Annotated in this window: 45 protein-coding genes and 1 other RNA gene; 24 read left to right on the plus strand and 22 right to left on the minus strand. The window is 61.1% G+C overall.

What is annotated here, in order from left to right:
• The 6 genes from VFV96_16110 to VFV96_16135 all read left to right on the plus strand — a co-directional run.
• Positions 1-502 (plus strand): glycoside hydrolase family 3 C-terminal domain-containing protein (locus tag VFV96_16110; protein HEU5071929.1); only part of this gene is annotated, 502 nt, incomplete at its 5' end.
• Positions 503-950: 448 nt separating this feature from the next.
• Positions 951-1,652 carry an ABC transporter permease gene (locus tag VFV96_16115; protein HEU5071930.1) on the plus strand — a complete coding sequence of 234 codons (702 nt, stop codon included), beginning with the start codon at positions 951-953 and terminating at the stop codon, positions 1,650-1,652.
• Positions 1,649-2,464 (plus strand): ATP-binding cassette domain-containing protein, encoded by an 816-nt coding sequence (locus VFV96_16120; protein HEU5071931.1) that lies wholly within the window; start codon positions 1,649-1,651, stop codon positions 2,462-2,464. Before VFV96_16115 ends, VFV96_16120 begins: the two co-directional genes overlap by 4 nt.
• Positions 2,465-2,526: 62 nt before the next feature.
• A complete protein-coding gene (locus VFV96_16125) occupies positions 2,527-3,702 on the plus strand; it encodes an MlaD family protein (GenBank protein HEU5071932.1) in 1,176 nt (391 codons plus the stop codon).
• Between the two features lie 69 nt (positions 3,703-3,771).
• Positions 3,772-4,395: a type II secretion system protein gene (locus tag VFV96_16130; protein HEU5071933.1), complete on the plus strand. Its 624-nt coding sequence runs from the start codon at positions 3,772-3,774 to the stop codon at positions 4,393-4,395.
• 5 nt (positions 4,396-4,400) lie between these two features.
• Positions 4,401-6,854: a PQQ-binding-like beta-propeller repeat protein gene (locus VFV96_16135; GenBank protein HEU5071934.1), complete on the plus strand. Its 2,454-nt coding sequence runs from the start codon at positions 4,401-4,403 to the stop codon at positions 6,852-6,854.
• 30 nt (positions 6,855-6,884) lie between these two features.
• Here VFV96_16135 and VFV96_16140 read toward each other — a convergent pair whose 3' ends face one another.
• The 3 genes from VFV96_16140 to tadA form a co-directional block, all read right to left on the minus strand.
• On the minus strand, positions 6,885-7,466 hold the full coding sequence (locus VFV96_16140; GenBank protein HEU5071935.1) for an HAD-IA family hydrolase: 582 nt from the start codon (positions 7,464-7,466) through the stop codon (positions 6,885-6,887).
• A gap of 49 nt (positions 7,467-7,515) precedes the next feature.
• The gene (gene ppk1 / locus VFV96_16145) at positions 7,516-9,669 is read right to left on the minus strand and encodes a polyphosphate kinase 1 (GenBank protein HEU5071936.1); all 2,154 of its coding nucleotides are present in this window, start codon (positions 9,667-9,669) and stop codon (positions 7,516-7,518) included.
• A gap of 93 nt (positions 9,670-9,762) precedes the next feature.
• A complete protein-coding gene (gene tadA, locus VFV96_16150) occupies positions 9,763-10,269 on the minus strand; it encodes a tRNA adenosine(34) deaminase TadA (GenBank protein HEU5071937.1) in 507 nt (168 codons plus the stop codon).
• Between the two features lie 729 nt (positions 10,270-10,998).
• On the opposite strand from tadA, the gene VFV96_16155 reads away from it, so the two are divergent.
• Positions 10,999-12,936, plus strand: a complete 1,938-nt coding sequence (locus VFV96_16155) for a tRNA uridine-5-carboxymethylaminomethyl(34) synthesis enzyme MnmG (protein ID HEU5071938.1) — start codon at positions 10,999-11,001, stop codon at positions 12,934-12,936.
• A 36-nt stretch (positions 12,937-12,972) separates the two neighbouring features.
• Here VFV96_16155 and VFV96_16160 read toward each other — a convergent pair whose 3' ends face one another.
• Positions 12,973-13,470, minus strand: a complete 498-nt coding sequence (locus tag VFV96_16160) for a hypothetical protein (GenBank protein ID HEU5071939.1) — start codon at positions 13,468-13,470, stop codon at positions 12,973-12,975.
• Between the two features lie 485 nt (positions 13,471-13,955).
• Between VFV96_16160 and VFV96_16165 the strand changes: the two genes are divergently transcribed.
• From VFV96_16165 to VFV96_16230, 14 genes are all read left to right on the plus strand, one after another.
• Positions 13,956-15,194, plus strand: coding sequence for an outer membrane beta-barrel protein (locus tag VFV96_16165; protein HEU5071940.1), 1,239 nt, complete (start codon positions 13,956-13,958; stop codon positions 15,192-15,194).
• Between the two features lie 41 nt (positions 15,195-15,235).
• A complete protein-coding gene (locus VFV96_16170; protein ID HEU5071941.1) occupies positions 15,236-16,531 on the plus strand; it encodes a transporter substrate-binding protein in 1,296 nt (431 codons plus the stop codon).
• 99 nt (positions 16,532-16,630) lie between these two features.
• Entirely contained in the window at positions 16,631-18,379 is a 1,749-nt protein-coding gene (gene urtB / locus VFV96_16175; GenBank protein HEU5071942.1) for an urea ABC transporter permease subunit UrtB, read from the plus strand.
• 4 nt (positions 18,380-18,383) lie between these two features.
• Positions 18,384-19,556, plus strand: a complete 1,173-nt coding sequence (gene urtC, locus VFV96_16180) for an urea ABC transporter permease subunit UrtC (GenBank protein HEU5071943.1) — start codon at positions 18,384-18,386, stop codon at positions 19,554-19,556.
• Positions 19,553-20,317, plus strand: a complete 765-nt coding sequence (urtD, locus tag VFV96_16185) for an urea ABC transporter ATP-binding protein UrtD (protein HEU5071944.1) — start codon at positions 19,553-19,555, stop codon at positions 20,315-20,317. Before urtC ends, urtD begins: the two co-directional genes overlap by 4 nt.
• A gap of 155 nt (positions 20,318-20,472) precedes the next feature.
• Positions 20,473-21,237, plus strand: a complete 765-nt coding sequence (locus VFV96_16190; GenBank protein ID HEU5071945.1) for an ABC transporter ATP-binding protein — start codon at positions 20,473-20,475, stop codon at positions 21,235-21,237.
• A gap of 12 nt (positions 21,238-21,249) precedes the next feature.
• Positions 21,250-22,092 carry an urease accessory protein UreD gene (locus tag VFV96_16195; protein ID HEU5071946.1) on the plus strand — a complete coding sequence of 281 codons (843 nt, stop codon included), beginning with the start codon at positions 21,250-21,252 and terminating at the stop codon, positions 22,090-22,092.
• Positions 22,093-22,315: 223 nt separating this feature from the next.
• Positions 22,316-23,068, plus strand: a complete 753-nt coding sequence (locus VFV96_16200) for an urease subunit gamma (GenBank protein ID HEU5071947.1) — start codon at positions 22,316-22,318, stop codon at positions 23,066-23,068.
• Between the two features lie 85 nt (positions 23,069-23,153).
• On the plus strand, positions 23,154-24,869 hold the full coding sequence (gene ureC, locus VFV96_16205; protein ID HEU5071948.1) for an urease subunit alpha: 1,716 nt from the start codon (positions 23,154-23,156) through the stop codon (positions 24,867-24,869).
• Positions 24,870-25,193: 324 nt separating this feature from the next.
• Complete coding sequence (locus VFV96_16210; GenBank protein ID HEU5071949.1) at positions 25,194-25,907, plus strand: urease accessory UreF family protein; 714 nt, start codon at positions 25,194-25,196, stop codon at positions 25,905-25,907.
• 2 nt (positions 25,908-25,909) lie between these two features.
• Entirely contained in the window at positions 25,910-26,650 is a 741-nt protein-coding gene (gene ureG / locus VFV96_16215) for an urease accessory protein UreG (protein HEU5071950.1), read from the plus strand.
• Positions 26,651-26,870: 220 nt separating this feature from the next.
• Positions 26,871-27,422: an RNA polymerase sigma factor gene (locus VFV96_16220; protein ID HEU5071951.1), complete on the plus strand. Its 552-nt coding sequence runs from the start codon at positions 26,871-26,873 to the stop codon at positions 27,420-27,422.
• A 14-nt stretch (positions 27,423-27,436) separates the two neighbouring features.
• On the plus strand, positions 27,437-31,192 hold the full coding sequence (locus VFV96_16225; protein ID HEU5071952.1) for a von Willebrand factor type A domain-containing protein: 3,756 nt from the start codon (positions 27,437-27,439) through the stop codon (positions 31,190-31,192).
• 24 nt (positions 31,193-31,216) lie between these two features.
• The gene (locus VFV96_16230; protein ID HEU5071953.1) at positions 31,217-38,119 is read left to right on the plus strand and encodes a hypothetical protein; all 6,903 of its coding nucleotides are present in this window, start codon (positions 31,217-31,219) and stop codon (positions 38,117-38,119) included.
• A 40-nt stretch (positions 38,120-38,159) separates the two neighbouring features.
• Here the strand turns inward: VFV96_16230 and ssrA are convergent.
• The 18 genes from ssrA to VFV96_16320 form a co-directional block, all read right to left on the minus strand.
• Positions 38,160-38,510, minus strand: a transfer-messenger RNA (tmRNA) gene (ssrA, locus tag VFV96_16235).
• Positions 38,511-38,744: 234 nt separating this feature from the next.
• Positions 38,745-40,382, minus strand: coding sequence for a chaperonin GroEL (gene groL / locus VFV96_16240; GenBank protein ID HEU5071954.1), 1,638 nt, complete (start codon positions 40,380-40,382; stop codon positions 38,745-38,747).
• A 40-nt stretch (positions 40,383-40,422) separates the two neighbouring features.
• A complete protein-coding gene (locus VFV96_16245; GenBank protein ID HEU5071955.1) occupies positions 40,423-40,716 on the minus strand; it encodes a co-chaperone GroES in 294 nt (97 codons plus the stop codon).
• A gap of 68 nt (positions 40,717-40,784) precedes the next feature.
• A complete protein-coding gene (locus tag VFV96_16250; protein ID HEU5071956.1) occupies positions 40,785-41,387 on the minus strand; it encodes a DUF4145 domain-containing protein in 603 nt (200 codons plus the stop codon).
• 16 nt (positions 41,388-41,403) lie between these two features.
• Positions 41,404-43,347, minus strand: coding sequence for a molecular chaperone DnaK (gene dnaK, locus VFV96_16255; protein ID HEU5071957.1), 1,944 nt, complete (start codon positions 43,345-43,347; stop codon positions 41,404-41,406).
• Between the two features lie 249 nt (positions 43,348-43,596).
• The gene (locus VFV96_16260; protein HEU5071958.1) at positions 43,597-44,709 is read right to left on the minus strand and encodes an ABC transporter permease; all 1,113 of its coding nucleotides are present in this window, start codon (positions 44,707-44,709) and stop codon (positions 43,597-43,599) included.
• A gap of 2 nt (positions 44,710-44,711) precedes the next feature.
• Positions 44,712-45,650 (minus strand): ABC transporter ATP-binding protein, encoded by a 939-nt coding sequence (locus VFV96_16265; protein HEU5071959.1) that lies wholly within the window; start codon positions 45,648-45,650, stop codon positions 44,712-44,714.
• Complete coding sequence (locus tag VFV96_16270) at positions 45,647-46,072, minus strand: hypothetical protein (GenBank protein HEU5071960.1); 426 nt, start codon at positions 46,070-46,072, stop codon at positions 45,647-45,649. Before VFV96_16270 ends, VFV96_16265 begins: the two co-directional genes overlap by 4 nt.
• A gap of 4 nt (positions 46,073-46,076) precedes the next feature.
• Positions 46,077-47,006 (minus strand): efflux RND transporter periplasmic adaptor subunit, encoded by a 930-nt coding sequence (locus VFV96_16275; protein HEU5071961.1) that lies wholly within the window; start codon positions 47,004-47,006, stop codon positions 46,077-46,079.
• Positions 47,007-47,124: 118 nt separating this feature from the next.
• A complete protein-coding gene (locus tag VFV96_16280) occupies positions 47,125-47,886 on the minus strand; it encodes a cytochrome c oxidase subunit II (protein ID HEU5071962.1) in 762 nt (253 codons plus the stop codon).
• Between the two features lie 9 nt (positions 47,887-47,895).
• Positions 47,896-48,150: a hypothetical protein gene (locus VFV96_16285; protein ID HEU5071963.1), complete on the minus strand. Its 255-nt coding sequence runs from the start codon at positions 48,148-48,150 to the stop codon at positions 47,896-47,898.
• Positions 48,147-48,356 (minus strand): hypothetical protein, encoded by a 210-nt coding sequence (locus tag VFV96_16290; protein HEU5071964.1) that lies wholly within the window; start codon positions 48,354-48,356, stop codon positions 48,147-48,149. The genes VFV96_16285 and VFV96_16290 overlap by 4 nt, the downstream gene beginning before the upstream one ends.
• A 2-nt stretch (positions 48,357-48,358) precedes the next feature.
• Positions 48,359-48,703 (minus strand): hypothetical protein, encoded by a 345-nt coding sequence (locus VFV96_16295; GenBank protein HEU5071965.1) that lies wholly within the window; start codon positions 48,701-48,703, stop codon positions 48,359-48,361.
• Between the two features lie 3 nt (positions 48,704-48,706).
• Positions 48,707-49,492 (minus strand): cytochrome c oxidase subunit 3, encoded by a 786-nt coding sequence (locus VFV96_16300; protein HEU5071966.1) that lies wholly within the window; start codon positions 49,490-49,492, stop codon positions 48,707-48,709.
• Between the two features lie 6 nt (positions 49,493-49,498).
• Complete coding sequence (locus VFV96_16305; GenBank protein HEU5071967.1) at positions 49,499-51,316, minus strand: cbb3-type cytochrome c oxidase subunit I; 1,818 nt, start codon at positions 51,314-51,316, stop codon at positions 49,499-49,501.
• A 47-nt stretch (positions 51,317-51,363) separates the two neighbouring features.
• A complete protein-coding gene (gene cyoE / locus VFV96_16310) occupies positions 51,364-52,263 on the minus strand; it encodes a heme o synthase (GenBank protein ID HEU5071968.1) in 900 nt (299 codons plus the stop codon).
• A 4-nt stretch (positions 52,264-52,267) separates the two neighbouring features.
• On the minus strand, positions 52,268-53,518 hold the full coding sequence (locus VFV96_16315) for a COX15/CtaA family protein (GenBank protein ID HEU5071969.1): 1,251 nt from the start codon (positions 53,516-53,518) through the stop codon (positions 52,268-52,270).
• Between the two features lie 75 nt (positions 53,519-53,593).
• Positions 53,594-54,292, minus strand: a complete 699-nt coding sequence (locus VFV96_16320; protein ID HEU5071970.1) for a carboxypeptidase regulatory-like domain-containing protein — start codon at positions 54,290-54,292, stop codon at positions 53,594-53,596.
• 294 nt (positions 54,293-54,586) lie between these two features.
• Here VFV96_16320 and VFV96_16325 point away from each other — a divergent pair, with 294 nt between their 5' ends.
• The 3 genes from VFV96_16325 (at position 54,587) to VFV96_16335 (ending at position 57,671) form a co-directional block, all read left to right on the plus strand.
• Entirely contained in the window at positions 54,587-56,068 is a 1,482-nt protein-coding gene (locus tag VFV96_16325) for an aminotransferase class III-fold pyridoxal phosphate-dependent enzyme (protein HEU5071971.1), read from the plus strand.
• A gap of 147 nt (positions 56,069-56,215) precedes the next feature.
• Positions 56,216-57,259, plus strand: a complete 1,044-nt coding sequence (bioB, locus tag VFV96_16330; GenBank protein HEU5071972.1) for a biotin synthase BioB — start codon at positions 56,216-56,218, stop codon at positions 57,257-57,259.
• 25 nt (positions 57,260-57,284) lie between these two features.
• On the plus strand, positions 57,285-57,671 hold the full coding sequence (locus VFV96_16335; GenBank protein HEU5071973.1) for a CPCC family cysteine-rich protein: 387 nt from the start codon (positions 57,285-57,287) through the stop codon (positions 57,669-57,671).

A 57,671-nucleotide genomic window follows, 5' to 3' on the forward strand; every position in this document is an offset into this window, starting at 1 on the left:
CACCGGCAACGTCACCCGCGGCACGACGATTTTGCAGGCCGTTCGCCAGTCCGTGGCGCCCGGCGTCACGGTCGATTATTCCCCGGATGGCGCGAATCTCAGCGGAGCCGACGCGGTGGTGGTGGTGATTGGCGAGCAACCTTACGCGGAAATGAAAGGGGATCGCAGTGACCTGCACCTGCCCGCAGCGGATGTGGAATTGGTGCAGACCGCCAAACGGACGGGAGTGCCGGTTGTGACCGTGTTGCTCTCGGGCCGGCCGTTGGTGCTTGGAGATGCCCTGACCACCAGCGACGCCTTCGTTGCAGCCTGGCTGCCCGGCACGGAGGGCTCGGGTGTGGCGGACGTTTTGTTGGGCCGTTACGCGCCCACCGGCAAGCTCCCCCGGGCCTGGCCGCGCGACAACGCGCAGACCTCGGTGCTGGCGATGACGGAGCAGCCACCGCTCTTTCCCATCGGTTTTGGCCTGAGCTACGGGCATTTGGAAGCCGCCAGCCATTAGCGCAAAATTACCCCTTTGGGTAGGTAGGCTGTAGGCGGGGAGTTGGGTAGGTTCATGCGTTGTCTGCCCCACGGTGCGCTGGTTCGGTTGTCTGGCGGACGCGCCATTTTGTCAGGCAGAAGCCACTTTGGTTGGTTGGTTGGTTGATGGTAAGGCGGGAGTCATCTGGGGAGGTGACTCCCGCCGCTTTTTTTGACCTGAACCTTGGCCGCCCGCGACAATCTCCGCTGTCGTCCGCCGCTGGAAGCTGCTAAAAACCCCGCGGCATGATGCGCTCTCAAATCCTGTGAACGACGCCCCATCCACCCATCCTTCCGCCGCGGCCACGAGCCTGGCCTTACGGATGTCTTCGTCGAGGGCCGCCGCGCCTCGCATCGGGCGGGCATTTTTTCGATTCCTCTTTACCGTGCGGGGCATTGGCGCATTCGCGCTGATTACACTGGGCGTCATGCTCAGCCAATTTGGCCGCGCCGCGCAGGTCATCCGGCCCTTGATCCGACGGGAGGTGCTGCGTTCGGGCGTCCGGCTGCTGCCAATGTTCCTGTTTTTGGCGGCGGCCTTGGGCTTGTTGGTGATTGGTCAGGCGGTGTCCTGGCTGACGCGCGTGGGGGCCGTCAATTATCTCGGTGTCGTGATGGTGGTGGTGGTCGTGCGCGAATTGGGACCGCTCATTACGGCGTTGCTGGTGCTGGCCCGGGTGGGCACCGCCAACGTGGTCGAACTGGGCACGGCGCGCGCCACCGGAGAAGTGGAGGCGCTGGAGGCCCTGGGCATTGATCCCGTGCATTACTTGGTCGTGCCACGTGTGGTCGGCATGGCGCTGGGCACGTTTGCACTGACGGTTTACCTCATCATCGGGGCGCTGCTCAGCGGTTACGTGTGGGCGTTTTTGCAGGATGTGCCGTTGCGACCGGACCAGTATTTCGCGCAGCTCGCGTCGTCCCTGAGCTGGATTGATTTCGTTCTGCTGGCGCTCAAGACCGTTGCGTTTGGCAGCTTGATCGCCATGGTCACGTGTTACCATGGCCTGGCGCAGCCGTTGCGGCTGGAGGAAATCTCCCGGGCCACCGTGCGGGCCGTCGCCCAGACGGTGGTGGCCTGCGTGTTGATTGATGCCGTGTTCATCATCATCTATCTCGCCACGGCATGACCCCGGTTCAATCCACCTCCACTCCGCCCGAGGCCTGTGCGCCGCGGAATCCGGTCATCGACATGCAGGACGTTGCCTTTGCCTCGTTGCGCGATCCGCAAACGGTGGTGGCCGAACAGGTCAACTGGCGGGTGGAAGCCGGCGATTTCTGGTGCGTGGCCGGGCTGCACGGCGCGGGGAAGAGCGACCTGCTCATGTTGGCCGGCGGCGTGATGGCCCCCCAGCGCGGCGCCTACGAGTTTCTGGGCCAGACCATGCCGCTCTTTGCCGAGGAACAACTGACGCACCGTTTGAAAATCGGACTCGTCTTCGAGGGCGGACGGTTGTTCAGCCAGTTGACCGTGGCCGAAAACATCGCGTTGCCCTTGCAATATCACCGGAATTGGGCGGCGGCGGAAGCGGCGGCGGCCGTGGCCGCCCTGCTGGAACTCATGGAGCTTGGGCATTGCGCCCACCGTTTGCCCGGCGTCATCGGGCGCAACTGGGCGCGGCGGGCGGCTTTGGCCCGGGCGCTGGTGCTTCAGCCGGAAGTGTTGTTGCTGGATGCCCCGCTGGCGGGGCTGGATTTGCGTCAGCAGAACTGGTGGTTCCAGTTCTTGAATCAGCTTTCGCATGGCCATCCCGGCTTGGGCGGCCGGCCGGTGACCTTGGTGGTGACGACGGCCAATCTGCACGACTGGCAGGGCCACGCACGCCAGTTCGCGCTGCTTGAGCATCGCCGTTTTTATCCCCTCGGCGATTGGGCGGCGGTGGAGCGTTCGGAGCATCCGCTCGTGCGGGAACTGCGCACGCCGCCCGTGACGAACATTTGACCCCGGCCCGCGGATTTGAAACCGTTCCCTCCAACAACGCCCCGCCAACGGGCAAACCCATAATGGCCCTGCAAGATCTGACACCGCAGTTGCGCACCCGCCTGAGCCGGATGGAACGGGCGGTCGGCTGGTTTGTGTTGCTGGCCGCGGCGCTGCTGGTTTTCGGCTTTGGCTACTACATCTACCAGACGGCCGCGCGCAAAGGGTGGTTCATCCAGAAGATCAATTACCAGACCTCCCTGGCCAACGCCACGGGATTGAAACAGGGCGACCCGGTCATGTTGATGGGGTTCAACGTCGGCGAAATCACGCGCATCGAGGCCAACGGACCCTGGGATTATTATGGCGTGACGATCTACTTTCGCGTGAAGGCGCCTTACTTCGGTTACATTTGGAGCGATTCGAAAGTGAAAGTCGCGGGCGCGGACTTCCTGGGCAATCGCATGCTCGAAGTGACCAAGGGCCGGCAAGGACTTCCCACCGTGGCGGAAAACACCAACAAGGTGGCCGTGGGCGTGCTCAAGGAAAAATACCTGCGTCAACAGCTCAAGGATTTGCAGGACCAGCAAACGTCGTTGGAAACCGCCCTCGCGCAACTGAACCACGCGGCCGCCACCAACCAGGCCGATTTCTATGGCGGCCTGGCCGAGGCCAAACCCTACTGGCTCGAGCCCGCTGAATCGCCCGCCGTCACCGAACGCCTGGAGACCGTGATCAATCAGGTTGAAACCGCGCTGCCCAACGTGCTGCGACTTACCAACCAGCTGGCGCAGGTGCTCGAGAATTCCGCCCACGCGACCTCGAACCTCAACCTCGTCGCCGTCAGCGCGCGGCCGGCCGCGGAGAATCTGGCCAGCTTGTCGGCGCAGTTGCGGGGCCCGGGGGCGTTGGGCGAATGGGCATTGCCGCCGGGCGGTGCCGCGCAGCTCGGCGCCGCCTTGACCAACGCCAACGTGCTGCTCGCCAACACCGACACCAATCTCGCGCAACTGGCTGCGGAACTCAGCCGGTCGCTCGACAGCCTGGCCAACATCACCAGCAACCTGAATGCGCAGGTCCAGGGCAACAGCAATCTCGTGCAGGAAGTTTCCGACGTCATCCTGCATAGCGACGAATTCGTGCAGGGACTCAAACATCATTGGTTGCTGCGTTCGGCCTTCAAGACGCCCAAGACCAACGAACCGCCCGCCAGTCCGCAGGGCGTATTGCACGCGCCCAACGATCCGTTCCAAAAGTGAACGTGCCGGGCGCGCGGCCGCGGCGGGAAATGCCATTGCCAGCGGCGGTTCGAGTGGCAAGATTACGGTATGAACTCCCCGCAGTTCTCGGATGGTCGGCGCGTTGTTTCGGCTGACGGCTTCTCGCTCATTGAGATGCTCATTACGCTGACGCTCATCCTCATCATGTCCGTGATGCTTTACGGCTTCGGCTCGCGCAGTCATCAGCAGACCCAGAAGCGCGCCTGCGAAAAAAATCTCCAGAACATCTACCTCGCCCTCGACATCTATGGGAAGGAACACGACGGCGCGTTGCCCGAGGCGGCGGATGCGGCCACCAGCGAGGTGCCGCTGGCGCAACTGGTGCCGCATTACACTGTGGCTTCGGAAGATTTCATCTGTCCGGGCAGCAAGGACAAGGCGCTGCCGAACGGCGAATCATTCGCGGACCGCCGGATCAGTTACGCCTATTTCAAGGGCCGCAAAACCTCCGATGCCAATGCTCTGTTGATGAGCGACCGACAGATCAACACGCTCCCCAAGCCAGCCGGCGCGCCGGTGTTTTCCACCGATGGCAAACCACCAGGCAATAATCACCACAAATACGGGGGCAATTTTCTGTTCACGGACGGTCATACGGAATCTTCCGGCCCCAAGGCGCCGTTCGTGATCGCGTGGCCGACCAACGTGACGCTGTTGAATCCCAAATCCTGAAACGCATGAAGATCCAGTGCAGTTGCGGGACCAAGGTCGCGTTCGACGTCACGCCGGGCATGGCGACGAATCCGGTGCAGTTCATCTGCCCGAACTGCGGACTCGACAGTTCAGCCATGGTAAACCAGCTCATCCGGCAGGAATTGGGAGTGTCTGGCGCCGCGCCTGCGCCCGTTCCCCGACCGGCCGCGGCGCCGCCACCCGTGCCGCCGCCGATGCCGGGCAAACCGGCAATGCGCGTTGCACTGGCTTCGTCGGCGCCGGCCAGCGCCACGCCCGCGCTGGACGCGTCTCCGGGCAAGGAATTTTGCCTCAAGCACCCCGGCAAGCTCGTCGCGCACAAGTGCCTGGTGTGCGGCAAGGCAATGTGTCCGGATTGCATGGCGTTGTTTGGCTACGTGTGTTCACCGCTGTGCCGCAGCAAGGCCGAGGCACGCAAGCTGGACATTCCGGTTTACGCGCAGCAGAAGAGCGCGGTCGAGGCCCGGCGTTGGCGGAAGACGGGCTTGGTGGCCGGCAGCGTAGGCGGCGTGGTGGCGCTCCTGGCTGGCTTCTGGTTTTGGTATGCGTGGTTTGGGTCGGTGCCCAACGTGGCATTTGCAATGAGCTTTCCCAACAAGGTCAGCGCCGGCGAAGTCCGGCTCGCAGGCACGGATCAACTCGTGTTTCTCCACGGTGCGGACCTGGGTCGCATCGACCTGAAATCGAAGCGCCAGCTCTGGTCCCTGCCGCTGGTGGATCGCAAGACGTTTGTTCCGGAAGCCGAACAAACCATCAAGCAGCTCGAAAAGGCCCGGGATCGTTACAACGCGACGGCCGAAGATCCGGAGGATTTCAAAATCCCGCCGCTCGACAAAATCGTGGATGAGCTGGTGGAGAGCGCCATTGAGGGATTGAAGCTGGTGGTGGCCGGCCAGAACGTCTGGGTGCTCTCGGGCGACTCGCTGACGCGTTACGAATGGGACACCGGCAAACCCGCGCAAACCATCAAGCTCGCGGGCGCAGGTCTTGGAATGCGGCGCGAAGGGAACGAACTGCTCCTCACCGAGCCCAGCGAGGATCTGACCAGCGAAACCACGCTGCACATCAATCTGGTGACCGGTGAAAGCTCCAAAACTACGATCGAAAAACCGCTGCCGCCAAAGCTGGTTGAACTGCTGACGGCGGCGACCAATCGATCCACGCGGGCCGGCACCAAAGTCAGTCGGGCGTCATCCGCCCGGGTGTCGGCCACGACCGCAAAAGTGGTGGCCGCCAATGCTGCGGCCCGTCCCAGCACGCCGCTGGATCCGCAACGGATCGCCGCCCAGACGGAAAACATGTCCTTCGCCGCGAAGGTTGCCCTGCCGGCGTTGCTGGCCAACGCGCGCCACCAGCAGGAACTGGCGGCCGAAATGGCGGGCACCTCGGGCGCCAAGCCGACGCCACCAACGGAATTGGACCAAGCCATTGCCGAATGGGACGACACCCAGATGATTCCCACTCCTGAAGGGCCGGTGCAGTTCACCCGCACGCTGCTGGAGCGCAAAATGGTCACGCGTGAGGCCATGAAAGCACCACCCAAAAAATCGGCGCTCAACGGTAACGTGTCCGCCGCCGATTCCATGGCCGTGGCCAATGAAATGCTCAACGAGATGCAGCGCGACCGCGGGTCCACCGTGACTGAGGACCAGAGTCGCTACCGCGTGACGCTGAAACGCGCGGGCAAGGATGTCCCGGTTTGGACCGGGGAAGTCGCGGGGCCGCCGGCATTTTATCCCCTGCAGACGGTGGACATCCTTACGGCCGGAGCCACGGCCATCGCGTTGGACCACGCCAACAAAAAACTCTGGCAGGCGCCGCTCAATTTCCCGGTGCACGGCAACTGGGAGGAGTGGGACGCCGCCGAAGAACCCGGCGCGCAAAGTTCCGGGCTCGGCCCTTGTGTTGAGCGTAGCGACACGATTTACATCTTTGATCAAGGCTCGCTGGCGGCATTTGACCGCACGACGGGCGCGGCCCGCTGGCGCCTGCCGTCCGTGGGCATCAGCGGCCTGTGGTTCGATGACAGGGGAATGCTTTACGTGAACACCACCACGGCGAGCCCGGACAGTATCCGCTATTCAAGGCAGATTGATATCAGCAACCAGGCGTTGTCGGAGATTCTCAAGGTCGATCCCAAGACGGGTAAAACGCTCTGGAGCTGCACCGGGGCGAAGCATATTTGCTACTTGTGGAAGCAATACCTGTTCACCACCGACTCCAATCCCGGTCCGGATCCGGAGGGGGACGGACTGGGAATGACGACGGGATTGGAAACGCCCGCATTCCTGCGCATCCGGCGTATCGACGCGGGCTCCGGCCGGATTCTTTGGGAGCACGTGCAGAAGCGGTGTCCGCTCGACATCCAGTTTCACGAGAACACGATTCAGCTGCTCTTCAAAAACGAAGTGCAGGAGCTGAAGTTCGTCGTGCTGTAAGCCCCGCGCGGCCGCCCGCACCGTCCCACTTCACGCCGCCACCTTGCCGGCCAGAATGTCCCGCACGTCAATCGCCTCCATGCCCGCGGCGCGGATGGCCTGCATGCCCAGGTCGGTGTCCTCGTAAGCGCGGCACAGTTTGGGCGCAACGCTGATGCGTCGGGCGGCTTCGAGAAAAATGTCCGGTGCCGGTTTTTGGTTCACCACATCTTCACTGGTGACCACGGCTTTGAACAATCGGCGCAGGCCAAGGTGTTCCATGACCTGCTCGATGACGCGATGGGTGCCACCGGTGGCCACGGCCATGGGCAGTTTTTCGTGGTGGCGATGCGCGATGTCCACTACTTCGGGAATGATTTCCACCTCCGGCAGGCGCGCGAGAAAGGCAAGTTCCTTTTCCTTCGCAATGGCGAGGTGATCCACCGCACGACCCTGCTCGGACGCGAGCATTTTGATGATGTCGCGCGAGGGCACGCCGCCCAACGAGTAGAGGCGTTCGCGGGTCAGGTTGAAGCCGTGACGCTGCGCAATGATTTCCCATGCCTGCCAGTGCAGGGGCATGGTGTCAGCGAGCGTGCCGTCGAAGTCGAAGATTAATCCTTGCGGATGCATGTCGTCGTGAATCGTCGCGAAAGAATCAAGCCCGCGCAAGTCGCCGAATTCAGCGCGGGCGTGGGGTTGGCGGGCTGCGGCGCACCTGGACACGCGGATGCCGGCCGGCGGGGATTTTGCCGTTGATGCGGCTGCCGCCCTGGGCTAGCGCGATGAAATCAAACTGACTCCGGCGCGTCGGCGTGTTCCTTGGTTTGGGCGGAATCACGTAGGCACCGTCGGCTTGCAGATGGCGCGCCTTGACGTTGTCCGCAAGGGCCACCGCGAGAATCTCATCCATGATGCGGCTGCGCAGGACGCCGTCCTCCACCGGGAAGGCCACTTCGATGCGCCGGAAGAAATTCCGCGGCATCCAGTCGGCACTGCTGAGAAACACCTCGGGGCGCGCGGCGTTTTCGAAGTAATAAATGCGGTGATGTTCCAGAAAACGGTCCACGATGCTGCGCACGGTGACGTTTTCCGACACGCCGGGCAGACCGGGGCGCAGACAGCAGACGCCGCGCACGATCAAGTCGATGGTCACGCCCGCCCGGGACGCGTCGTAGAGGGCCGCGATGATGCGTTCATCCACCAGTGAATTGACCTTGGCAATGATGCGCGCAGGCAAACCTTGGCGGGCATGGGCGGCCTCGCGGGCGATGAGCTGCAACATTCGCTCGTGCAGGTCGAACGGCGCGACGAGGAATTTCTGCGAGCCTTGATACTGGCAAATACCCGTGAGCAGATTGAACAAGCTGGTGGCGTCTTCGCCCATGCCGGGCTTGCACGTGAGCAGGCCCAGGTCGGTGTAAAGCCGGGCCGTCGAAGCATTGTAATTGCCCGTGGCCAGGTGCACGTAGCGCCGGATGCCGTCGGGATCGCGCCGCACGATGAGCGAAACCTTCGCGTGAATTTTGTAACCCACGAGTCCGTAAACCACGTGGACACCGGCTTCTTCAAGCTGTCGCGCCCACTGAATGTTGTTGGCCTCGTCGAACCGCGCGCGCAATTCCACCACCGCCGTGACCTGCTTGCCGTTGCGCACGGCGCTCATCAGTGCGCCCACGATGCGCGTGTCACCGCCGGTGCGATAAAGCGTCTGCTTGATTGCGAGCACCATCGGATCCTGCGCCGCCTTATCGAGAAACTCCACGACCGTGCTGAACGTTTCGTAGGGGTGATGCAGCAGGATGTCGCGCTCACGAATGGCGGCGAACACGTCGGCTTTGCCGCGCAAGGCGGGCGCAACCGGCGCCACAAAGGGAGGGTCGCGCAGCTCCGGCGAATGATCGCCCTGGCAGATTTGCATGAGGCCCGTCGGATTCACCGGGCCGTTGACAACATACAGGTCGTCGTCCGTGAGGCGCAAACGGCGGAGCAGGGCGGACGTCAACTCGCCCGGGCAGCCCTGCTCAATCTCGAGCCGCACGGCGTCGCCTTTGCGCCGGTTGTGGAGTTCGTTTTCCACGGCCTTGAGCAGGTTCGCGATTTCCTCCTCGTCGATGTAAAGCTCGCTGTTGCGCGTGACGCGGAACATCCAGCTCCCCAAAATTCGTGTGCCCGGAAACAGCTCCGGCAGGTGGTGTTTGATGATCTGACCGAGGAAGACATAGTCCTGGCGGCCATCTTCGCGCGGCAGTTTGATCAGGCGCGGCAACAGCCTTGGCAGCTGCACCACCGCCAGCCGTTTCTCGGCTCTGTCCACCCGCCGGGTCTCGAGTTCGAGCACGATGTTGAGGGACTTGTTCAACAACTGGGGGAACGGATGCGCCGGATCAAGGCCCAGTGGCGTCAACACCGGCAACACTTCGGTGCGGTAAAAGCGGCCCACCCAATCGAGGTCTTCAGCTCGCAGCTCGGGCATCTTCAGAAAGCGGATGCCGTTGCGCAGGAGCGCCGGCGCCAGCTCTTCATTCCAGCATTCGTATTGTTGCGCCACCATGGCCAGCGCCCGGCGGGCCACGGCCCGGAAGGTTTCGCTGGCCGTGCGGCCGTCCACCGTGCGCTCCACGACGTCGCTTTCGATCTGTTGTTTGAGACCGGCCACGCGGACTTCAAAGAACTCATCGAGGTTGGAACTGGTGATGCAGAAAAATTTAACGCGTTCCAGCAGAGGCGTGGCGGGATTCAATGCCTCGTCCAGCACGCGCTGGTTGAATTCCAACCAGCTCAACTCGCGGTTGAGAAAGTGCTCCGGCGGAACGTTGGTTTCCTGCTTCGACATAAGGCAGGCGGGGAAGGTAGCGTCGGGCTGGTGAAATGCGAGTGACAATTCGGCAACGAGGCGCCAAGGCTGTTCCCCGGTCGGAAGCTGAAGTTAATTCGACCCCGGCAGCTTGCCATTCCGGTTCTTGGCGCGTTGTTCCGTAAAAAAGCTGAGCAAAAGCTGACGGCACTCCTCTTCCCGCACGCCTGGAGTGATGGCACACCGGTGGTTCAAGCCGGGAAACTGGAGCAGGTTCATCGCGCTGCCCGCCGCCCCGCCCTTCGGATCGCTTGCGCCAAAAACCACCCGTCCAAAACGCACATGCACGATGGCCCCGGCGCACATGGGACACGGCTCCTTGGTGACGTAGAGCGTGCAATCATTCAAGCGCCAGTCGCCAACCGCCTCCTCCGCGGCCGTCATGGCGAGCATTTCCGCGTGTGCAGTGGCATCGCGAAGCAATTCGACCTGGTTGAACCCGCGGGCAATGATGCGACCGTCGCGCACAACCACGGCGCCCACCGGCACCTCTTCGGCTTCATAGGCCTTCAAGGCTTGTCGCAACGCCTCGCCCATAAAGTAATCATCGCTGTGCAAATCGATAATCGGACTATCCATTGCAGCTCAATGTAGAGCAGATGAGTAAAGGGCTCACTTCGAAAGTTGATGGCTCAGCTCCATTTGAACCGCTCTCGGCCTTGCAGCGCCCTCATTCAGCGATTCAATATAATCTCAAGCCAATCGCTCGAAGGACGCATCGAGAAGGGCGAAGGTGGAAAACTTGGCATTTTACAGCCAGCAGTCTTAAGCGAGGGACTCATCAGGTCGAAACTGTAGGATCCCTCGCATGCTCTGCTCTTTTGTGTCAGACCGAATCCAATCCGAACTCGTCGTTTCAACTTTTGGAATGACAAAAAATATGGCGAAATGCGTCGCATAGGTTTAATGCTACTTGAATCGATTCACACCTTTTCAGGTCAAAGCATGTCAACAAGCGAAGAAGTTTCGGGAGCACCAAGACGGTTGCGATTTCGATCAATGGTAAAGTATGACAAAACAATTGCCACAAAAAGAACTTCCGAAAATCTTACGTATCTCACTTGATGGTCTGAGCAGTTCGAAATGAGGTTTCTGTTATGATCGCAGTCTGACGCTTACAAGGCATCGCCCAAGGGCGATAGCCAAATGTTCCGATTCCTGATCAGCCTTGCCCATAATTCATATCCATCTTGCCTTCGGCGCCTCCGCCATGTTGAATTAAGTGACCAGTATTTTGGCCATTGGTTCTGTGTTCCAAAAGCGGGATTTGAAGCCCGCTCCGAACAGTGGTTATTTTCTAAAGTTCAAATGTTCGTTTATCCAAAACAATACGACGTCATCGTAGTGGGCGCGGGGCACGCGGGTGTTGAGGCCGCTTTGGCCGCGGCCAGAATTGGGTGCCAGACACTATTGCTAACGATCAATCTCGACACCATCGGGCAAATGTCATGCAACCCTGCTATCGGTGGCCTGGCCAAAGGTCATTTGGCGCGGGAAATTGACGCCCTTGGTGGAGAAATGGGTAAAGCCATCGATACGAATGGCTTACAGTTTAGAATGTTGAATACAAAAAAAGGCCCGGCAGTGTGGGCGCCGCGTGCCCAAGCCGACAAAAAAGCCTACCAGTTCTACCTGAAGTGGGTTTGCGAGAGACAAACGAATTTGGATATCAAGCAGGCACAGACGGCAAACATTTTGCGGAAGGCGGATCGGGTTCAAGGCGTTCAAACTACTTTAGGCGTTCAATATCTCGCTAAAGCAGTCGTCGTAACGACTGGCACATTCCTGCGCGGTTTGATGCACATTGGATTCAATCAACAATCTGGCGGACGTGCCGGCGAGTCAGCGGCTTTGAACCTATCCGATTCGCTCAAAGAAGTGGGCTTACAACTTGGACGACTCAAAACGGGAACTCCGCCTAGAATACTTAAGTCCACAATCGACTTCGGCAAAATCGAAGAGCAAAAGGGTGATGATCCCGTGCCATACTTTAGCTTTTGGAAGGATGATTTGTTCCACGTGGAACAACCGGCACCATCTAATGGGAATGACTGCGGATCCAAAGTAAAATATCCTCCACATTCAATTCTTGAGCGGAATGGTGGCCAGGTTTCGTGTTACGTGACATTTACTAGCGAACGAACGGCGGCTTGCATTCGGGCTAATTTAGATAAATCGCCCCTGTATTCGGGGGTAATTGAGGGTGTTGGCCCAAGATATTGCCCTTCCATTGAGGATAAGATTGTAAAATTTCCGGAAAAGGACCGGCATCAGATCTTTTTGGAACCCGAGGGGATTTCGACGGACGAATACTATGTCAATGGGTTTTCAACTTCTCTGCCATACGAAGTTCAAATTGAGATGGTGCGCACGATTCTAGGTTGCGAGCGAGCCGAAATAATGCGGCCAGCCTATGCTGTGGAGTATGATTTTGCTTTTCCAACTCAATTGTTACCCTCGCTTGAGACCAAATGTTGCCAAGGCCTTTTCTTGGCTGGGCAAATCAATGGAACATCCGGTTACGAGGAAGCAGGCGCGCAAGGGTTGATGGCGGGAATCAATGCCGCCCGCTTGTGTCAATCGAAGCTACCCATCGTCCTGCGACGCGATCAAGCTTACATTGGTGTCCTAATTGACGATCTGATTACCAAAGGCACCACTGAGCCTTATCGAATGTTTACGTCCCGAGCCGAATATCGGCTGTTGCTCCGACAAGACAACGCAGACGCGAGGCTGTCGCAAATCGGCTACGAGGTTGGGCTCCTCTCTCATCGCAACTTCGTCCAGTTTCAAACGAAGCAGGCGGCTATTATGGGAGAATTGAAACGCCTCACCGAAACGCGGGTGGGGCGTGATACGTTGGAGCAAATGCTAAAGCGGCCGGAGATTTCTTACTCGGATTTACCGCATCAAAACGCCGCGCTTTCCGACGAGGCCATTCTGCAGGTGGAAATTGCCGTGAAATATGCCGGCTACATTGATCGCCAGGAGGCGGAGGTCCAGAAGTTTAAATCATTGGAAGAAAAGGAAATACCGAATTCATTTCAGTATGAATCCGTGCCGGGGTTACGAACGGAGGCACGCCAAAAACTGGCGGCAATCCGCCCTCAAACTATTGGTCAAGCTACGCGGATCTCGGGAGTTTCCCCGGCCGATCTCAGTTTGGTGATGGTCTGGATGCGACGTGGGAGCATGTCGCCCCAAGCTGTTTCTGATTGCGGTATTTCGGCCAACGATTTGGATTAGGCGGGCGTTCCGTAACATCACCACCTGCGCTTCGTTTTAAAAGCCAAGCTTGGCCAGTTCGTTTTGTAGTCCGATTTGAAATTGTTCGACGTCAATGGCTGAAGGCCGATATCCCTTCTGCTGCGGAGCAAGGCCGAGGCGGCCGGTTTGGTCCAATGTCCACTCGGCTTGCTGACCGTCGCTGAAAGTGACCTTTCCACTCACAAGCGCTCCAGGACGTGCGATTTGATCAACGGTCACGGCAACCTGGGCGGAATAGTTGGGAGACTGTTTGCTAATTGTCTTATCATTAGCGTCTTGTGAATTGTTTGCAGGATTGTTTGGCGGAGGAGTTGGTGGCTGCGGTTTGATCTCCTCTTTGGGGGGGGCGGGATCTGCCGGCGTCAGCTTTAGGTCATCTACCAGCAACCGCACTTCCATGTAAGTCAATCTTAGCCCAAGTTCATTTCCCAATCGGGACTGAATTTCCGAAAGTTTGAGGCCCTGCTTAATCCACTGCTCCACTTGGCGTTTCTGTGCGTCGTCCAATTTCATGCGGGGATTCTTTCCGAGTGCGGCGTGACGGTGAAGGAAAATCGCTTTGCGGTTGTGCCTTGCGTTCATGGATTCAACTGGCGGCCTCGAAAACCGGTTTTGAACAGGCTGGCCAAAATGCGGCACAAGTCCTTTCGCATCAGCCGGGCCTTATCGAATTTCCCCATGGGCAACTGCATGAAGTGAGGGCTTGACTGCCAATTTATCGGTCCGGTCCGGTGAATCTACGAGTGGGCTCGACGGCATTGCAGTAAGGGGGGAGCGGAATAAGTGAATTATTTTCACGCTGCCTGTAAAAAATATTCACTCGCAATACCCTCTCTCCAAGTTGCTTTGGTATCCGGTCCGCTTCGGCTGCCGACGATTGCACGACCCGATGACGGGACAGACGAGTGACCCAACTGATTCCCGGTCGCTGGCGCGTAGTCGCTTCGGGCGTATTGCGCCCAAAGCTGTCGGCAGAACGAACCATAAATCCCAACAAAATGAAGAGAAAACGGACCAACTACCAAAAGCTGACCCATGTCGGCGCCTGTCTGGGTGTCGTCATGGGCGGCGCACTGGCTCACGGTGCAACGCTCGATCAATTGAGCCAGGAGAATCAGGAACTCAAAACACGTTTGGACGCGCTGGAGACTTTGGCCCAGAAGGAAGGGCTGCTGCCCAGTGGCACTCCGGCGCCGCGGCTGGTCTCGGCCATGTCCGACATCACCATCAGCGGTTTTGTCCAAGCTTCCTATTTCTACAACACGCAGCATCCGGCTGACGGTTATTCGGATGCTTACTTGTGGAACACAAAAGACAACTCGTTTTCGCTCAACAAGATCAAGCTGACCATTGCCAGCAAGCCGGTCGAGCGCAGTGGTGACGAATGGGGGGCGGGGTTTCGCACGTCCCTCATGTGGGGTGAGGATACTCCGAACCTCAACACCGGCAGCCCGAACGCCGGATTCGAGGCCGTGCGTGAAGCGTATGTCGAAGTGAACGCCCCGGTCGGCACGGGGTTGAACATTAAAGCCGGTCAATTGATTTCATTGTTGAACTGGGAATCTGGCGACGGCGGCGCCGCCAATCCCAACTTTTCGCAGGGCAATCAATGGTGGTTCACCGGCAACGGTCCCTCGGCCGGCGTGCAGTTGGGCTATACGTTTTCCGACAAAGTGGATCTCAAGGTGCGCGTGCAGAACGGATTGTTCGCGGGTCCGGTGGACAGCAACCAAGGCAAGGCCTTCCTTGGCAGCTTGGGGCTTAAACCGAACAGCAAAACGTGGGTGAACCTGATTGGCTGGTTTGACGACCAAGGCGGTGGCACCGATTGTGCCGGCTTCTCGACCATTGGCGGTTATAAGGTATCCGACAAACTCGGCACGGGCTGGGAGTTTGATTACTTCAACTTCAGTGCACCCGGCAACAGTTCGGACTTGTGGTCCATCGGCGGCTGGGCTTGGTATGACTTCACCTCGAAAGTCGGCCTCGCCTTCCGCGCCGATTTCATCGACAGCCCGGATGGTGTGCTGGGACCGGCCGTGCGGCCCGGAGCCGGTATTACGACACCGGATGCCGACGGTAATCTCGCCAGCTTCACGCTTACGTTGAACCTCAAGCCGGCGCCGAACATCAAGATCCAGCCCGAAGTCCGTTACGACACGACGTCCTACACGGGCGGCCTCGATGGCGACAAAGGGCGCTTCATTCTCGGCGCGGGTGTCAGCTACTTGTTCTGATCTCGAAAACTCAAACCAACTAGGAAAGAAATCTTGTTACCATGAAAAATTCATTCCTGCAGAAATGGCTCGGATGCGCGGCGGTCCTGTTGACCGCAGCCAGCGTCTTCGCGGCGGACACCGTGAAGGTTGGAGTGCTCCACTCCCTGTCCGGCACGATGGCCATCAGCGAAACGTCCTTGCGCGACATGCTGCTGTTTGCCTTCGATGAGATCAATCAGGCCGGCGGCATCAAAGTCGATGGCAAAAACTACCAGATTGAACCCGTCGTGGTGGACGGTGCATCCAACTGGCCGCTCTTCGCCGAGAAAGCGAAGCAACTCCTGGAGCAGGACAAGGTTGCAGTCGTGTTCGGCTGCTGGACATCGGTCAGCCGCAAGTCCGTGTTGCCAGTGTTTGAAAAAGACAACGGCCTGCTGTTTTATCCGGTGCAGTATGAGGGCGAAGAACTGTCGAAGAACATATTCTACACGGCGGAAGCGGTGAACCAGCAGGCCACGCCCGCGGTGGATTACCTGCTAAAGCTGGGAAAAAAGAAGTTCTACCTCATCGGAACGGATTACGTTTATCCGCAGACCACCAATCTGATCCTCTACAAGTATCTCCAACTGCACGGCATCGCGTTGGAAAACATCGGCGGCGGTCTGCGCAAAGACGCGGACGGCAAGGTGATTTCCGCAGGTAAATACGTTCCGTTCGGGCACACGGACTTCCAGCAGATCGTGGCGGAGATCAAGCAGTTTTCCGCCAGCGGCGACGCGTGCGTGTTGAACACGATCAATGGTGATTCAAACGTTCCGTTCTTCAAGGAAATTGCCGCCGCCGGCTTGTCCGCGGCGGATTGCCCGGTCGTTTCCTTCAGCCTTGCCGAAGACGAACTGCGCGCCCTGCCGACCAAGGACTTGGTGGGTGAGCTCGGGTGCTGGACTTATTTCATGTCCATCAACACGCCCGAAAACAAGAGCTTCCTCAAACGCTGGTATGCCTGGTTGGAGACGCAAAGCCATCCTGGCGTGGTGAAGGAAAAACGCGTCGTGGACAGCCCGATGGTCCTTTCCTACGACGGCGTTTACCTCTGGAAAAACGCCGTGGAAAAGGCCGGCACATTTGATGTCGCCAAGGTGCGTGACACGCTGGAGTCCGGCGCCATCAGCTTCGACGGCCCCGGTGGCAAGACCACCATGCAGAAGAATCACCACACCATCAAAAACGTTTACATTGGCGAAACCAAGGCCAACGGGCAGTTCAAGATCCTCGAGGAATTCAAGGGTGTGGCGGGCGAGCCTTTCATTCTCAAAGGCCTCGACGAGAAACTCACGGCCTCGGCGAACAAGTGACGCCTGAAGGATGAGTCATCGGCGCCGGAAACGATGATTCATTCAACGCGAACCTCAACAGGGGCGGAGCCCGGCACTCCGCCCCTCTCTTTATTCCGCATGCCTTCCAAGTGCGCCACCATCCTGGCCTGGTGTTTGACCGCGTGGATCACCGCCGCAACGGCGGCCACACCCACGCCGGGCAACGACACGGCAATTCGTCAGAAGCTGGTGAAAGCCATTCTAAGCGATGGCACTGCTCAGCAAACATTGCTGCGCGAATTGGGCGACTCTGGCGCGAAGATTGTGCAGGACGTGTTGACCGCCTGGCCGCGCGACCAAATCATGCTTTACGAATGCGACGGCGCCAAAATTCCGGCGTTGCTGGGCGACGAGGAAGACGCCGACGGCAAGGTGGCGGCCGCGCGCATCGACACCGGCGAGCCGCTCAAGGATGGCAACGGTGTCCTGCTCCGCTTCAACGCGGCGGAGGTGACAACCGTCGAAACGGATGCCGTGTTGCGTCGCGCCATTCAACAGGTGCTGGACTCGCTGGCCTTGGCTGATCCCAATCCGGATGTGCGCCGCGCCGCGGTGTTGAAACTCGGCAATTCTCAGAAACCCCAATACCTCGACGTGCTGCAACAGCGGTTGCCGAAGGAGCCCGATGCAAATGTGCGCAAGAGCATCAATGAAGGCATCGCCCTGCTGCAGTTGGGCGACTCCAATGCGGTCGTGCAAATCGCCGCCGTGGAAGCCCTCGGCCGCATGAAGTCCATCGGCTGTTTGGACAATCTGAAACGCTTTGCCGCCGGCCCCGGGCTTACGCCGGCCGCGCGCCGGGCAGCGAACCACGCCATCAAGACGATTGAAGACCACATCGCGGCGGTGAATTTTTTTGGGACGGTTTTCCGCGGCCTCAGTCTGGGCTCCATTCTGCTGATCGTGGCGCTGGGGCTGGCCATTACTTTCGGCCTGATGGGAGTCATCAACATGGCCCACGGCGAGATGATTGCAGTGGGCGCCTACACCACTTATGTGATCCAAAATCTGTTTGGCGCCGGGTTTGGTTTTTCCATCACCCTGCCCTTCAATTTCGGGGGCAAACCCATCGCTTTCGGCCTGCACCTGCCCGGTCTGAATGCCACTGGTGCGTGGTATGAAAGTTACTTCCTGTTTGCGATTCCGTTCAGCTTCATCGTGGCAGCGCTGGCTGGATTGGTGATTGAACGCGTGGTTATACGCTTTCTCTACCGGCGTCCGCTTGAATCCCTGCTCGCCACGTGGGGCGTGTCGCTCGTCATGCAACAATTGTTCCGCATGGTGTTCGGTGCAAACAATGTGCAGGTCAGTTCACCGAACTGGCTGCTGGGCCACTTCGATTGGAACGATGTCATTTTCGGTTACAACCGCATCTTCGTCGTGCTCTTCGCCGGCCTCATCGTGGCGGGCACCTGGCTGCTGCTCGGACGCACGTCGCTTGGCCTGTTGATCCGGTCTGTGATGCAAAACCGCGACATGGCAGCCTGCGTTGGCGTGCGGACCACGCGCGTGAACATGCTGACCTTCGCCTTTGGTTCGGGACTGGCAGGACTGGCTGGCGCGTTCCTCTCGCAAATCGGCAACGTCGGTCCGAGCATGGGCCAGGACCACATCGTCAACGCGTTTATGACCGTGGTGGTTGGCGGTGTCGGCAGCATTGTGGGAACGGTTTTTTCCGCCGTGGGCATCGGGACGGCGGATCAAGTGCTGCAGCAGACCACGGGTTCACCGGTCACCGGCAAAATCGTCGTGCTGGTGGCGATCATCCTGTTTTTGCAGTGGAAGCCAGGCGGGTTGTTCTCCCTGCGCAGCCGCAGTCTCGACTGACTTCATGCAACGACGATTCTTCAACCACTGGGGCATGAGTCTGGCGGCGGTGCTGGCCCTCGTTTTCATTGTGGTCTTGCCGTGCTTAAATGCGTTCATGCCGGCCGGCAGCGTTTTGCACGTCAGTGATTTCACCATCAATCTCTACGGCAAATATCTGTGCTACGCGATTCTCGCGATCAGCGTGGACCTGCTATGGGGTTACACCGGCCTGTTGAGTCTGGGGCAGGCGCTGTTCTTCAGCCTCGGCGGCTACATGATGGGGATGCATCTCATGCGCATGATTGGCGATCTCGGACAATATCACCAGCCCATCCCCGACTTCCTCGTCTTTCTCGGGTGGAACAAGCTGCCGCCGTTCTGGAAGCCGTTCGCCAGCTTTCCGTTTGCCTTGTTGATGGTGTTCATGGTGCCGGGCGTGCTCTCGGCGGTCTTCGGTTACCTGGCCTTTCGGTCGCGGATTCGTGGCGTCTATTTTTCGATTCTCACGCAGGCCTTAACTTACGCGGCAGCGTTGCTCTTTTTCCGCAACAGCCTGCTCATGGGTGGCAACAACGGATTCACGGATTTCAAATTCATCCTCGGCCATGACCTGCGCGACCCGGCCGCGCAGCGCGGCCTTTACGTCGTCACGGGCATCACCCTCCTGGCGATTTTCCTGGGGTGCCGCTGGCTGAGCCGCACCAAGTTCGGTCTGGTGCAACAGGCCATTCGTGACCGGGAAAACCGCGTGCTGTTCAGCGGCTACGCAGCGGCGCATTACAAACTGTTTGTCTTCGTGCTGGCCGCCCTCATCGCGAGCATCGGCGGCATGCTCTATGTGCCCCAGGTTGGCATCATCAACCCCAGCGAAATGTGGCCGGACAAATCACTCGAAGCCGTCGTGTGGGTGGCCGTTGGCGGGCGCGGCACGTTGATCGGTCCGGTGCTGGGCGCGTTCGGTGTCAACGCGCTGAAGAGCTGGGCCACACGGGCATATCCGGATCTGTGGCTGATGTTTTTGGGCGGCTTGTTTGTGCTCGTCACCTTGTTCATGCCGAAAGGCATCGTGGGTCTGCCCGGACAACTGCTCGCTCTGAAACGACGTTATGGGGGCGCGCGGCGGGCGTCAGCCGAGGCTCCGCGCGCCGCTGCCAAAACCGCCCCGCACGCGGAAGAGGCGGTCGAAACCAAATGAGCGCCGGGCTGAAAAAATTCATCCTCACCATTGAAGGTGTCAGCAAGACGTTTGACGGCTTCAAGGCCATCAACAACCTGAATCTTTACATGGACGATGGCGAGCTGCGCACGATCATCGGACCCAACGGTGCGGGCAAGAGCACGATGCTGGATTTGATCACGGGCCGCACGCGCCCGGACAAGGGCACCATCGAATTCGGCCGTGACACGGACCTCACGCGCTTGAACGAATACCAGATCAATCGCCTGGGCATCGGCCGCAAATTCCAGACGCCGTCGGTATATGTGGATCACACCGTGTTCGAGAACCTCTGGCTTTCGCTGGAGGGCGCGCGCGGCGTTTGGAGTTCACTGTTTGCACGGGTGAAGCCGGCGCAGCGTGACCGCATTCACGATGTGCTCAAAACCGTTGGCCTGGCGGACAAGGCGGATCGCAAAGCCGGCCTGCTCAGCCACGGGCAGAAGCAATGGCTCGAGATCGGCATGCTCCTCGCGCAGAATCCGAAGCTGCTGCTGGTGGATGAACCCGCCGCCGGCATGACCGACGAGGAGACGCACAAGACCGGCGAGCTGTTGCTGGGCCTCGCCGGCAAACACAGCATTGTGGTGATCGAACATGACATGGTTTTCGTCCGCCAGATCGCCAGCAAGGTCACCGTGTTGCATCAGGGCAACGTCCTGTGCGAAGGCACCGTGGATCAGGTGCAGAACGACGAACGCGTCATGGAGGTCTATCTCGGGCGCAAGAAGAAGGCGTGAGTCCGCGTGATTGGTTAAATGAGCCACATGGTTGCATCATTAAATAAGTCCCGTCCGCGCGTCCTGGCCCTTCCGGCATCCGCCCGGGCCGTTTGCGCGAACGCGGCGCTTCACCCCGATAACTCATTTAATGCTCCCTTCTTTTCCACGTCGCCATGCTGACTCTCGTCAACATCTCTGTTTCCTACGATGGTTCGCGCATTTTGCGCGACGTCAGCCTGGATGTTCAGCCGGGGGAGGTGGTTTGTCTCATGGGTCGCAATGGCGTGGGCAAAACCACCACGCTGAAGGCCATCACTGGACTGGTGCGACCGGATCAGGGCGCGGTGAAGCTGGGTGGTGCGGATCTCACGGCGCTCAAACCCGATGCCCGCGCGCGTTCCGGCTTGGGCTACGTGCCGCAGGGGCGCGACATTTTTCCGAATCTCACCGTGTTGGAAAATTTGCGCATTGGCGCAGTAGCACAGGGGCGCAAGTTGAACGGGGAACTGGACCGCGTGTTCCAGTTGTTTCCTGTGTTGAAAGAAATGACCGGGCGCAAGGGCGGTGTGTTGAGCGGCGGCCAGCAGCAACAGCTGGCCATTGGCCGCGCGCTCCTGACCGACCCCAAAATTCTCCTGCTCGACGAACCGACCGAGGGCATTCAGCCAAACATCATCGATCAGATTGGCGAGACCATCAAACGCCTGCGCAGTGAAGGACTCAAGGGCGACGGCCACAATTACGTCGAGGAGGTGGAGGGTGCCATCAAGCAATTGCGCCGGGAGGGCCGGCTCGGCATCCTGCTCGTCGAACAATACCTGGATTTCTGCCTCGACGTGGGCGACCGTTTTTACGTCATGGACCGGGGCAGCATCGTGGCGAAAGGCAACATTGCCGAGCTGAATGAAGACATCGTCAAGCAACACCTCACTGTTTAGCCCTCGCCTCTCATGGTAGCGCCCGTCACCCTTCCGCCGGGAAAAGCCGGCCGCGCGGCGCTCGAGGTGCAACTGGTCTTTCGCAAAAGCACCGTGATTTCCGCTTTCGCCACGAGTCCCATGAAACTGCTGACGCCGCGTTCGCGCGGTGACAGCGTGTGGGCCTGCACGAGCAGTTTTGGCGGCGGCCTCGTCGCGGGCGACCAGACGAGTCTGGAACTCCAGCTCGGCCCGGAAACGTGCTGCTTCCTCGGCACGCAGGCTTCCACCAAGGTGTATCGCAATCCCGCCGCGTTGCCTTGCGGCCATGAAACCCGTGCCATCGTCGATAACGGCGCCGCTTTGGTCTTCGCGCCAGACCCCGTGCAGGCCTTCGCCGGGGCCAGCTACGCACAGCGACAGGAATTCAACCTCGCTTCCGATGCGAACCTTGTGTTGCTCGACTGGTTCACCTCCGGTCGCGCGGCGCGCGGCGAACGCTGGGCTTTCGCCCGCTTCAGCAGCCGCAACCAGGTGAACGTCGGCGGCAAAACGGTCTTCCTCGATTCGCTTGCGCTCGATTCCGCTGATGGCGACCTTGCCGCACCGCATCGCACCGGGCGTTTCAACTGCCTCGCCGTGTTGCTGCTCGTCGGGCCGAAGCTCCACGACGCCGCGCAGAAGTTGCTGGCTAAAGTCAGTGCCGCACCCGTGCCGCGCCAGGCCGCTCTGGTTTTTAGCGCCAGCCCGATTGCCGATGGCGCGGTGCTCCGCATCGCCGGCGAGCACGTCGAAGCGGTCGGGCGCGAACTGCACAAATACCTTGCCCCGCTGAACGCGTTCCTCGGCGACGACCCGTGGGCGCGCAAGTGGTGAGACAGGGAACCGCAAATGAATACGAATGGACGCGACTGGGATGGGGCGAAGAACTTCCGCCAGATCTTGGAGTGCGGCGCTCTTCTGCCGCTTTGGCATCACAGGCTCGCGGTAGGAAGTCGCCAGAGGGCTGACGCATTCCAAGCCGTTACCGCGCCATTCACGCTCCAATTGCATTTGAATTCGTTTCCCTCCGTGTTCATCTGTGATTGAAAGTCCGGATATGCACTTATCCCCTCGCGAACTCGACAAACTGACGCTGCACCAGGCGGGCTTCCTCGCGCAAAAGCGATTGGCCCGCGGCGTAAAACTGAATCATCCCGAAGCCGTCGCGCTCATTGCCACCGTGCTGCTGGAATCCATCCGCGACGGCAGGAGCGTCGCCGAGCTGATGAACCTTGGCCGTCAGTTGCTGGGGCGCAATCAAGTCATGTCCGGCGTGCCCGAGATGATTTACGACGTGCAAGTCGAGGGCACATTTCCCGACGGCTCAAAGCTCGTCACCGTGCATCATCCCATCGCCAGCGAGAATGGTGATTTGAAACTCGCGCTATACGGCAGCTTTCTGCCTGTGCCGGAACTTTCGCTTTTCGCACCCGCCGCTACCGAACCCATTCCCGGTTCGACGGAAATCAAAGATGGCGAGATCGAACTCAACGCCCGTCGTGTTACAGCAGAGTTGGCTGTCACGAATCTTGGCGACCGCCCGATTCAAGTTGGTAGCCACTATCATTTCATCGAGACGAACGGTGCATTGAGGTTCGATCGCGCGGCTGCCTACGGCAAACGCCTCGACATTCCGGCGGGCACAGCCGTTCGCTTTGAACCCGGCGAAACCAAAACTGTGAAGTTGGTTGAAATTGCTGGCAAGAAAGTCATTCGTGGCGGCAACAACCTCGCGAGCGGCAAAGTTTCCGCCGCTGGGAAGAAGGCCGCCTTGAAAAGGGTGAAGGCCAAAGGATTTGCAACCACATAAATTGGCCACAGAGGCACAGAGCACACAGAGCAAATTCATTTGGATCTCTGTGCCCTCTGTGCCTCTGCGGCAAAAATAATTTGCTATGTCCCACAAAATGAAACGCTCCCATTACGCCGACATGTTCGGCCCGACCACCGGCGACAAGGTCCGGCTCGGCGACACTTCGCTCATCGCGGAAGTCGAGAAAGATTTCACGGTTTACGGCGACGAATGCAAATTCGGCGGCGGCAAAGTCATCCGCGAAGGCATGGGCCAGGCCGCGGGCGTCGGCGCGAAGGACGCGCTGGATTGCGTCATCACCAATGCGCTCGTGCTTGATTACACCGGCATCTACAAGGCCGACATCGGCATCAAGAACGGTCTCATCTCCGGCATCGGCAAGGCGGGCAATCCTGATGTGATGGCGGGCGTGACCAAGGGCATGATTGTCGGCGTCACCACGGAAGTCATCGCGGGCGAAGGCCTCATTCTCACCGCGGGCGGGCTCGACACGCACATCCATTTCATTTGCCCACAGCAGGCGCACGAAGCGATTGCCGCCGGTCTCACCACGATGGTTGGCGGCGGCACTGGTCCGGCGGTCGGCACGTGCGCCACGACCTGCACGCCCGCGCCGAATTACATCCGCGAAATGCTCCGCGCGGTGGATGCGTTGCCGTTGAACTTCGGCTTTACCGGCAAAGGCAACACCGCGATGCCCGCCGGTCTCGCGGATCAAATCAAAGCCGGCGTCATCGGCCTCAAGCTTCACGAGGACTGGGGCACGACGCCCGCCGCGATTGATTGCTGCCTCGGCATCGCCGACCAGCACGACATTCAGGTGACGATTCACACCGACACATTAAATGAATCCGCGTTCGTTGAAGGCACAATTGCCGCGTTCAAAGGCCGCACGATTCACACGTATCACAGCGAAGGCGCGGGCGGCGGTCACGCGCCGGACATCATCCGCATCTGCGGCGAGCCGAACGTGCTGCCGAGTTCCACCAACCCGACGCGACCTTACACGGTCAACACGATTGACGAGCACCTCGACATGCTCATGGTCTGCCATCACCTCGATCCGAACCTGCCCGAGGACGTGGCGTTCGCCGAAAGCCGCATTCGCGGCGAGACCATCGCGGCGGAGGACATCCTGCACGACCTGGGCGCAATTAGCATGATGAGTTCGGATTCGCAGGCCATGGGCCGCATCGGCGAAGTCATCACGCGGTCTTGGCAGACGGCGGACAAGATGAAGCAGCAACGCGGTCGTTTGCCCGAGGAAGCCGGCGACAACGACAACGTCCGCATCAAGCGTTACCTCTCCAAATACACCATCAACCCGGCACTGGCGCATGGCATGGCGCACGTCATCGGTTCGATTGAAGTCGGCAAACTTGCGGATTTGGTGCTGTGGAAGCCTTCCATGTTCGGCGCGAAGCCCGAGATGGTGATCAAAGGTGGATTCATCGCGTGGGCGCAGATGGGCGATCCGAACGCGAGCATTCCGACGCCGCAACCGGTTTACATGCGACCGATGTTCGGTGCGTTTGGCCGCGCGACCGGCGCGACGAGCATCGCGTTCGTGAGCCAGCTCGCGAAGAAAGCGAACGTCGGCAAAGCCTACGGCCTGACGAAACAAGTCGTCGCCGTGAAAGGCTGCCGAAAAGTTGGGAAGAAGGATCTCAAGTGGAACAACGCGATGCCGAAGATCACCGTTGATCCGGAAACCTACGAAGTCCGTGCCGACGGCGAATTGCTGACGTGCGAGCCGGCGAAGGTGTTGCCGCTGGCGCAACGGTATAATTTATTTTAGCTCGTAGCAGCCGATGTGAGTCGGCTTAAACTCATGTCCCGCGCCAGAAAAAAAGTGAGGCGACTCACGTCGGCTGCTGCAAAAAGCAACGCTCGCCCTCACCCTGCCCCTCTCCCCCGGGGAGAGGAGGAAACGCCCACGGTGTCGCGTGATGGCGGAACTTTTCGGTTGAATCAGCCTTTTGCTGGGAAAGGCCCCAAAGCTGGATTTGCTAACGAAGCCGGTCAACCGCCGGCAAGCGCTTCAAAGCCGCTCCCTCTCCTGGGGGAGAGGATTGGGGTGAGGGCGGACGTAAACACGAACTCTCCGACTGCTCCTAGCGACTTGCTCCTCTGGCAAGTCGCGGACTCCGCGTTCCCAACGGGCGGCTTCGCGCATTCGGTCGGACTGGAAGCGGCGTGGCAGCATGGGGAAGTGCGCAACCGCGCCGAGTTGCTCGCCTTTCTCGAAACCAATCTGCACCAGCTTGGCCGCGCGGCGGTGCCCTTCGTGAACACGGCTTACGACAATCCGGAACGACTCGCGGAACTGGACGCACTTTGCGATGCGTTCCTCTCGAATCACGTCGCCAACCGCGCGAGCCGATTGCAAGGACGGGCATTTCTCACGGCGATGGAGCGCATTTTCCTGGAACGCGGCGGCCCGCAGCCGCAGCATTCCCGTAACGAAGGTGGACTGAGAAGTTCGGGCGTGCCCTTATCTGGCGGAGCCGCTGTGGCTGGGGACAGCCGCGCTCCCTTTGCGCATTTCGCGCCCGTGTTCGGCGCATGCCTGCGCGAACTTGCCATTCCGCGCGCCACCACCATCCGCCTGTTCCTCTTCAATCACCTGCGCAGCGGGTTCGCCGCCGCCGTGCGTTTGAACATCGTCGGTCCGATGGAAGCGCAGAGGCTGCAACACCGTCTCGCGCCGCTGGCGGAGGAAGTGGCCGCGCGTTCAGCGACATTCACGCTAGACGACCTCGCTCAAACCGCGCCGCTGCTGGATCTCTGGCAGGGCGCGCAGGACCGCTTGTATTCCCGTTTATTCCAAAGCTGAACATGAACTCACGATTGCTCCTTCATCTTCATTCCCACGGCGGCAACGGCCACACGCACGAACCGCTCGATCATCCCGGGCATTTTCACGAGCGCGAACGGACGCTGGACCGTGACTTTGCGCGGCGCGCGTTCACGGTCGGCATCGGCGGCCCGGTCGGCAGCGGCAAGACGGCGCTGACGCTTCAGCTCTGTCTGAAACTGCGCGAGCGGATGAACATTGCGGTCGTGACGAACGACATCTTCACGCGCGAAGACGGCGAATTCCTGACCAAGCACGGCGCGCTGCCGGCCGAACGCATCCGCGCGGTGGAAACCGGTGGCTGTCCGCATGCGGCGATTCGCGAGGACATTTCCGCCAACCTGCTCGCGCTGGAGGAATTGCACCGAAACTTCAATCCGGACCTGCTGTTCATCGAATCCGGCGGCGATAATCTGGCGGCGTGCTTCAGCCGTGAACTGGCGGATTTCACCATCCAGGTGATCGACGTCGCGGGCGGTGACAAAATTCCGCGCAAAGGCGGTCCCGGCATCACGCAGAGTGATCTGCTCGTCATTAACAAGACGGACCTCGCCCAAGCCGTCGGTGCCGACTTGGGAATAATGGATCACGACACCCGGCGCATACGCGGCGCCGGGCCGTTCGTGTTCGCCCAGGTCAAAAATGGCGTCGGCCTCGACGACATCATCGCGCACGTCATTCATGCGTGGCAGCACGCGTGCGGCGTCAGCCATTCGCATTAGCGCGCTTTCACCCCGTCACATCCGCATTGCGCTCCCCCCGGGACCGGCGCGGTCCGCTTTTTGCCTTCCTCCTCGCGCAACGGGTTGCCGGCGGAGCAAACTGCCGGCGAAAGCCGTCTAAGAAACCGCCGCCTGGCGTGTCGTCTTCCTTGTGAGCAGCGACGTTTCGATGCTGGCCATCAGGCTGCCACGGCGGTGGATGCGGGAAAATCAGCAAGGCATGGCTGCGGGCCAACCAGATAAAACGAGCGTGCAATCGCCCGAAACGATTGAAGCGCTGTTTGCTGCCCTCGAATCCCCGCTGTTGAGCTACGCCCTGCGCCTGACGGGCGAACGAAACGTCGCGGAAGACCTGGTTCAAGAAGCGTTCATGAAGCTGCACGCCCAGTTTGACGAAGTGCGCGAACCGCGCCGCTGGCTTTACCGCACGGTGCACAACCGCGCGCTGAATCATCGCCGCAACACGGCCAAACTCACGCCGCTCCAGCCGGAGCGCGGCCCGGCCGAAACGCCGGCGCCCGATCCGGCCGATCCGCAGCCGTTGCCGGATGAACAGATTGCGCGCCTCGAAGGCATTGGTCTGGTGCGTTTGAGCCTGGCCGCGCTGGACGAACGCAGTCGTGAAATTGTCCGGCTCAAGTTCAACGAGGACCTTTCCTACGCGGAAATCGGCCAGCGTACCGGGTTGAAGGTCGGCCACGTGGGTTACCTGCTGCATCACGCGCTGAAACGCATGGCCGCCGAGCTGGCCAAAACGGGAGTGATGCCATGAACCCGGAGCCGCCCATGAATCCCCGCGAAGAACTGGAACTGCGCGTCACGGCGCTGTTGCTGGGTGAATTGTCCGAGGCGGAAGCGGCGGCTGTGCGCGCAGTGCTGGCCCGCGACGCGGAACTGCAAAAGCTCCACGACGATCTCAAGCAAACCATCCAGTTGGTGCGCGAAGCCGGCGTGGCGGATGCGGAATCGATGGCGGAACCGGCCGGGCCGCTGAAGCTCGCGGATGAGCGTCGCAAATCGCTGCGGGCCGCCTTCGTCATCCCGCCGTTGAAACCCGGGACCGTCAAGGGAGAGACCGGATTATCCTACCGTTTACTCGCTGTCCTGGCTGTTCTGGCGATTGTCGGCCTGCTCGCATCGATGCTCATGCCGGCCTTGAGCAAGTCCAAGAGCAGGGCCCAGTCCGTGGCCGTGCTGAACAATCTCCGGCAGTTGGAGCAGGCCAAACAGATGTGGGCCGAGGACAACCAGAAGGCCACCGGTGCGGCCCCGACCCTGGAGGATTTGAAGCCCTACCTCGGCGGGCGAACCGGCCTGCCGACGGTTGGTGGCGAGAAATACATTGCCGGGAAAGTGGGTGAACCCGTGGCGGTGGAACTGGATGCCAAACAGGCGCAGCGTAATTTCGCCCGGCTCGCTTCCAAGCCGCCGGCTGCGGATCAGAACGGCCGGGTGGTGCAACTCAGGCCGGACGGACGGCTGGCTTACGCCGCCAGAAACCCGCAGTCGCCGCCGACTGGCACCGCTCAAGAGACGCCTTGGAATGCGTCGGTCGCATTGCGTGGCTTTTATGATGACAACGCTGCATCCGCGAATTCGGTGGAGGCCAAACCGCCCACGACCGTCACCGCCTTGAACCCCGAACCCAAGCTGGCGCCGCCGCCGACGGAAATCGTCCTGCCACATCCGGATTCGACGCCCGTGTGGGATGGCTTCGCATCGACGAACAGCCTTTTGGCCGGCGCTGATTTTGCCGCGACAGGCGAAGGTTTGAGCGGCGGGAACCGTGACGGCGATTTGGGCGTGAAGCGCAAGGACGCGGCGACGGCGACCACGGGCGATTCGACCCTGGCGAAGTCTTACGATCGCTCCATCACCAGTGCAGGGAGTCTCGCTGACGCTGAACGGGCGCGCCGGCCCCGGGCTTTTTCTTGGGAATTCGGAGCGCAGCCGGGGTATGCTGGCTTGCCCGCTTCGACGACCTCCCCAAATGAAAGTGACTCGCTTGCCGCCGCCGTGCCGGCGCTGGGTGATGTGCCGGCGGTGGGCGGGCTCTACCGGAACGGCCCGCCGTCCGCTTCGCCTGCAGCTGGGCAGGCGGTTTCGTCGCCGAATAAATCCGAAACAGGAACCGCAACGGGCGGCGGCAATGTTTACGCAGGCCCCGCTGTGGTTGGTTACGTTGACGCGAGCAAACCCGCGTCAACATCCGGTTTTGCAATGGCCCTTCAACCCCCGGCCTCGCAAACGCGCCGAGCAGGAGTGGTTACAGCTGTCGCGGATGAAGCCACCCGCTCTCTCGTGCAAGACGGGAAGGCTTTGTATGACGCAATGAAGCATGATGAAATCGATGCCCAATTGAAGAAGGCCACCGTGGTCGAGCCCGGCATCCAGACTGCCAGCGATTATTCAAGTCTGCGGGAGGAACAGCGTGATGCCAGCGCACAGAGCAAAGTCGAACAATTGACCAGACCACACGCCGATCAATCCCGTTTGGAACAGCAGCACCAACTGGATCAGTTGGTGTCGCAACAAAAAATCCATGAGGCCCGACTGGCGGCCGAAAAAGTGGACGTCGCTCTGCCAAAATCCGGGATGGTGGAGATTATGAATCGGGCGGTTCCTCCTTCGACATCGGAGAAGGGATTTTTGGGACGAATCAGCGATGCTTTCCACGGCGGCTATCAAGCGACGGCCACTGTTACGGCGGAGCGAACAGCGCCAGACATTACCGCGTTCTCCGGTTCCCGGTCCGGCGGGGTATATGATCCCTATTTCGTGCAAACCGAATTCGAGGCCATCAAATCCGAAGCCGTTTTGACGAACGCCGTCCATCAGCTCGGCTTGGCGAACAAATGGGGCGTCGATCCAACCGAAGCGCTCGCGCGGTTGCGTCGCCGGATCGAACTGAAAGCCAAACCCAATTCAACGTTCATTGACATCTCCGTCAAAGACGGGGATCCGAAAGAGGCGGCGGCAATTGCGAACGCCGTGGCGGAGGGATACCTGGAGTGGCGCCTGACCCAGACTCGTGAAGCGTCTGAAACAGGCATCAAGGCCCTTGCACAACGTTTCGCAGAAAATCAAAAAAAGATTGAGGCGGCGCAACGCGAGTTGGCGGCGCTCAAGGGAAGCGGTCAGCCAACGAACGCGTCCCAGCGCATTGACGCACCGCTGCCGCGCCCGCCCGCCACAAACGCGCCGATTCCGCAGCCGGAGGTTCAGACGGGCGACAATCCGTTTTCCACCTTCTCGCTGAACGTCAGCGATGTCTCGTTCAAGCTGGCGGCGGCGAGCCTGGAGCGCGGGCAATTGCCCGATCCCGCGTCGGTGCGCAGCGAGGAGTTCATCAATGCCTTCGATTACCGCGATCCGGAGCCAGCGGCGGGCGCGCCGATTGCCTTCGCCTGGGAGCGGGCGCAGGATCCATTCGCCCACAACCGCGATCTGCTGCGCTTCTCGCTTAAGACCGCGGCGGCGGGCCGGCCGGCCGGGCGCCCGTTGAACTTGGTGCTGTTGCTCGACAATTCCGGTTCGATGGAGCGCGCCGACCGCGTGCAGATCATCCGCGAGGCGTTGCGTGTGCTGGCCACTCAGTTGCAGCCGCAGGACAAACTGAGCGTGGTCACCTTCGCCCGCACGCCGCGGCTGTTTGCGGACGGCGTGGCCGGCGACCAGGCGGGCGGCGTGTTCGAGCAGGTCGGCGGACTCACGCCACAGGGCGGGACGAATCTCGAAGAGGCGATGAACCTCGCCTACCAGACCGCCCTGCGCCATTACCTCGCGGGCGGCATCAATCGCGTGGTGCTCCTCACCGACGGCGCCGCCAATCTCGGTGAGGTGAATCCCGCGACGTTGCAGCAAAAGGTTGAAGGTTATCGCAAACAAGGCGTCGCGCTCGATTGTTTCGGCATCGGCTGGGAGGATTACAACGATGACCTGCTCGAAGTGCTTTCCCGCAACGGCGACGGGCGTTACGGCTTTCTCAATTCACCCGCAGAGGCGGCCTCCGAGTTCGCCGGGCAACTGGCCGGCGCGTTGCAGGTGGCGGCATCGGACGTGAAGGTGCAGGTGGAGTTCAATCCGCGCCGTGTGACGGCGTATCGGCAGATTGGTTACGCCAGGCATCAGCTCACCAAGGAGCAATTCCGCGACAACACGGTGGATGCCGCCGAAATCGCCGCGCAGGAAGCGGGCAATGCGCTTTACACGGTGGCCGTGAATCCCGCGGGCGAAGGTCCGCTCGGCACGGTGCGTGTGCGTTACAAGGTTCCCGGCACTACGGATTATCGCGAGCAGGCGTGGGACGTGCCCTATACCGGCAGCGCCCTGTCGCTCGACCAGGCCAGCCCGGCCATGCGGCTTGCCGCGACGGCCGCCGCATTTTCCGAGTGGCTGGTGGCCAGTCCCTTTGCCGGCGACGTCTCACCGGCGGCGTTGCTGCGGTATTTGAACGGCGTGCCGGAAGTATTTGGCGCCGATTCCCGTCCAAAGAAGCTGGAGTGGATGATTCGTCAGGCGAAAGCGGTTTCCGGGCAATAAATCCAACGCAAAGCGGGGTTCCTTATGAAAACAAAACTCGGCGTCGTGACGCTGGCCTTCACGCTGTTTCTCCCCATGGTGGTGAGCGCCCAAATCAAACTGACCGGGTTGAAAATATTCGGCGTCCGGGCCGATGGCACCCGCGACAGTTCGGCGTGGGACACCTTGGAAGGCGGCCAGTATTGGGGAGCTTACCTGTTCAGCGGGACGGCCCAATCGCCGAAGTTTTTGAACGGCGGCGCCACGGACGATTCGTTGAATCCCAAGGTCGAACTGAAACCGGGCACCTACACCTTTGGCTTTGCCGGCGACAGCGTTCCCGATCCGGGCGCGACCCTGGAATTGTGTTTCAACGATAACCCGGCGAGCCGGATCAGCGTTACGGCGCAGAAAGAAAGGCCGGGCCTGTTTTCCGGAACGACCACTTTCAGCACGGGCGAAACAATGGTCACGGTCACCGCGATGCAACTCCTCTCGCCGCCGGTGGACCTCGTCGGTCCGAATGAAACCAAACCCAACGGTTCGCTCGACACGGCCGGGACGTTCACGCTGGTCGTGAGCTCAAAACATCCGTCGCCCGCCGCGCCCGTCGCGTTGACCGATTTCAACCTCGTCGGCGATCTGGGTTCCAATCGGGCGGAATTCACACTGACGGCCACCGCTTCCGTGGACAATCCGAAAGGCGGTTCGCTCGAGCTGCTTTCCGGTGCCGTTGCGCTCACGGAAATGGGCGCGCATCCGCAGTGGGATTTGCAGGTCGATCAGGGCCGCTACGTCGCGGTGTTCAAACGCGCCGGCAAATTCGCGCTGCAGTTCAAGTTCGTGGCGGCGGTGAGTCAGGGCGGCAATTGGAACCGGGTGAACTTCCGCGTTGCCCCCGGCGCCGTGCAGCCGGTGGTGTTGCAAGGCCTGGGTGCCGACACGCAATTCGCGTTCGTTGGCGCCGCCCGACCGGAACGCCGGACCAACGATTTCGTCAGCTTCCTGCCCGCCGATGGCACGGTAAATCTGGCGTGGCAGGAGGCGCGCAAGGCGGAAGAAGGCCGGCTGTTTTACGCAGCCGAGATGTGGTCGCAGGTCACCTTCAGTCCCGGCCTGATGCGGCAGACGGGGTTGCTCGACTTCAAAGTCATGCAGGGCGAACTCAGCCAGGTGGCGCTGCTGCTCACCGGGGCCGGCGAGGTCACCCGTGTGCAGGGGAGCGAAGTGCTGGGCTGGACGGTTGAACCCGCTCCGTCCGGGGCCGGTGTGTCAGGCGACGCCACGCTGCCACGGCGGCTCGTGGTGCGCTTGAACCAGCCGCAAAAGGACGCGTTCCGCTTGCAGGTGCAGACGCAGACCCCTTTGGGGGCCTTTCCACAAACGGCCACGGTGATGCAGATTCAGCCCGAAGGAGCGACACGGTTCGCGGGTTACGTGCGCATCGTGAACGAGGGGGCCGTGCGGCTGGAAATCGCGCAGGCGAGCGGCCTGTCACAGATTTCCCCGGAACAATTTCCCGAGAACGACGCGACGAAGGCGGCGTTTCAGCCAACGGGACACCAACGGTTCGCCTACCGCTTCTCCAGTCCCGGCTACGCCGTGCGGGTGCAGGCGGACCAGATTCAGCCTGAGCTGACGGTTTCCGAAGTGCTGGCGTATCATCATGGTGAGAACGAGCTCGCGATCGACGCCGAACTCGAACTTGAAGTCCGTGAAGCGCCGTTGCGCGAATTGCGGTTGCGGATTCCGGCGGGATTCGCCGTTGCGCGGCTCAATGCGTCAGGTCTGAGTGATTACTTCGTCAGCGCGCCGGGGGCGTCCGGTGAAGAACCAGCCGATCCCGCTTCCGCCACGCTGCGCCTCGTTTATGGCCAGCCCGTCACCGGCCGGCAGGTCGTGCAGCTCCGGCTCGAACGCAACCAGCCGCTGGGCGAAACGAACTGGGTGCTGCCGCGCATCGAGGTGAGCAATGCCCGGTCCGTGCGCGGGAACGTCGGCGTCGCGACGGCGGCGGGCTTCCGTTTGTCGGCCGAACGCACGCAGGGTTTGACGGAAATCGCCCCGGCCTTTTTTCCCGGCAAGGTGCCGAACCTGCAGGCGGCGTTTCGCCTGAGCGATCCAGACTGGCGCGCCACAATGCACATTGAGCGGCTGCCCCAGACGGTGCAGGCGGACGGCCTGCACCTGTTCTCCATCGGCGAGGGCGTTGCCTACGGCAGCAGCGTGATGAATTATTCCATTTCCGGCGCGCCGCTTGCCGCGTTGCGCGTGGAACTGGCGGATGAGTATTTCAACGTCGAGTTCACGGGAAAGGACATCCGCAACTGGCAGAAAACCACGAACGGCTACCTCGTGCAGTTGCAATCGCCGGTCGCGGGCGCCTACACGCTGCTGGCCACCTACGAACGGCCGTTCAAGGCGCAGGGCGAAACGCTCGCCTTCACCGGCGCCCGGCCGCTCGACGCGCAGTCCGAGCAGGGCTACACGCTCGTGGTCAGCGCCTACCAATTTCAGGTGAAGCCCGCCGCGCTCTCTTCCGCGCTGCTGCCGCTGGAGCCGGGCGAGGTGCCGGCCGAATACCGCCTGTTCTTCGACGCCCCGATCCTGGCAGCGTATCACTACAACGCCCGACCGTTTGATTTGAAGCTCGCGCTCAGTCCGCTGGTGCAGGGGGATTCCATCAGTCTCGTGGTGGACCGCGCGGCTCTCGTCACGCGCATTTCCAAGGAAGGCCAGGTGTTGACGGACGCGAGTTATTTTTTGAAGAACCGGGGCAATCCCAATCTGCGCCTGACGCTGCCGGCCGGGCTGGCGTTGTGGACGGCCCGCGTGAATGACGCCGCGGTAGTGCCGGTCCAGGACGGCGACGCCAGTCTCATCCCGCTGCCGCAGCGCGCGGACCCCAACGCAATCGTCAAATTGAATCTCAAGCTCGCGGCCAAATCTGCCACGGCGCAACACGTGACTGTGACGGCGCCCAGCCTCAACGCGCCGGTCATGCTGGCCGAATGGAAGCTCGAGCCCGATGCCGGACAACGACTGTTGTTTGAGCGCGGCTCGCTCACGCCGGTCGGCGGCGTCCCGGACGTCTCCGGCTTCGCGCAGGCCGCGCGGATGGCGCATCCGGACCACGGCGGACGGCTGATCACGGCGCTCGTGAGCGTGGGGGTGCTTCTCCTCGCCGGCTTATTGGTCTGGCGTTGGGCGGCCGGCGAAGGCGTCAGCCGCTTCAGTCTGCGGCACCTCGGCGGAGCATTGATTGGCCTTGTGGCGTTCGTGGCGGCGGGCGTCATGTTGAGCGGAATCTTCCAAGCCGCGGCGGACTTTCGGGCGGTGGTGCCATCCGACGTTGCGTTTCTGGCGCCGGTGCAGCAGGCCGGCAGCGCGCTCAGTGTGACGGTGACAAATCTGAATGCGGCGACCGCCGGGGCTGGCTGGGGGGCCACCCTCTTGCTCGCGGTGGCTGGAGCTGCGTTGTGGATCGGCGCATGGTGGTCGGTTTCCCCAGCCAAAAAAATCATGCTGGGCGCCCTTGGTTGGACGTTGCTGGCCTGGGCGGCGCTGCGGCTGCCGAATGGGCTGCCGTGGTTTCTGGCGATGCTGATTCTCTTCGCGCTGACCCGGGTGCTTTGGCCCGGACTGCGGCGGCTCTGGGCCGTGCCTGCCAAAGCAACGCTGCCGGCCGGCACGAGCGCCCCCGCGGTTGCAGCATTGCTGGTCGCCAGCTTGTTGTGGCTTGGCACGGGTTGCGCCATGACCGCGCGGGATGCGTCCGCGCCGTCGTCCCTCGAATCAGTGAGCCAGCAGATCCAAATTGAGGACGGCTTTGCGTTGGTCACTGCAAAGCTGCACTGGCAGACAGGCGCGGGCCGCGTGTTGCCGCTGTTGTCCGAACCGGGTGTGCTAACCCAGGTAACTTACCCGCAGCCGGCGCTGGCGTTGGTGGAAACGGTGACGGATGGCCGGCGCGTCCAGCAACTCGAAGCCCGGCGGGCGGGCACCTACGACATCACCCTGCACTATCAGTTGCATGTGTCCGAGAGTTCCGGGCAAAGCACGATTGCGCTGCCCACGCCTGCCGGACTCATCAACCGGCTCGCGGTCACCGTGACCGGTCTCGACGTGGATGTGTTTTCGCCGCAGGCCGTGTCGCTTCAGCGCGAACTGGCGGGCAGCAACACCGTTGCCGCGCTCGTGCTGGCGCCGGCGGCCCAGGTGTCGATTGGCTGGAAACCCCGCAGTCGCGATGTGAAGCGCGAGAAAGCCGTGTTCTACGCTGAGACGTCGCAACTTTACGTGCCCGCGGCGGGCGTGATCGAAGGCGTGCACCGGGTCACGCTCCGTCCCGCGCAGGGCGAACTGAACGAGCTGATCTTCGACGTTCCGAAAGGGGCGACCGTGACCGATGTGACGGACGGCAGCACGCCGAAGAACGCGTCGTCGCTCGTCGCGCTCTGGCGCTTCGATCCGGACACGCGCAAGCTGCGCATCACCTTGAGCCAGCCGCAGTCGCGCCCGTTCACGGTGCTCGTGCGGTCACAAATTCCGGCGGGCACGCTGCCGTTTCAGCAGTCGGCCGGTTTGCTGGCGGTGGAACAGGCGGCGAACCAGATTGGCGTGCTGGGCATCGCCACCGGCAACGAGGTTCAACTCGACAACGTCACGGCGGAAGGACTCGCGCCCATCAATCTCGAGGATTTCCCGGGCGACGTGACCGGCCCGCTCGCGACGCAGGTCGCCGGGTTGACAGTGCGGCGGGCCTTCCGTTACTCGGATCCGGGGGCCACCGTTTCGCTGCAGGCCTCGCCGGTGGAACCCGACGTGCGCGTGGAAACGCAGGACACGCTTTCGCTGGGCGAAGACCGCACGGTGCTCGCGGCCGATGCCAAGGTGGACATTTCGCGTGCGGGCATCTTTAAACTGAGCTTTGTGCTGCCGGCTGGTTTTGACGTGGAGGCCATCAGCGGCGATGCGTTGAGCCACTGGAGCGAATCCAAAACCGACGCGGGCCGGATCATCACGCTGAACCTGCGCGGCAAGACACTCGGGCCACAACAGTTCGCCATCAGCCTGGCGGGTCCGGGGGTCAAGGCCACCCGCCTCGCCGGAGCGTGGCCCGTGCCGCAATTCAGCCTGCGCGCAGCCAGCAAGCAGCAGGGCACGTTGCTCATCGTGCCGGAACAGGGGATGCAACTGCAGGCCGCCGCACTGGACGGACTCTCCCTGCTCGACCCGCAGCGCGCCGGCATCCGGCAGAAAGGCGTGCTGGCGTTTCGCATCTTGCAGGCGCCGTGGAAACTGGCGCTCGACATTGAACAGGTCGAGCCGTGGGTGCAGGTGACCAGCCTGCAGCATGCGAGCGTCAGCGAAGCGCTCGTGAAGGTCGCGGCCAATTTGCAGTATGAAATTGAGAACGCCGGCTTGAAATCGTTGCGCGTTTCCCTGCCCACCAACGCCGGGAGCGTGCGCTTCGCCGGCGATCTGGTGACGGATTTCCTGCGCGTGCCCGGCCCGGTGGAAAACGGTCTGCAAGCCTGGGAGGTGAAACTCGAGCGGCGCATCATCGGGGAGCATCTGCTGCGGGTCACGTATCAGACGGCCATCCCGGAACACGCCACGGAAACCGTGCTTCGCGGCGTCCGGGCCGACGCCGTAAATTTGCAGCGCGGCTTCGTCACCGTGCAGGCCGGCGGCCGTGTGCAGGTCGGCGCCGAACCGGCGGGAACGGCGTTGCAGCCGACCGAGTGGCAGAGCATTCCACGCACCCTGCAACAGGGGCTGGTGGCGGCGGCGGCCAATTACACATTCCGCCTGGCCGATCCGGCGTTTGCACTGACGCTGAAACTGGACCGCCACGAAGCCGTCAAGCTGCTGCCCGCGCGCGTGAATCGCATCACGTTCAATTCGGTGATTTCCGACGCCGGCGTGATGCTGACCCAGGCGCGATTGGAAATGTCGCCCGGCGACAAACGGCTGTTGTCCGTCAAGCTGCCCGCGGGAGCGCACTACTGGTTTGCGTTCGTCAATCAGAACGGGGTGTGGCCGTGGCGCGATCAAGATGCCCTGTTGATCCCGCTCGAAAAGCCGTCAGCCGATCACCAGCCCGTGCCGGTGGAAATTTATTTCAGCAGCCAGGTTGGCCAGCCCGGCGCGGGCCGTTTGGATCTTTCCCTGCTCGCGCCGAAGTTCGATTTGCCGCTCGAAAACATCACCTGGCGGGTCAGTCTCAGTGAAAAGTGGCGGCTGCAGGACTGGACGGGCACGTTGCAGCTTCAGGACCAGCAGGTCGCCCCGGTGGCGGCCACGCTGGATCTGACGCATTACCTCGCGGAAGAGGCGGCGCAGCAGGCGCAAAAAACACAGCAGGCCGAGCAGATGCTTTCGCTGGGCAACACTGCGCTGGCCCAGGGCGACCCCCAGCAGGCGCGGCGGGCCTTTCAAGCGGCGTTTGGTTTGAGCGCGCATGACGACGCGTTCAATGAAGATGCGCGCGTGCAGTTGCATAACCTGAAGCTCCAGCAGGCGTTGCTTGGGCTGAGCGTGCGACAGGCGGCCGCGGCGGGCGACGCCGGCCCGCTGCTTGGCCGGTTCCGCAGCCCACGCGGCGGTCCGGAATTGAACTACACCCAGCAGGACGCCCGGCAGATCATCGAGGCCAACTCCGCCGAGGACAACAGCGCCTACCTGCGGCTCGCGGAAAAACTCGTGCAACAACAGGACGCCGCCGTGAACAGCGCGAGCGCCATCCGCGCCAACATCCCGGCGGAAGGCCGGGTGCTGACGTTTCAACGCGCCGTGGCCGTGGATCGCGAGGCGGATTTGCACCTCGGGCTGGAGGTGCAAGCGGTGACCGCCGCCTCGTGGAGCGTAAGAGCCTTGATTCTAGGAGCAACTCTGCTGGTCCTGGGGATGGTTGGCTGGGGTGCCCGTTCGCTGCGGAGGTGAGGGGCCTGCCATTCTTCGCCCGGGAGTTCCGGGCGCAGGATGGTGGAGGCGGCGGGAATTGAACCCGCGTCCCTGGCAAATTTACCAGCCGCGACTACATGCTTAGCCGGAAGAAAGTCTCGACCGCCGGATAACCTTCCGACACGAATCCAACGGTCCAGTCCGCAGTAATCTCTCGGGCGAACGCCTGCCTGACTCCACGTTCAACCCATGCCTGCTGTTGCGTTCAGCCGGCGTAGCAGGTGTCCACCGGTGAACGTCGGGGCCTTAGGCCGCGAGAGCTAATTCTTCGTTAGCAACTAATGTTTGATGCGATGATTTACGAGGCCAACGCATCGTCCTCGGCATGCCGCCTCTGGCGCCTCTCCCAGGTCGAAACCGGTGCGCCCCCATTAATATGCGACCGCCATATAATCAGGGCAATCGGGTGAATGGTCAAGCGAGGCATCTCCGGGCGTGGTCTCCTGATTTGAATGGTGCGCGCCGGTGTCGGAAGCCGGCCGCACCGCGCTCAACCTGCTGTGGCTGGCGCTTCACGCACGGCCGCGCCCAAAAAGGAAAAACGCGGCTGGTTGCCCAGCCGCGTTGGTGATTTTCGGTTCCTCCGAATGATCTGACCGTCCGATCAGTAATCCATGCCGCCCATGCCGGGGGCGCCGTGACCCGCCGGAGCCGGCTTTTCCTTCTCCGGAATCTCGGTGATCAGGCATTCGGTCGTGAGCAGCAGGCCCGCGATCGAACTGGCGTTCTGGAGCGCGGTGCGGGTGACCTTCTTCGGGTCCACCACGCCGGCTTTCACGAGGTCTTCCATGGCGCCCGTGGCGACATTGTAACCTTCGTTGCCCTTCGCCTTCTTGACGGCTTCCACGATCACGCTGCCTTCGACGCCGGCGTTGGCGGCGAGCGAGCGGAGCGGTGATTCAACGGCGCGCTTCACGATGCTGACGCCGATTTGTTCGTCGTCATTGGCACCCTTGGTCGCGTCGATCGCGCCGATGCAGCGGATGAGGGCCACGCCGCCACCGGCGACGATGCCTTCTTCAACGGCCGCGCGCGTCGCGTGCAGCGCGTCTTCCACACGCATCTTCTTTTCCTTCATCTCGGTTTCGGTTGCGGCGCCGACGTTGATGACGGCCACGCCACCGGCGAGCTTCGCCAGGCGTTCTTGGAGCTTCTCGCGGTCGTAGTCGCTGGTCGTCTCCTCGATCTGGCGGCGGATCTGGTTCACCCGGCCCTGGATCTCGGAGGACTTGCCGTTGCCTTCGACGATGGTGGTGTTTTCCTTCTCCACGACGACGCTCTTGGCGCGGCCGAGGTCATTGAGTTCGAGGTTCTCGAGCTTGAGGCCGAGGTCTTCGGTGATGAAGCGACCGCCGGTGAGGACCGCGATGTCTTCGAGCATCGCCTTGCGACGATCGCCGAAGCCGGGGGCCTTCACAGCGCAGACGTTCAACGTGCCGCGGAGCTTGTTCACGACGAGCGTCGCGAGCGCTTCGCCTTCAACTTCCTCGGCGATGATCAGGAGCGGCTTGCCGGTGCGGGCAGCCTTCTCGAGCAACGGGAGCAGGTCCTTGAGCGAGCTGATCTTCTTTTCATAGATCAGGATATAGGCATCTTCCATCTTCGCTTCCATCGTCTCGGCGTTCGTGACGAAGTAAGGCGAGAGGTAGCCCTTGTCGAACTGCATGCCTTCCACGACGTCGAGCGTCGTCTCGATGGACTTCGCTTCTTCGACCGTGATGGTGCCGTCCTTGCCGACCTTGTCCATCGCGTCGGCGATGATCTCGCCGATGGTGGTGTCCCAGTTCGCGGAAACGGTCGCGACCTGCTTGATCTCTTCCTTGTCCTTGACCTTCTTGGCGATCTTGTCGAGCTGGCCGACGGCGGATTCCACGGCCTTCTGGATGCCGCGCTGGATGCTGATCGGGTTCGCGCCGCTGGTCACATACTTGAGACCTTCGCGGTAGATGGCCTCGGCGAGCACGGTCGCCGTGGTGGTGCCGTCGCCCGCGTTGTCGCTCGTCTTGCTGGCGACTTCGCGGACCATCTGGGCGCCCATGTTTTCAAACGGGTCTTCCAGTTCGATTTCCTTCGCGACGGTGACACCGTCCTTGGTCACGGTCGGGGAGCCGAATTTTTTGTCGAGCACGACGTTGCGGCCTTTCGGTCCGAGCGTGGCGACGACGGCCTTGGAGAGCTTGGAGACGCCGCGCAGGATGGCCTGACGCGCTGCCTCATCGAACAACAGTTGTTTAGCTGCCATATTCTAGTTCTTGGTATTTTGTTAAGAGTTGAGAGACGAATCAGCCCACGATGGCGAGGATGTCGTCGGAGGAGAGGAGCTTGTATTCCTTGCCTTCGATCTTGATCTCGGTGCCGCCGTATTTGGAGACGAGCACGCGGTCGCCGACCTTGACTTCGAAGGCGATCTTCTTGCCTTCGTCATCAGTCTTGCCGGTGCCGAGCACGCGGACGATGCCTTCCTGGGGTTTTTCCTTGGCGGTATCGGGGATGATGATGCCGCCCTTCTTGACTTCCTTCTCTTCGGCCGGCTCAACGAGGATCCGGTCACCGAGAGGTTTGATGTTCAGTGCCATGGTTTGTTGTTTTATTTGTTTTGGTTTCGTGTCGAATTAACTCCCGCCGCACGAGCAAGCGGGAAAAGTCAGTTTGTCTTTCCGCCATTCCTTGCTAGGGCAACAGCAGGAAATTCGTAAAAAATCTTCAATAGCATCTCGCAAAATGAGACGAGGTGTTCTGCGTCTTCACGATTCATCATCTTCACCACGTGATTCGCCTCGTTGCCGGCATCTTTGATTTGTTCGACCCAACCCTTACATGCAGGTGGGACGTGATGATTATCTGCCAAATACTCGACGTATCGTTTGAACGTATCTCCCTCTTTAGCGCCTTTTGCGACTGCTAGGTGCATGAGAAGTTTTCTACAGCACAAAACCGCCGCTGTGTAACAACCTGCACTTGTTGCAGTGCGAGCTTCTTCATAAATCGCGTTCAGGTCTTTGTCCGAAATGTTTTTCACCGGCTCACCGAAGGAAAAACCTGGCGTCTGTTTCCCGTCACTGCTGTCGATAAATGTTGGCCGCGAACAATGGTGGCAAACATAGATTCTTCCGAAACTGTGTCTGCTTCCGCCTTTTACGAAACTAGCAGACCAGCCGAGTGCGGAAGCCAATGGGTTGCCGCAATAGCCACACACGTAGCTAAAGCTTGGCAACCCTTGGGCTGACTGCCACTCGATGGTCGGCATAAGTATTCGTCAGAACTTACTTCTTATTCTCGTCCACGACCTCGGCGTCGATGATCGGGCCTTCGTCCTTGCCGCCCTTCTTTTCATCTTCGGGCTTGGGCGCTTCACCGCCAGGCGCGCCTTGCGCCTTACTGGCCTTGGCTTGTTCTGCCGCGGCTTTGTAAAGCTCCGCGCTCGCAGCCTGCCACGCTTCGTTCAGCTTCTCGCTGGCGCTCTTGATCGCCGCCGCATCGCTGCCCTTTAGTGCTTCCTTCACTTCGGCCACGGCCTTCTCGATCTTTTCCTTGTCGCTGCCGGAGAGTTTGTCCGCGTTGTCCTTCAGCATCTTCTCGGAGCGATAGACGGCGTTGTCGGCCTCGTTGCGCGTCTCGACCTCTTCCTTGCGCTGCTTGTCGTCCTCGGCGTGAGCCTCGGCGTCCTTGCGCATCTTCTCGATTTCGTCCTTCGAGAGGCCGCTGCTGGCGGTGATGGTGATCTTCTGCTCCTTGCCGGTGCCGAGGTCCTTCGCGTTCACGTGCAGGATGCCGTTCGCATCAATGTCGAAGGTGACTTCGATCTGCGGCACGCCACGCGGTGCGGGCGGGATGTCGGTGAGCTGGAACTTGCCAATCGTCTTGTTGTCGCGCGCGAACTGGCGTTCGCCCTGCAACACGTGGATTTCCACGCCGGGCTGGTTGTCGCTCGCGGTGGAGAAGATTTCCGATTTGCGCGTCGGGATGGTGGTGTTGCGCTCGATGAGGCGCGTGAACACGCCGCCGAGCGTCTCGATGCCGAGCGACAGCGGGGTCACGTCGAGTAGGAGGACGTCCTTCACTTCGCCCTTGAGCACGCCGCCCTGGATGCCGGCGCCGATGGCGACGACTTCGTCGGGGTTCACGCCCTGATGCGGCGGCTTGTTGACGAGCGTGTGCGCGGTCTCAACGACCTTCGGCATGCGGGTCATGCCGCCGACGAGCACGAGTTCGTCAATCTTGTCGGCGCTGACACCCGCGTCTGACAAGCAGGCTTTCACCGGTTTGATGGTGCGCTCGAACAGGTCGTCGCAGAGCTGCTCCATCTTGGCGCGCGTGAGCTTCGTCGCGATGTGCTTCGGCCCACTGGCGTCGGCGGTGATAAACGGCAAATTGATTTCGTATTGCTGCGCGGAGCTGAGGGCGATCTTGGCCTTCTCGGCCTCTTCCTTGATGCGCTGGAGGGCGTCGGGCTGCTTGCGCAGATCCATGCCGTGCTCCTTCTTGAATTCATCGAGAATCCAGTCCATCAGGCGATTGTCCCAGTCGTCGCCGCCGAGGTGCGTGTCACCGTTGGTGGCCTTCACTTCAAAAACGCCGTCGCCGATTTCCAAAACGGAAATGTCGAACGTGCCGCCACCCAGGTCATACACGGCGATTTTCTCGTCTTTCTTCTTGTCGAGACCGTAAGCGAGTGAGGCGGCCGTGGGCTCGTTGATGATGCGGAGCACTTCGAGGCCCGCGATGCGGCCGGCGTCCTTTGTGGCCTGGCGCTGCGAGTCGTTGAAGTAGGCGGGCACCGTGATGACGGCTTGTGTAATCTTCTCGCCCAGGCGCGTCTCGGCGTCGGCCTTGAGCTTCTGAAGGATCATCGCGGAAATTTCGGGCGGGGTGTATTGCTTGGTCTTGCCTTCGATCTCGACCTCGACGGCGCAATCGCCATTCGACGCCTTCACGACCTTATAGGGCATCCGTTTGATCTCCTCCTGCACTTCATCAAACTTGCGGCCCATGAAACGCTTGATGGAATAGACAGTGTTACGCGAGTTGGTGACGGCCTGGCGCTTGGCCGCCTCACCGACGAGCCGCTCGCCGCTCTTGGTGAACGCGACGACGGACGGGGTGGTGCGTTTGCCTTCCGAGTTTTCCAGAACCAACGGATCCCCGCCTTCCATCACCGCCATGCAGGAGTTCGTTGTTCCCAAGTCAATGCCGAGCACTTTTGCCATAAAATCGTTTAGTTAAAAAGTTCCGGAGTCTACCCAGCAATGGCAGTGCCGGATTGGAAAAAACGTTCGTAAGCATTGGACAACAATGCGTTGCAAATGATTCTGAGACCTTCTTGGGGAAGTCTTTGTGAGACAAGCAGGGCCACTGTGGCGCAGTTTGCTTGGGTTTTGACACAGTTGGTGGCACAGAGGCGCGAAGGCTCATTCGCGAGGTGAAGGTTCGCGGGCGAACCGCCGGGGGCAGTCGTCTTACGCCAGTCGGGTGCGGAACCGCGTGGCGGCGAGCGTGAAGACAACCAGACCCATGCCCGCCAGGATTGCGTAGTAGTGCCAGTAGTCCGCGACGGTAGCGCCGCGCAGCATGGTGGCGCGCATGAGTTCGATGAAGTAGGTCGCCGGGATGAGCGTGCTGATCCAGTAGAAGAACTCCGGCATGGTTTCGCGCGGGAAAATGAATCCGGAGAAGAACACCGAGGGCAGGATCAGCGCCATTGTCATTTGCATCGCCTGCATCTGGTTGGCGGCCTTGGTTGAAATCAGCAGGCCGAGGCTCAGCAACGTGAAGACAAACAACAGCGTGGCCAGAAACAGCGCCGGCACATCGCCGCGGATGGGAATTTGAAAGATCCAGCGCGCCACCACAAAAATGCACGTGGCCATCGTCATTGCGACGACCAGGTAAGGCGTCAGCTTGCCGAGCATGAGACCGGAACGGGACAGCGGCGCGACGAGCAGGTTTTCGAGCGTGCCCTTTTCGCGTTCCCGCACCATGGCCAGCGCGGTGGCAAACACGGTGGCGATTTGCAGCGCCAGACCCATGACTCCCGGCACGAAGAAATTCGCGCTCTTCATCGTCGGGTTGTAGAGCATCTGCGGGCGGACTTCGATGGGCTGCTCACGCCGGCCGGTTTCACCCAGCAGCGTGACCAGCGAATCTCGCATGGCAATGCCCATTGACGTTTGCAGGGCCTGCAGGGCCACGGTGGAGCTGGAGCCGTCAATCAGCACCTGCACCTGGGCGCCGCGACCGGCGCGCAATCGCCGCGTGAAGTCCGGCGGAATCTCCAGACCGACATATGCGCGGCCCTGCCGGATGGCGGCTTCGAGTTCCGTCACGTCCCGCACCTCGCCGACGATGCGGAATGTGCTCGTGTTCTTGAAGTCCTCGACCAGCTGGCGGCTTTCAACCGATCGGTCCTGGTCGAGCAGCACGGTGGCCATGTGCTTCACGTCGTTGTCCAGCGCGTAGCCGAACGCGATGATTTGCAGCAACGGCGGGAAGAACATGAAGAACAGCGTCGTTGGATCACGAAACATGGTCGTGAATTCCTTGAGCATGATGGCCGTGTAACCGCGAAACATAATCAGCTCCGGCTCTCCGCCTCCCGGGCGGTCAGGGTCACGAACACATCCTCGAGCGACGGCGCGATGGGACGGATGTCCGCGCCATGAATGCCGGCCCCGGCCAGGCGTTGGGTGATCGCGGCGTCGCTGACGTCCGCGTCGAGCAGCAGATGCATCGACTGCCCGAACACCGTGGCGCTGCGCACGCCGGGCTGCCGTCGCACGGCCTGCAAGCCGACCGTGACGTGGTCGCACGTGACATCCAGCCGGCGTGTGCCGGACGGATTCACCTCCGGCAGCTGCTTCAAATCATCGGGCTCGCCGCACACGATGAGTTTCGAGAGATAAATGTAGCCGACGTGCGAACAACGCTCGGCCTCGTCCATGTAATGCGTCGTCACGAAGAGCGTGATGCCCTGCCCGGAAAATTCGAACAACAAATCCCACAACTCGCGGCGGGCCACCGGGTCAATGCCGGCCGTGGGTTCGTCGAGAAACAACACCGAGGGCTGATGCATCAGGCAGCACGCCATGGCCAGGCGTTGCCGCCAGCCGCCCGAAAGCAGCGCCGCGCGCCGGTCAAGGTAAGGGTCGAGGTGCGTCAACGCGATGAGTTCATCCATGCGCTGTCGGAGCACGGCCCCCTTCATGCCGTAGAGCCGGCCATAAAACCGCAGGTTTTCCTTCACTGTCAGCTCATCATAGAGCGAAAACTTCTGCGACATGTAGCCAATGGTGCCCTTCAACTGTTCGGTTTCACGGGCCACGTCGTGTCCGGCGATGCGCGCCTGGCCGCCGCTCGGCGCCAGGATGCCGCAGAGCATGCGAATGACCGTGGACTTGCCCGAGCCGTTCGGCCCGAGGAACCCGAAGATCGCGCCCTTGCCGACCGAAAAACTCACGTCGTCCACCGCCGTGAAGTGGCCGAAGCGTTTCGTGAGGTTTTGGACGGAGATCATGGGGTTCGTCCAGTTACGGAGTTCGTTTTTAGGAGAGCACGAACTGTATCGACATTAATGGACTGGCGGTTCGCTCCGGGCGCATAGATTATCACAGGACGTGAGATGTCGCCGGAATCCGCTGTCCAGCCGATGAATCGGCCGCTTGAATCAAAAGCATACGCGGCGGGGCCAGATGCCAACCAGCGGCCAGGCGGACCGGACAGTTGATAATAAACTTCGTTGCTGACCGTGATTTTCCACGCCCTTTTCGGATCCGGCTTCCAGGCAAGGAATGAGTGCAAATCCACCACCGTTACGGGTGGCTTTGCGCGGGGCATGTAATAAAGGAGATCAGGAAGAAACGAAGCCGCAAGGAGTAAAGTCATCACAACAATTGTGATGATTGCCATCTTAATCAGCCTCCAAAGCTTTTTCATCATGCGTTTAGCGCCTGTTTTCAAACGTCACATCCGCCGCCATGCCGGCGCGGAGGTCGCCGTTCGCATTGTCGAGACGCACTTTGACACCGAAGACCTGTTTCACGCGCTCCTCGGTGGTTTGCACATTGCGCGGGGTGAACTCGGCGGCACGGGCGATCTGTTCCACCGTGCCATGGAAGTCGCGGCCGGGGAAGGCGTCCACCCGCACGGTGGCGGATTCACCCAGCTTGATGCGGCCCAGCCAGGGCTCGGGCACGAACACGCGCACCCAGAGATGATCCGTGAGCAACAGCGTCGCAACTTCGCGGTTCGGGGGAAGCACGTCTCCCACTTTGACACCGAGCGTTTCCAGGACGCAATTCGTTGGCGCCGTAACCGTCAATTCCGCCAGGAGCGCATCGGTTTGGGCCAGTTCCGCCCGGGCTGCCGCAAGGCGTTCGGGCCGGGTTCCGGCGAGCAGCAGGTCGTAACGCGCCTTCGCGGCCGCGACGGATCTCTCGAGCGTTTGCACGGCCGACTGTGCACGGTCGTGTTCCGTGGACGAAATGGCCTTTTGCGCGAACAATTCGTCGGCCCGTCTGGCTTCGAGGCGCGCCAGATCGAGCTGCGCGGTTTGGGCCTCCCATTCCGCCTTGCCCGCGGCGATTTCCTCCGGGCGGGGGCCGGCTTCGAGTTCCGCGAGCTGGGCGGCCTGGCGTTCGCGTTGGGCGCGCAGTTCCGGGGCCGCCAGTTCGGCCACGGTCTGGCCGGAGGTCAGCGCGTCGCCTTCTTGAGCGAGCAACCTGACCACGCGGCCGCCGGTGCGCGGTGCAATGTGGACCTCATCCACTTCGATGGTGCCGGAGATGCTCGCGGGGTTGCCGTTGGGCTGGCAGGAGGTGGCAACGCCGGCCAGTGCCAGCGCGACCAGCAACGAGAGATGCTTGGCCTTCACGTTGCGCGCAAGCTAGCAGCGCCGCGCTGCGGATTCAATGCGAAGCCGGGTGGACGGATGGACGCCAAACAAAAACACCGCGCTCCAGAAGAAGCGCGGCGCAGGGAAGACGGCCGGTTTATTCGAAGCTCGTGGTGGCGCCGGATTTTGAGGCGAGCCACTTGTTGAAGTCGTCCTGGCTTTGGACGACCAGGCGGCCGCCCGCCATGCTGGCGTGGCCGTTGCCGCAGAGCTGGGCGCAGTAGATTTGGTAGGTGCCAATCTTGGTGGGCTTGAACCACGTGGGAATGCGCATGCCGGGAATGGCGTCCTGCGTGACGCGCATGGCCACGACGCGGAACGAATGAATTACGTCCTTCGAACTGACGTAGCAGATGACCGGCTTGTTGACGGGCACGTGGATTTCATTGAGCACCTGCACATCGTCCTTGCCCTTGGGGTCGGCGGGATCGACGCCGAACACGTTGTCACTGCTGACGAACTTCATATCCTGCGCGCCGAACTGGCCGTCCATGCCGGCGTAACGGGCGTTCCAGGCGAATTGCTGGGCGACGATCTGGATGACGGTGGATTCGCTTTCCTTGGGGAACTTGCCCACGACGTCGCCCCAGAGTGGCACGGCAAAGAACAGCAACAGGGAGGCTTCCACCGCCACCACCGCCACTTCGATGTAGGTCGAGAAATGGTTGCGGACACCGAAATAGTTGGCTTTCGGCGACCGGTTCTTGTGGAAGCGGTAGAGCGTGAAGGCAAAGTAAACGAGCCAGCCAAAGAACAACGCCACCATCAGGAAGTGGATGTAAACGATGAAATTGTCCACCAGGTGGCCGCGGTCGGAGGCCACGGGCGGGAGCCCGAGAATTTTGTAAAAGATATCCATGGTCAAAACTTAGTCGCGGGAGGGAGTCTTCGGTTCCGGCTGGCTGGGTGGATGCGCCGCGCGGCGGCCGATGAAGACGAAAAATGAGGCGACGCCGCCCAGCACCACGCCCACCACCCCCAGCAGCGTCATGATGCCCCAGTTCATGCCCTGGGCCATCGAGGAATCGGACCGGCCGTAGCAGGCGGCGCAGGCAAAGGCCGAAGGCGCGCTGACCACCAGGGCCAGCAGCCAGACCGTCAAAATGGGAAGCCGTGTTTTCATAGGTAACTGACTCCTTTCATCTTTTTCAGAAAACTGCGTCCGTAGATCAGCAGCGCAACGCCGATGAACACGCCGCCGAGACCAAACCACAACTGCCAGGCCCGGGCGTCCGGCGAGAAATACGACTTCAGCGCCCAGCCGCCCATGCTCAGCGTCATGAGGCTGGCCAGGCCGATGAAGAAAATATGGAAGGCTTTCAGAGACATGATCAGTGACTCGTTTGGGCGGCTTCCGGCAGCACGTTATGGTTGCGGCTCGGCACCTCGTGGACGGACCAGATAATGAGGAACATCAAAAACACGAGAAAGAATCCGGTGAAGCCAAGCACACCGTAAATGGTGTTCCGCTCGGACAGCAGGTGCATCATGAAGCCCAGGACCAGAAACGCCTGGCAGGCGATGACGACCAGCGCGAGGGCGATGTTCCAGTGATGGTTGCCCAGCGGGGCCTGCGAGACGCCCACAACGAGCAATGCTCCGACGGCGATGCTGAGTGACACCAGCAAATACCGGCGCACGTTGAGGTCCACGGAGGCGGAGTTTTGTTCGCTCATAGTTTAGAAAAGATATAGCACCGGGAACACGAAGACCCAAACCAGATCCACAAAGTGCCAGTAAAGACCGGCGATCTCGACGCGATTGGTAAAACGGTCCGGATCGGTCTTCCACATCTTGCTGCCCGGACCCCAGAGGTAGGCAAACACCAGAATGCCGCCGATCAAGTGCAGTGCGTGCAGGCCCGTGATCGTCCAGTAAAGTCCGAGGTAGGTGTTCAGCCGGGGCGCGTAATTGCTGATGCGCTTGATGTCGGCGGTTTCCACCTTGATTTCGCCCTCGCTGGCCAGCAACTGCTTGTAGGCCGCGCTGGTGCGATCGTAAAGCACGGCGGCGTCATCCGTCTTCACCCCGTGCACCACGACTTCCTTGTCGTTCTTCTCCACCAGATGGCCGTCGATGACCTGCCCTTCCTTGGTTTCAATCCAGTAGTGGTGGAGCTTGTCCTGGTATTCAAACGACTTGATGCCGAGGAACAGAACGGCGAGCAGGATGGTGATGCCGTGGAACATTTTGAACCGGCTGAACTGGCCCATCTTGCAGGCAGCCCAGGCCATCGTAGCGCTGATGCTCGACGCGATCAGGATCAGCGTATTGCAGGTGCCGATGGGAATGTTGAGCCAGTCGCGGGGCCACAGTCCGTCCGGCGCACCCACGCGCAGCAGGATGTAGGCGGAGAACATGCCGCCAAACAGCATGACTTCCGACGCGAGAAACAGCCAGAGGCCGATCTTGGCGTTGTAAAGGCCCGTGTCCGGGCGCGGCTTCGTCGTGTAAGGGATCTGCATGTGAAATCAGGCTTTGGGCGGCTCGTTCTGCGGCGTGAAATCCGTGTCATGCCCCGGCACGCTGTATTCGTAAGGACCGCGGAAAACCTCGATCGGCTTGTTGAAGTTGCCGTGGCCCGGAGGCGTCGGCGTCTGCCACTCGAGCGTGGTCGCCTCCCACGGATTGTCGGAGGTCACCTTTTGGCCGTTCTTGATGCTGTGGAAGAAATTGATGATGAACGGAATTTGGGACAGGCCCAGCCCCACCGCCGCCCAGAGGATGACGTGATTCAAATAGCGCAATTCCGGCCGGAGCAGGTAATTGGCGCCGCCATCCGACATGCGGCGCAGCATGCCGCCCATGCCCTGCGAAAACATCGGCATGAAGATCAGGTTCATGAAAATCAGCGAACCCCAGAAATGCACACGGCCCCAGAATTCATTCATGGACCGGCCCGTCACCTTCGGGAACCAGAAATAAATGCCGGCAAACAGGGCGAAAATGGTTCCGGGTGCCACAACATAATGAAAGTGGCCGATGACGTAGTAAGTATCGTGCAGGTGAATGTCGCTGAAATTGAAGCCCAGCGGCAAACCGCTCAGACCGCCGATGGCGAACATCGGTAGAAACGCCGTCGCAAACAGCATCGGCGTGTTGAAACGGATGGAGCCGCCCCACAGCGAAAGCAGCAGGCACGTCAGGATGATCACCGACGGAATCGAAATGATCATCGTCGTGGTCTGGAAGAACGTGGCGATCTTCGTGCCCATGCCGGTGAGATACATGTGATGCGCCCAGACGATGAACGAGATGAACCCGAGCATCAGGACCGCATACACCAGCGTCTTGTAGCCCCACAACGGCTTGCGGGTGTTGTTGGCGATGATTTCCGCCACGATGCCCAGCGCCGGCAGGATGAGCACGTAAACCTCCGGATGCGCGAGGAACCAGAACAGGTGCTGCCACAACAGCGGACTGCCGCCGCCGCTGATGTTGGCGAGATGACCGCCCACGGCCAGGCCGGTGGGCAGGAAGAAGCTCGTTCCGGCCACCTTGTCCATGAGCTGCATCACGCCCGCGGCTTCAAGCGGCGGGAACGCCAGCAGCAGAAGGAAGTTGGCCACGAACTGCGCCCAGACGAAGAACGGCAGCCGCATCCACGTCATGCCCGGCGCGCGCAATTGAATGATGGTGGCGATGAGGTTCACGGAGCCGAGCAGTGACGAGCTGATCAGGAACACCATGCCAATCAGCCAGTAGGTCTGACCGTTGGTGGGCACCGCCGCCGCCAGGGGCGGATAAGACGTCCAGCCGGCCTGCGCCGCGCCGCCTGGCACGAAGAAGCTGGTGAACATCACGATGCCGCCAATGAAGTAGAACTGGTAGCTGACCATGTTCAATTTCGGATAAGCCATGTCGATGGCGCCGATTTGCAGCGGCACGAGATAGTTGCCGAAGGCGCCAACCGCCAGCGGCACGATGGCCAGGAAGACCATGATCGTCCCGTGCATCGCACCGAAGGAATTGTAAAGGTCCGGCGAAATCGCATAGCCCGTCAGATTGCCGGCCGAATCTTTCACCGCCGTGGCCACGTCGCCGAGCAAGGAGTGCAGCAACGGACCAAAAACCGGCAGGCCCTCCCCCGGATGCGCAATCTGCCAGCGCATCATCAGCATCAGGCAGAAGCCGAACAGCATGAACAGCAGCGCCGTGACGCCGTATTGAATGCCCACGACCTTGTGGTCCGTGGAAAAAATGTAGGTGCTCCAGAAACCGCCGTGCGCGTGTTCGTCGTCGTGCGCCAGCGCGTGCGTGTGAGGTGCTGCGTGGGATGGTGCCTGCATGGCTAAATGGTTTGTGGTTGCTTCGGTCTCTTCAGCGCGTGGCCCGCTCATTTCACCTTGTCCAACACCAGCAACGTGAGCAGGAGTGGCAGGTAAATGATGGAGCTTAAAAATAATTGCCTGGCGCTGCGCAGCGTCAGGCGGCGCGAAAAATGAAAGGCAAAGGCACAATAGGCGCCCCCCAGCACCAACGCACCCGCCAGATAAAACGGCCCGGCCAGTTTGAACAGAAACGGCAGCAGACTCATGGGCAGCAGCGCCAGCGTGTGGCTCACGGCTTGCGCGCCCGTCCGGGAACCGTCGGCGTCCACCGCCGGGAGCATCACAAAGCCGGCCTTGGCATATTCGTCACGATACATCCAGGCGATCGCAAAAAAGTGGGGAATCTGCCAGAACGCCAGAATGCCGAACAACGCCCAGCCGCCGCTCAGTTCACCTCGGGCCGCGGTCCAGCCCATCAACGGCGGGAGCGCGCCGGGAATGGCGCCGATGGCGGTGTTCAACCACGTAACGCGTTTGAGCGGGGTGTAAAGGAACAAATAGGTCAACAGGGTGACTGCGCCGAGGACGCTGGTGAGCGGATTAACAGCAAGCGCGAGGTAAATGACCCCGGCCACGGAACAAACCCCGCCAAAGAGCAGCACCGATTCGGGTGTCATCCGGCCCGAGGGCAGCGGACGGGACTGGGTCCGGCGCATCCGCGCGTCAAAGTCGCGTTCGAGCAGTTGATTCAGCGCCGCGGCACCGCTCGCAAGCAGCGCCGTGCCCAGGACCGCGTGCAGCATTAACAGGTAATCCGTTTCGCCCTGCGTCCCAACGTAGAAACCCACCAGCGTCGTCAGCAAAACCAACAGCGTCAGCCGCGCTTTGGTGAGGTCACACAGGACCGCCACCCAGCTCTTTTCGGCTGCTTTGGCTTCGGCAATGGACGAATACGTCGCCTTCATTTAATCAATGGACCAGTTGCGCTTGGGCTGCGGCGGACGGTCTGGCGGGTTCGCCGCAGACCGCCTCAGATGCCAAAAAAGCACGCTTACCGCAACAACGGAAATGAATGATGGAGATTAGCGCCCCACTCACCAGCGTCACGGCGCCCACCACCACGTGCAGCGTGGCCACGTCCGCCGCCTTGTTGGACCAGATGGTCCACGCGCCCAGACCGGCCTGCGTCAACACCAGCAGCAGCCAGCCCCACGCGAGCCGGCGCAAAACATGGCCGCGCGGAACCGCTTGGTTGATTTTCACCAGACAGGCCGTCACCGCGAACAGGATGGCCAGTGCCATCAGCCGGTGCGCCATCTGCAAATTGATCTGAAATGCCGTAATGGGGTTTTGAGCCAGCACTTCGACACGTTCAGCATTGTAACGCGCCACGGCTTCCGGGCTGGTGTCCGGCCACCAATGACCGTGGGCCGTCGGAAAATCGGCAATCGAAAGGCCGGCGTGTTGATGGCGCATCGTCGCGCCCATGATGAGCTGGCAAAAGACCAGGCCCGTGGTGATCACCAACATCCAGCCCATGGCCGGGCTCGCGTCGCGGAGCCGCGAACGTTCGGTGGCAGACCACCAACGGCTCGTCAGCAGCGCGATGACACCGAGCAAAACCAGGAAAATTTGCCCCAGACATCCGTGGAAAACCCCGAACCAAACCCCCAGTTTGGTGCCCGCAAACACGTGGGCATCCAGCACGACGCGTAGTCCGCCCAACAAACCCTGCAATTGGACCAGCCAGAAAGCCAGCCAGCCCAGCCGCGGCAGCGGCCGGGGCGCCGGTTCGTGGCGCACCCAAACGATTGCTGCGAGCAAAACAACCCCGCCAATGCCGGAAAGAAAGTGGCCGGCGCCCTGCCATTCGGACCCGAGCCAGAACAATCCTTGACCGGCAGCGATTTCCAATCCGCCGACAATGGCCAGCGGCAGCCGGGCGCGCCGTCCGCCCAGCCAGCGCGTCAGCGCCACCACCAACACGCCCACCGCCGATGCCCACAACCGGTGCGTGTGCTCTTGAAACACGCCGCCGGTCAACCAGGTGGAAACCGGCAGCGCAAACATGTTGTAACCGTAGCTGGTGGGCCAGTCCGGCACGGACATTCCGACGCCATGGCTCGTCACGAGACCGCCCATGGCGATCAAGCCCAAGGCACACAGCCAGACCAACAGCGCAAAGCGATGCAACGCCAGGTTGGATTTGGTTTCGGGCATTTCGTGGGCTTGGCCGGAAAACGGAAACCGCTGCGGCATACACCAGCCGCAGCGGCTCCCTTAGAAAAGGACAACTTACTTGGCTTCCAACGTGAAGTCGGCTTTACCGCCCGCATCAGTGACCTCGACTTCTTGAGTCGCGTCGCCGGCTTTGCGGTGCCAGACATGGATCTTGTATTTGCCCGGTGGCACATTCGCGATCTTGAACGCACCGTTTGCGTCGGTGACCGCGAAATACGGATGATCCACCACCGTCACGTAAGCGAACATCCACGGATGCACGTCGCACTTGAAGCGCAGGAAGTTCTCCGCCTTGGGGAACGAAAAGGTCAAATCGGCCGAGTTCGGCATCTGGGCCTGATTCAACTCCTGATTACCTTCCGTGGTCGGCGTGGTATGAACGTTGTGCAGCACCGGGTCGGAGTTTTTCACCACAATCTTTTGTCCCGTTTGAACGGCCAGGATCTGCGGGTGGTAGTTGCACGCTTTTTGGTCCAATTCGACGGACGGCGCACTTGCCCCGCTTGATTTGCCGCCGGGAACGCCTTCGATAATGACAACACAATTGGCGAGTTCGCCTTTTGCTCCCACGATGTAGTGAGCCGTCTTGGGCGTTTCGGTCACCAGCTTGCCACAGTTTGGGTCGTCCTTCAGCGGGGTGATTTCCTTTTCCGCCGGCGGGGTGCCTTTGAGGGTAACGGTTCCAGTGACATCAGCGGCGTTCAGGGCGCACGCCATGCTGACAACAGTCAATGCAGCCAACAGGTTCTTCATAGGTGGTTGAATATGCTACTTAACAAGTAACATTGCGCAGCCTAACAGTTCGCGCGCAACCCGGCAAGCCAGCCGCACGGTCACCCAACAAGTTTCGCAACGGCTAATCTTTTACATTACCGCACAATTGACGCGGTCGAGTTCCCAGCCAATGCGCGATCGCCCGAATCAGAGGGTGCCCCGCTGCGCTGCTAGGGCGAATCATTTTCAGCCGCCCTCCGGCTGCGTAACCGGCTGTTCGCATTGGCGAGCCGGCCACAAATCGGTAAGCTGCCACCTGCAACCGCGTTCATCATGATGTCAGAACCGCAGCCCCTGCCCCACCTGTCCACCGCCGTCGACGCGGCGGATGTGCGGCATTCGTGGCATCCGTTCACGCAGATGCGCGAGTATCTGGACCACCCGCGCCTCCACATCGCCCGCGCCAAGAGTTGCTGGCTGTTCGATACGGACGGCAATCGCTACTTCGACGGCACCGCCTCGCTCTGGACGAACGTTCACGGCCACGGCGATCCCGACCTCGACGCGGCGCTCCGTGCGCAGTTGGATCAAGTCGCGCACACGACGCTGCTCGGCATCAATCATCCGCAGGCCGCCGCGTTGGCAGAGGAACTCGCCACGCTTACGAACGGCAAACTCAGCCGCTGCTTCTTCAGCGACAACGGCTCCAACGCCGTCGAGATCGCGCTCAAACTTTCCTTTCAATACTGGCAGCTCACCGGCAAACCCGAGAAGCGCGGCGTCATCGGCCTGACGGGCGGCTATCACGGCGACACCTTCGGCACGATGGCTGTCGGCGACAGCGGCGGTTTTCACGAACGTTTTGCTCCGTGGTTATTTCCGGCAAAGCACATTCCGGCGCCGATTCATGTGGAATGCGCGGGCAAAGTCGTTCGCTCCGACGCCTCGCAATCTCTCGCCGCCCTAGATGCCTTGCTCGCCGCCGAAGCCGACCGCACCGCGTGCCTCATCCTGGAGCCGCGCGTGCAAGGCGCCGCCGGCATGGTGCAACAACCGCCCGGCTTCGTCGCCGCCGTCGCCGAGCGCTGCCGGCGTGCGGGTGTGCATCTGATCCTCGACGAAGTCTTCACCGGCTTCGGTCGCCTGGGCGCGCTGACTGCGTGTAGTGGGACAGGCGTCCCGCCTGTCCAGTTTGACTCACACCCTTCGGAGGCTGCACGAAAAGCGAACGCCTCGCCGGACAGGCAGGATGCCTGTCCCACTACCCCCGATTTCCTTTGCCTCGCGAAAGGTCTGAGCGCCGGTTACGTCCCGCTCGCCGCCACGCTCACCCGCGACACCATCCACGACGCATTCCTCGGTTCGTTCAGCCAGCAACGCGCCTTTTATCACGGCCACACGTTTTCCGGGAATCCGCTTGCCTGTGCCGTCGCCCGCGCCAGCCTGGCCAAGCTGCGTCCGCTGCTCGCCTCGGGTCGCGTAGCCGAAACCATCGCCACCCTCGGCGCAGAATTGGAATCCCATTTCGCCGGCCACCCGAACGTCGCCGAAGTCCGCCAGCTTGGCCTGACGGGTGCCATTGACCTTGTGCCGCGCGACCGCAACCGCCGCTGGCCCGCCGATTTGCGCGCTGGCTTCCAGGTGACGCTCGCGGCCCGGAAGCATGGGCTCGTCATCCGGCCGCTCGCCGACAGTGTGTTAATCGTGCCGCCAGTTGTTGCCACGCCGGACGAGGTGCGGCATCTTGCCCGCGCGTTGCACGCCGCGCTGGATGATGTTTTGCCCAGTCTCGAATCCGCCGCCGTTCCGCGCTGAACCAAACCACGGATGAACACCGATGAACACGGATACAAACGGAGCGCGGACTTCAGTCCGCTTCACCTCCGCCATGTCCTGAATGTTCGCCTGTTGAAGCGGACTAAAGTCCGCGCTCCCATCCGTGGTTAAATACTTTTGAATCTCATGTCCGCCTACACCCTCGACCAAGTCCGCGAAATCTATTCGCTGCCGCTGACCACGCTCATCTTCCGCGCGCAGCAGGCGCATCATCGGCACCAGGACCCTGCTGGCATCCAGCTTTGCACGCTCAAGTCCATCAAGACCGGCGCGTGCCCCGAGGATTGCGCGTATTGCCCGCAGTCTGCGCATTACAACACCGGCCTCGAAGCCGAGCAGTTGATGGAGACCGACACCATCCTGACCGACGCGCAAAAGGCCAAAGCCGGCGGCGCGACGCGCTTCTGCATGGGCGCCGCGTGGAGCCGCGTCCGCGACGGGCAACAATTCGACAGCGTGTTGAAGACCGTCTCGGGTGTCAAGGACCTCGGCCTCGAAGTCTGCTGCACGCTCGGCATGTTGACCGAACCGCAGGCGCAAAAGCTCAAAGCCGCCGGCTGCGACGTTTACAATCACAACCTCGACAGCTCGCGCGAATTCTACTCCAAGATCATCACCACGCGCACCTACGACGAACGTCTCGAGACCCTCGCGAACGTCCGCAAGGCCGGCCTCGAAGTCTGCTCCGGCGGCATCCTTGGCATGGGCGAATCCGTGGACGATCGCCTCAAGATGCTCGTCGAACTCGCGAGCATGGACCCGCAGCCCGACTCCGTGCCCATCAACGCGCTCATCGCCGTCGAAGGCACACCGTTGCAGAACCAGAAGTTCGTGGACGCGTTTGAATTCGTCCGCACCATCGCCACCGCGCGCATCCTGATGCCAAAGGCGATGGTCCGCCTCTCCGCCGGCCGCACCGGGATGAGCGATGAGATGCAGGCGCTCTGCTACCTCGCCGGCGCGAACTCGATTTTCCTCGGCGACAAACTCCTCACCACGCCGAACCCCGACAAGAACGACGACTTCGCGTTGCTCGAACGCCTCGGCCTGCACGACCTGCATCCCGACGACGCCCGCAAAATCCATCGCGGCGAGGTGGAGTTGGAATCGGTGGAAGACACCGAAGCCGCCAGTGACACCTGGGGCCGTGCGTGCCGGGAGCAGCACTGATCAACCGCGGATGCGGGAGAATCAGATGAACTCCAATTCTTCATTCCCCTGTCCGGTGTGCGGCTACTTGGTATTCAACGAACCTCCGGGAAGTTATGCTATCTGCCCCATCTGCTTTTGGGAGGATGATGAAGTCCATCTTGGTTTCCCGCTGATGAGTGGCGGAGCAAATAGCGTCAGTCTTCATGAAGCTCAGCAGCATTTTGTGCGAGTTGGCGCTTGCGAGCAGCGGTTCACGAGTCATGTTCGGCAACCTACGGCGTCTGACCAACGCGATCCAAAGTGGAGGCCATTCGACCCAACACTCGACCCACACCTGAAGTGGAACTCAGAAGCTGATAGCAAAAGGCGGCTCGAAGCCGGTCAAGGTGTGTGCCTATACTACTGGCTGTTACCAAAGAAGGCGGGCTGA

The organism is Verrucomicrobiia bacterium, from assembly GCA_035765895.1.
Lineage (GTDB): Bacteria > Verrucomicrobiota > Verrucomicrobiia > Limisphaerales > DSYF01 > DSYF01.

Excerpts from the sequence above, each read along its gene's own strand:
- VFV96_16115 (HEU5071930.1), top strand. The coding sequence starts at position 951 with ATGCTCAGCCAATTTGGCCGCGCCGCGCAGGTCATCCGGCCCTTGATC.
- VFV96_16120 (HEU5071931.1), top strand. The coding sequence starts at position 1,649 with ATGACCCCGGTTCAATCCACCTCCACTCCGCCCGAGGCCTGTGCGCCG.
- VFV96_16125 (HEU5071932.1), top strand. The coding sequence starts at position 2,527 with ATGGCCCTGCAAGATCTGACACCGCAGTTGCGCACCCGCCTGAGCCGG.
- VFV96_16130 (HEU5071933.1), top strand. The coding sequence starts at position 3,772 with ATGAACTCCCCGCAGTTCTCGGATGGTCGGCGCGTTGTTTCGGCTGAC.
- VFV96_16135 (HEU5071934.1), top strand. The coding sequence starts at position 4,401 with ATGAAGATCCAGTGCAGTTGCGGGACCAAGGTCGCGTTCGACGTCACG.
- VFV96_16140 (HEU5071935.1), bottom strand. The coding sequence starts at position 7,466 with ATGCATCCGCAAGGATTAATCTTCGACTTCGACGGCACGCTCGCTGAC.
- ppk1 (HEU5071936.1), bottom strand. The coding sequence starts at position 9,669 with ATGTCGAAGCAGGAAACCAACGTTCCGCCGGAGCACTTTCTCAACCGC.
- tadA (HEU5071937.1), bottom strand. The coding sequence starts at position 10,269 with ATGGATAGTCCGATTATCGATTTGCACAGCGATGATTACTTTATGGGC.
- VFV96_16155 (HEU5071938.1), top strand. The coding sequence starts at position 10,999 with ATGTTCGTTTATCCAAAACAATACGACGTCATCGTAGTGGGCGCGGGG.
- VFV96_16160 (HEU5071939.1), bottom strand. The coding sequence starts at position 13,470 with ATGAAATTGGACGACGCACAGAAACGCCAAGTGGAGCAGTGGATTAAG.
- VFV96_16165 (HEU5071940.1), top strand. The coding sequence starts at position 13,956 with ATGAAGAGAAAACGGACCAACTACCAAAAGCTGACCCATGTCGGCGCC.
- VFV96_16170 (HEU5071941.1), top strand. The coding sequence starts at position 15,236 with ATGAAAAATTCATTCCTGCAGAAATGGCTCGGATGCGCGGCGGTCCTG.
- urtB (HEU5071942.1), top strand. The coding sequence starts at position 16,631 with ATGCCTTCCAAGTGCGCCACCATCCTGGCCTGGTGTTTGACCGCGTGG.
- urtC (HEU5071943.1), top strand. The coding sequence starts at position 18,384 with ATGCAACGACGATTCTTCAACCACTGGGGCATGAGTCTGGCGGCGGTG.
- urtD (HEU5071944.1), top strand. The coding sequence starts at position 19,553 with ATGAGCGCCGGGCTGAAAAAATTCATCCTCACCATTGAAGGTGTCAGC.
- VFV96_16190 (HEU5071945.1), top strand. The coding sequence starts at position 20,473 with ATGCTGACTCTCGTCAACATCTCTGTTTCCTACGATGGTTCGCGCATT.
- VFV96_16195 (HEU5071946.1), top strand. The coding sequence starts at position 21,250 with ATGGTAGCGCCCGTCACCCTTCCGCCGGGAAAAGCCGGCCGCGCGGCG.
- VFV96_16200 (HEU5071947.1), top strand. The coding sequence starts at position 22,316 with ATGCACTTATCCCCTCGCGAACTCGACAAACTGACGCTGCACCAGGCG.
- ureC (HEU5071948.1), top strand. The coding sequence starts at position 23,154 with ATGTCCCACAAAATGAAACGCTCCCATTACGCCGACATGTTCGGCCCG.
- ureG (HEU5071950.1), top strand. The coding sequence starts at position 25,910 with ATGAACTCACGATTGCTCCTTCATCTTCATTCCCACGGCGGCAACGGC.
- VFV96_16220 (HEU5071951.1), top strand. The coding sequence starts at position 26,871 with ATGGCTGCGGGCCAACCAGATAAAACGAGCGTGCAATCGCCCGAAACG.
- VFV96_16225 (HEU5071952.1), top strand. The coding sequence starts at position 27,437 with ATGAATCCCCGCGAAGAACTGGAACTGCGCGTCACGGCGCTGTTGCTG.
- VFV96_16230 (HEU5071953.1), top strand. The coding sequence starts at position 31,217 with ATGAAAACAAAACTCGGCGTCGTGACGCTGGCCTTCACGCTGTTTCTC.
- groL (HEU5071954.1), bottom strand. The coding sequence starts at position 40,382 with ATGGCAGCTAAACAACTGTTGTTCGATGAGGCAGCGCGTCAGGCCATC.
- VFV96_16245 (HEU5071955.1), bottom strand. The coding sequence starts at position 40,716 with ATGGCACTGAACATCAAACCTCTCGGTGACCGGATCCTCGTTGAGCCG.
- VFV96_16250 (HEU5071956.1), bottom strand. The coding sequence starts at position 41,387 with ATGCCGACCATCGAGTGGCAGTCAGCCCAAGGGTTGCCAAGCTTTAGC.
- dnaK (HEU5071957.1), bottom strand. The coding sequence starts at position 43,347 with ATGGCAAAAGTGCTCGGCATTGACTTGGGAACAACGAACTCCTGCATG.
- VFV96_16260 (HEU5071958.1), bottom strand. The coding sequence starts at position 44,709 with ATGTTTCGCGGTTACACGGCCATCATGCTCAAGGAATTCACGACCATG.
- VFV96_16265 (HEU5071959.1), bottom strand. The coding sequence starts at position 45,650 with ATGATCTCCGTCCAAAACCTCACGAAACGCTTCGGCCACTTCACGGCG.
- VFV96_16270 (HEU5071960.1), bottom strand. The coding sequence starts at position 46,072 with ATGATGAAAAAGCTTTGGAGGCTGATTAAGATGGCAATCATCACAATT.
- VFV96_16280 (HEU5071962.1), bottom strand. The coding sequence starts at position 47,886 with ATGGATATCTTTTACAAAATTCTCGGGCTCCCGCCCGTGGCCTCCGAC.
- VFV96_16285 (HEU5071963.1), bottom strand. The coding sequence starts at position 48,150 with ATGAAAACACGGCTTCCCATTTTGACGGTCTGGCTGCTGGCCCTGGTG.
- VFV96_16290 (HEU5071964.1), bottom strand. The coding sequence starts at position 48,356 with ATGTCTCTGAAAGCCTTCCATATTTTCTTCATCGGCCTGGCCAGCCTC.
- VFV96_16295 (HEU5071965.1), bottom strand. The coding sequence starts at position 48,703 with ATGAGCGAACAAAACTCCGCCTCCGTGGACCTCAACGTGCGCCGGTAT.
- VFV96_16300 (HEU5071966.1), bottom strand. The coding sequence starts at position 49,492 with ATGCAGATCCCTTACACGACGAAGCCGCGCCCGGACACGGGCCTTTAC.
- VFV96_16305 (HEU5071967.1), bottom strand. The coding sequence starts at position 51,316 with ATGCAGGCACCATCCCACGCAGCACCTCACACGCACGCGCTGGCGCAC.
- cyoE (HEU5071968.1), bottom strand. The coding sequence starts at position 52,263 with ATGAAGGCGACGTATTCGTCCATTGCCGAAGCCAAAGCAGCCGAAAAG.
- VFV96_16315 (HEU5071969.1), bottom strand. The coding sequence starts at position 53,518 with ATGCCCGAAACCAAATCCAACCTGGCGTTGCATCGCTTTGCGCTGTTG.
- VFV96_16320 (HEU5071970.1), bottom strand. The coding sequence starts at position 54,292 with ATGAAGAACCTGTTGGCTGCATTGACTGTTGTCAGCATGGCGTGCGCC.
- VFV96_16325 (HEU5071971.1), top strand. The coding sequence starts at position 54,587 with ATGATGTCAGAACCGCAGCCCCTGCCCCACCTGTCCACCGCCGTCGAC.
- bioB (HEU5071972.1), top strand. The coding sequence starts at position 56,216 with ATGTCCGCCTACACCCTCGACCAAGTCCGCGAAATCTATTCGCTGCCG.
- VFV96_16335 (HEU5071973.1), top strand. The coding sequence starts at position 57,285 with ATGAACTCCAATTCTTCATTCCCCTGTCCGGTGTGCGGCTACTTGGTA.